A 43,561-nucleotide genomic window follows, 5' to 3' on the forward strand; every position below is an offset into this window, starting at 1 on the left:
CACTCAAGCCGGCCGGGAGGCCGCTGGGCTCTTGATTTTGATCTGACTGCCCCATCCAGCCCGAGGCCGAACGCAGGCAGTGCGCAGCAGCCAACCTGCAACTACAGCCCCATCACCCGAGCCAAGGATTGGCCGCCAAATGCTCACGCTCAAACGCCTTGATCTGCTCACTGCGCTGCAACGTCGTGCCAATAGCATCCAACCCCAACAACAACGCAGTCTTGCGCAACGTATCGATCTGGAACGCAATCACCTGCCCGTCCGCCAAAAGGATCTCCTGCGCCTCCAGGTCCACACTGATCTGCGCCTGCTCAGGCTGACTCACCATCTGCCCCAACCGCTGCAACACCGCCTCCTCCAGCGTGATCAACAACACCCCGTTACGCTGGCAGTTGTCATAGAAAATTCCCGCAAAGCTGCTGCCGATCAACGCGCGAATGCCCATCTGCTTCAAGCCCCACACCGCATGCTCCCGGCTGGAACCACAGCCGAAGTTCGGCCCCACTACCATAAAACTCGCGCCCTGCCAGGCCGGCTGGTTCAGCACAAATTGCGGGTCAGGCTCCCCCGAGGGCAAAAAGCGCAAATCAAAGAACAACCCGCGGTCCAGCCCGTTGCGGTCGATGCCCTTGAGAAACTGCTTGGGCATGATCACGTCGGTGTCGATATTGGCCGCCAGCATCGGCGCCGCCTTGCCGGTGATCCGAGTGAAGGGTTGCAAGCTCATGTGCGGTCTCCAAAGTGGCGAATATCCGTCAGCCGGCCAGTGATGGCCGCAGCGGCGACCATGGCCGGGCTCATCAGGTGCGTGCGGGCACCCGCACCCTGGCGGCCTTCGAAATTGCGGTTGGTGCTGGAGGCGCAGCGGTCGCCCGGCTCCAGCACGTCGTCGTTCATCGCCAGGCACATCGAGCAGCCCGACTGGCGCCATTCAAACCCGGCGTCGATAAAGATCGCGGCAAGGCCTTCGGCTTCGGCCTGGTCACGCACTTCGGTGGAGCCCGGCACGATCATCGCCCGCACATGGTCGGCCACGTGCTTGCCGCGCACCACGCTGGCGGCGTCGCGCAGGTCTTCGATGCGGGCGTTGGTGCAGGAGCCGATAAACGCGTGGCTGATCACAATGTCGCTCAACGGCATGCCCGCTTCCAGGCCCATGTAGTTCAAGGCACGGCGCATGTCCTGGCGCAGGATCAGGTCGCTGATGTCTTGCGGGTCCGGCACGCGGGCACCGATGGGCGCGGCCTGGTCGGGGCTGGTGCCCCAGGTGACCATCGGCTCAAGGGCGCTGGCATCCAGCTGCACTTCGAGGTCGAACACCGCGTCGGCATCCGAGTGCAGTTGGCGCCAGCCCACCAGGGCGCGTTCCCACAACTCGCCCTTCGGCGCGCGTGGCTTGCCCTTGAAGTAGGCGAAGACTTTTTCATCCGGCGCCATGAACGCTCCACGTGCGCCGGCTTCCACCGCCATGTTGCAAATGGTCATGCGCGCCTCGACGCTCAAGGCATCGATGGTCGACCCACAAAACTCAATGGCGTAGCCGGTGGCTCCCGAAGCGCCGATCTTGCCGATCAGCGCCATGATCACGTCCTTGGAGGTCAGCCCACGGGCCAGTTCGCCGTCCACGGTCACACGCAGGCTTTTCAGACGCTTGTAGACCAGGGTTTGCGAGGCCAGCAAATGCTCGATTTCCGAGGTGCCAATGCCAAAGCCGAACGCGCCCAAGGCACCGTAGGTGGTGGTGTGGCTGTCGCCGGCGGCGATTACCATGCCCGGCAGGATAAAACCCTGTTCCGGGGCGATCACGTGTTCGATGCCCTGGCGCTTGTCGAGGATATCCAACAGCTCGATCCCGAAATCCCGGCAGTTTTCCGCCAGGTACGACACCTGGCGCGCACCGCCCGCATCCGGCATGGTCGCGATGCGCTTGGGCGTGGTGGGGTTCACATGGTCGACCACCGCCAACGCCGTACCGGGCCGCCACACACCACGGCCCGCCTCGCGCAAGCCGCTGAAAGCTTGCGGGCTGGTGTATTCATTGATCACCTGGCGGTCGATGTACAGCAGCACATGGCCCTGGTCATCCAGGCGGCACACCGTGTGGGAATCGATGTGTTTGTCGTAGAGGGTTCTGGCAGAAGTCATTATGGGGCTCGCTCAACGGTATGCCCCCATCATAGGCAGCGCCCCCGCCCCATCAATCCCGCCTTGGTGATGGCTCGGAACATGTTTCGTGTTGCATGAGTGCGTATCTGAAACATTTACTTTCATATCCGCCTTAGGGTTTTGCGTTTCTCATCCGTCTTAACTTAGATACAGCCGCTCGCGTCAGCAAAAGCTACGGGTGGCGTTTTCCGGGCCTTTACCGCCTCCCTCCGATCAAGACCCTCATTCACATGTCGAAGAAGTCACGCTCAAAACTCTGGTTTCTCGTGCACAGCTGGCTGGCATTGCCCATCTGGTTCTTTGTGCTGATCGTCTGCGTCACCGGCACCCTGGCGGTGGTCAGCCAGGAGATCGTCTGGCTGGCCAACCCGGACATCCGCGCCAGCAAGCCGTCGGACGATGCCGAACCGCTCACCTACGACCAGGTGATCGGCGCCATCAAGCGCGCCGAACCCCAGGTGATCGTCGAATCCCTGAGCCGCCCGGACGAATCGCACTTCGCCCTCAGCGCCGACCTCAGCTACCCCGACGGGCGCTCGCTGGAGGTCTACGTCAACCCATACACCGGGGTGATCCAGGGCATCAGCCCATCGTTCAACTTCCAGCAATTTACCCGTGCCCTGCATGGCTGGTGGCTGGTGCCTTTCACCAATGGCTACAGCTGGGGCTGGTACCTGGTCTCGCTGCTGGGCTTGCCGCTGCTGGCCTCGCTGGTCACCGGCCTCGTGGTCTACAAGCGTTTCTGGAAAGGTTTTTTCAGGCCGACCCTGCGCATTCGTCACGGTGCGCGGATTTTCTGGGGCGACTTCCACCGGTTGAGCGGCATCTGGTCGATCTGGTTTATCGCGGTGATTTCCATCACAGGCACCTGGTTCCTGATCCAGGCGATCCTGGGTGATAACCAGATCACCATTTCCAGCGAGCCGATCGTCCCGGCGATTGCCCGCGACAAAGTGCCGATGTCCGCCCCGGGCGTACCGGCGCCCATGATTCCCCTGGACGAGGCGATCAACATCGCCACCCAGCGCATTCCCGGGCTTGAGGCCAGCTTCGTGAGCCTGCCCAGCAACGCCTACAGCCACCTGCGCATCGGCGGGCGTGGCTGGTACCCGCTGATGTTCCAGACCGCGGAAATCAACCCGTACAACGGCGAAATCGCCGCCTCGCACCTGCTGTCCGACCGTTCGGCCCTGGAGTTCGTCACCGAATCCATGCGCCCGTTGCACACCGGGGACTTTGGCGGGATCTGGATCAAGCTTATCTGGGCCTTCTTCGGCCTGGTGCTGAGCATGATGGTCTTGAGCGGCTTGCTGATCTGGACCAAACGCACGGCCCTGGCCACCCTCAATGCGCTGAAACGCGAAGCCAAGGCAGCCCGTCAACCGGCGAAAACCCAGGCCTTGCAGGCTGAGACCACGGAGGCCACCCCATGAACAAGGCCATGACGGTTCAACCCCCCTCGCCCCTGCGGGCCTTCTGGCTCAAATGGCGCTTCCACATCAATATCCTGCTGTTGCTGGTGCCCCTGGGCTTCATGCCCAAGTACTTTGCCGACGCGGCCCTGTTTCGCGGCGACAGCGGCCTGGGCGAACGGGAGATCGGCGAAGTACAGGTCGGCCCCTGGAGCCTGAAGCTCGCCGAGCTACGCAACGAGCCGCCGCGCCCGGACCCGGCAGGCCCGATGAAATCCTTCAACGCTGCCCTGTGTGCCACGTGCATCGACCAGGTCAAGGCGACCTACCTGCGTATCGGCAAGCCTCGCAGCCTGCGGGCGGCCGGGGTGATTTTCTTCGGCACCCCATACCGCATGGGCGCCGCGTTGCCGATCCCTGAGCGCACCCCGCTGGACGCCGAAGTGTGGATCACCATGGAAGGCTGGGACGGCGCCATGCACCAGGCCTCCATTCCCTTGAGCCAGGCATCGCCGGCCACCATCGACTGGCTGAAAAAACGAGGAGTTAAACCATGACTTTGCCGCAACTGGCCCGCACCGTTGGCGCGCTGATCCTCAGTGCCGGTTTCAGTACCGTCGCCCTCGCCCACAACCCGATGTGCGAATGCAAGGAAATCGCCGGCGAGCAGATCCAGTGCACCGGTGGTTTCTCCGATGGCAGCGGTGCCCCCGGCGTGACCCTGGATGTGATCGGCTACGACGAGACCATCCTGGTGCCAGGCAAGCTGGGAGAAGACTCGAAGCTGACCTTCAAGAAACCCTCCGCCGAGTTCTACGTGTTGTTTGATGCCGGCCCCGGCCACGTGGTGGAAATCGACCAAGCGGATATCCAGCCCCAATGAGCCGTACAACCCAAGTCGTGCGCCCGGCCGGTGCCGGGCACGAAACCCTGTATGTCCTGCTGTTGTGCCTGATCATCCTCGCCGTTGCCGGCACGGTGGTGGCCTTGCGCGGTGAAAGCCAGGAGATCGCCGCCGTGCCCAGCCACCAACTGGACGCCCGCCGCGACCTCAGCGCCGCCGAGCAAGGCATCTACGCCGACCTGCGGGTGACCCTGGATGAAATCCACTTGCTGCAGGAGGAACACAGCGCCCTGCCGACGCCTGAACAGCTGGCCGAAGAGGGCTTCGCGCCCTTCGCCCAGGACGCCAGTTCGGTGAGCCGTGGCGACCACCGCTGGCAGTTGCTGGACGCGGCCTATCTGGGCCTGAGCCAGACGCCGGACCTCAGCGGTTCGCTGTTGATGCGCATCCGCGGCGCCGAGCCGGATATCTGGCTCAACCGCAGCGCCCACCTCACCGCCCCCACCGACCTCACTGACCAGGCGCTGATCAGCGCGGGCTGGCAGCAGGTAGTCGCGCAATTCGATGCCGGTGTCACCCGCCAGCATCGTCACTGAATTCACGTTGCAGCCGAGAGAAGACCATGTCTATTTCATCTCCATTATTACGTCTGGTGCTGGTCGGCCTGATCACCGTGCTGCTGGCCCCGTTCGCCAGTGCCGACCCGGCAAAGCGCCTGCGCATCGGCATCACCCTGCACCCGTATTACAGCTACGTCGCCAATATCGTCGGCGACAAGGCTGAAGTTGTCCCGCTGATCCCGGCCGGTTTCAATCCCCATGCCTACGAACCCCGCGCCGAAGACATCAAACGCATCGGCACCCTTGATGTGATCGTGCTCAACGGCGTCGGCCATGACGATTTCGCCGACCGCATGATCGCCACCAGCGAGCGCCCGGACATCCCGGTGATCGAGGCCAACGCCAACGTGCCGCTGCTGGCCGCCACCGGCAACGCTGCGCGCGGTGCGGGCAAGGTGGTCAACCCGCACACCTTCCTGTCCATCAGCGCCTCGATTGCCCAGGTGAACAACATTGCCCGGGAACTGGGCAAACTCGACCCGGACAACGCCAAGACCTACACCCAGAACGCCCGCGCCTACGGCAAGCGCCTGCGCCAGATGCGCGCCGACGCCCTGGCCAAGCTCACCAGCGCGCCCAACCCCGACCTGCGGGTGGCCACCGTGCACGCGGCATATGACTACCTGCTGCGGGAATTCGGCCTGGAAGTCACCGCCGTGGTGGAACCGGCCCACGGCATCGAGCCGAGCCCCAGCCAGTTGAAGAAGACCATCGACCAACTGCGGGAACTGGACGTGAAAGTGATCTTCTCGGAGATGGATTTCCCGTCCAGCTACGTCGACACCATCCAGCGTGAATCCGGGGTGAAGCTGTACCCGCTGTCGCATATTTCCTATGGCGACTACAGCGCGGAAAAATACGAAGTGGAAATGACCGGCAACCTCAACACCGTGGTGCGGGCGATTCAGGAGTCCGGGGCATGACGGCGGCTGAACACCTGAGTGTGGCCAGCGTTGGCCCGACCGTCGACTTCGATAACGTCGCGCTGACCCTGGGCCGTACGGTGATCCTCGATGCAGTGAGTTTCCAGGTGCAGCCCGGCAGCATCCATGCGCTGGTGGGCCCCAACGGCGGCGGCAAAAGCTCGCTGATCAAGACCCTGCTGGGGCAAACGCCGCACCAGGGCCAGTTGAGCCTGCATTGGCCGGATGCACCCGGCACCATCGGCTACGTGCCCCAGGCGCTGGAGTTCGACCGGGGCTTGCCGATGACCGTCGACGATTTCATGGCCGCGATGTGCCAGCGGCGTCCGGCGTTTCTCGGGCTGTCCAAACATTACGCCGCCGCGATTGGCGACGCACTGGAACGGGTCGGCATGCAGGACAAGCGCAAGCGGCGCATGGGTGCGCTGTCTGGCGGTGAACGCCAGCGGGTGCTGTTGGCCCAGGGCTTGATCCCGGCACCGCAATTGCTGGTGCTGGACGAACCGATGTCGGCGCTGGACGAAGCCGGGATCCAGGTGTTCGAGCGGCTGCTGAACGACTGGCGCCAGGCCGGGATCACCGTGCTGTGGATCGAACACGACCTGGAAGCCGTCGGCCGCCTGGCCGATCGCGTCACCGGCCTGAACCGCCGTGTGCTGTTCGACGCCACGCCGAAAGAGGCACTGACCCCGGACCGCCTGCTGACCCTGTTCTCCACCCACCCACGGAGCCCGGCCTTATGAGCTATGAAGCCTTTCGTCTGATGGTCCAGGGCTGGGCGTCTTCCGGGTATCTGCCGGAAGCGCTGGCCTATGGATTTGTAGTCAACGCCCTGCTCGCCGGCCTGCTGATCGGCCCGGTGCTGGGTGGTTTGGGCACCCTGGTGGTGGTCAAGCGCTTTGCGTTCTTTTCCGAAGCCGTGGGCCATGCCGCACTGACCGGCGTGGCCGTGGGCATTCTGCTGGGGGAACCGTATACCGGGCCTTACGGCAGCCTGTTCGGCTACTGCCTGCTGTTCGGGATCCTGCTCAACTACTTGCGCAACCGCACCGGCCTGGCGCCGGACACGCTGATCGGCGTATTCCTCTCGGTGTCCCTGGCCCTGGGCGCGAGCCTGCTGCTCATTCTGGCGGGCAAGATCAACGTGCACATTCTCGAAAACGTGCTGTTCGGCTCGGTGCTGACCGTCAACGGCAATGACCTGTTGGTGCTGGCGATTGTCGGCGCGCTGGTGATGGCCCTGGCCCTGCCGCTGTACAACCGCATCATGCTCGCCAGCTTCAACCCGCAGTTGGCGGCGGTGCGCGGGGTGGCGGTGAAGACCCTGGACTACCTGTTCGTGATCCTGGTGACCCTGATCACCGTGGCGGCGGTCAAGGTCATCGGCGCGATCCTGGTGGGTGCGTTGCTGGTGATTCCGGCGGCCGCCGCACGCCTGTTGAGCCAGTCGCTCAAGGGCTTCTTCTGGATCTCGGTGGTGATCGCCACCGTCAGCACCCTGTGCGGGATCCTGCTGCCGATCATCTTCGACCTGCCGATTCCGTCCGGTGCCGCGATCATCCTGGTAGCCGGTATCGCCTTCGCCCTCGCCGCCATCGCCCGCGGCACGGTCCCCAGCCTGAAAGGGAATCTTGGATAATGCGCCCGATGTTTCGACCACTGCTTCTGGCCCTGGCCATCGCCACACCGGCATTCGCCGCCGACGGCGTCAAGCCACTACAGATCACCGCCAACCAAGGCGTTGGCCATGCTGCCTTGAACCAGGCCAAGGCGACAAAACCGGTGAAAGTCCTCGCCGCCTTGCCGATCACCTATGGCTTGGCGCAGGTGTTGCTCAAAGGCACTGATGTGCAGCTTGAGCGCGCGGCACCGGCCAACCTGCCCGGCTCGCGGCAAGTCGCCTATTTCACCGGGCGCGGTGCGCAGGCGCTGAACACCCTGGCGCTGGACGCCGATGCAGCCATCGGCCTGCGCTCGCTGTGGCCCGACGACCCGCTGTACCCGGTGGCCCGGCGCAGCAATATCCGCATCGTCGAAGTCGACGCCGCGCGCCCGGTGGACGGCGGCTTGCCGGGGATTGCCGTGCAGCCGGGCGCCACCGACGGCCTGAACAGCCAGCCGTGGCAAGCCAGCAACAACATGGGGCGCATGGCCGATGTGATGGCCGCCGACCTGAGCCGCCTGGCGCCCGAGGCCAAGCCGCAGATCGAAGCCAACCTGGCCGCGCTCAAGCAACGCCTGCTCAAGCTCACCGCCGACAGCGAAGCGCGACTGGCCAAGGCCGATAACCTGACGGTGGCCAGCTTGAGCGATCACTTTGGTTATCTCGTCAGTGGCTTGAACCTGGAACTGGTCAGCACCGATGCAAGGGCGGATACCGAGTGGACACCCGAGGCGTTGCAGCAACTGAGCGAAGGCTTGAAGGAGAATGAGGTGGCCGTGGTGCTGCATCACCGCAAGCCAAGCGATGCAGTGCAGGCGGCGGTCACGGCGGGCGGGGCGAAGTTGCTGGTGCTGGGCACCGATGGCGCCGACCCGGTGGCGGAACTGGAAGGCAATGTGGATCAGGTGATCAAGGCGCTGTAACGCGCCTCTCACCGGCGAAACACAGTAAATGTGGGAGCGGGCTTGCTCGCGAATGCGGTGTGACAGTCAACACATACGGTGACTGAAACAACGCCTTCGCGAGCAAGCCCGCTCCCACATTTGAGTCGGTGTTATGCCCGAGGTCCGGGTCAGCCGGCAAGTGCCTGGCTATCCATCTTCTGGCGCAAGCTCAGCGGACGCATGTCGGTCCACACTTCTTCGATGTAGGCCAGGCACTCTTTCTTCATCCCGCTCTTGCCCACGGTGCGCCAGCCTTCCGGCACGGCCTTGTAGTCGGGCCAGATGGAATATTGTTCTTCATGGTTGACCACTACCTGAAACAGGATGTCTTCGCGGTCGAATACTGAGGTCATTGCTGTTCTCCGTCGGGGTAAGGCTGGCTGCGCACCACGCACAGCTGATGTAAGAAGGAACGTGCCAGCCCGATAAAAAATTAGAGGCTGGTGACCGACGCCGCCAGGGCGCGACCAAAAATCTCGGCCACACGGTCGATTTCTGCGGCAGTAATCACCAGCGGTGGCAGGAAACGCACGACGCTGCCGTGTCGCCCGCCCAGTTCGAGAATCAAGCCGCGCTTGAGGCATTCACGCTGCACCAGCGGCGCCAGTTGGCGATGCACCGGCGGGTGGCCCTGGGCATCAGGCGCACCGGCGGGGTCCACCAGTTCCACACCGAGCATCAGCCCACGGCCACGAATGTCTCCCAACTGCGGGAAGTCGCGCTGCAGGATGCGCAGGTGTTCGCCGAGGCGCTCGCCCATGGCGGCCGCGTGGGCGGGAATGTCGTGGTCCTTGAGGTAACGCATCACCGCCGAGCCGGCCGCCATGGCCATCTGATTGCCACGGAAGGTCCCGGCATGGGCGCCCGGCAACCAGGTGTCGAGCCAGTCGCGATACACCACCACCGCCAGCGGCAGGCTGCCGCCGATGGCTTTGGACAGCACGACCACGTCCGGGACAATGCCGGCATGTTCGAAGGCAAACATCTTGCCGGTGCGACCAAAGCCGCTCTGGATTTCGTCGACAATCAACGCCACACCAGCCTGCTCGGTAATGCGCCGCAGGCCGCGCAGCCAGTCGAGATCAGCCGGGATCACGCCGCCCTCGCCTTGCACCACCTCGACGATCACCGCCGCCGGCAGCAATACACCGGCCTCGGGATCGTTGAGCAGGTTTTCCAGATAATGCAGGTTGACCTTGACCCCTTCCGCGCCGCCCAGCCCGAACGGGCAACGGTAGTCATACGGGAATGGCAGGAATTGCACGCCATTGCCGAGCAACGCGCCCAGTGGCTTCTTCGGCCCCAGGCTGCCCATCAGGCTCAGGGCGCCTTGGCTCATGCCGTGATAACCGCCCTGGAATGACAACACCGTGCTCCGCCCGGTGGCGGTGCGCACCAGTTTCAGCGCGGCTTCCACCGCATCGGTGCCGGTGGGGCCGCAGAACTGGATCTTGGCTTCCCGCGCCAGCGCCGGCGGCAGCAGGCCGAACAGGTCCTGCACGAATTGGTCCTTGACCGGCGTGGTCAGGTCCAGGGTGTGCAACGGCAATTCATCGCTCAGCACCTGGCGAATGGCATCGATCACCACCGGGTGGTTGTGCCCCAGCGCCAGGGTGCCGGCACCGGCCAGGCAATCGATAAAGCTGCGTCCTTCGACGTCCTCGACATAGATCCCGCGGGCGCGCTTGAGCGCCAGGGGAATGCGCCGTGGGTAGCTGCGGGCATTGGATTCCTGCTGGCGCTGGCGGGCCAGCAGCGGGGTTTCATCGAACTGGTAAAGCGTTTCCGCAGGGACCGCCTGGGTCTCTTCGATACGGCTGGTAGCGACTGACATCTCTCGATCCCTCAATACGCTGATGATGGTGACCAAACTGCCCACCCGTTGGCGCCAGGCCCAAGGGCCGCGCACGGATTTCCTGTTCTGGAAACGCATCAGCGAAGGGAGGATTTACACCTGTGGTCGTTAAAAACAGCTTTAGCGGATTTACCCGGCCACCCCGGTGTATTTTTCATTCAACGCATACAGGATCGCGCAGGTCTGCGCATCCAGCCGCCCACTGTAGTCAGAGGGCCGAAAATGCATCTGGAACGCACGGACACGTTGCTGGAAACCCAGGCGATTTTTCGCCGGGGCATAACCGTAGCGCTGGAACGCCCGCTCCACCTCAACCTCTGGCGGCAGGCCGATGTCGAACCGACGTTGATAGGCCATCTTGGCCACCTCTTCATACCAGGCCCCCACGCCCGCCTCGAACAGGCAGCGCCATGGCAAGCGGGGGCCGGGGTCGCTCTTGCGCCAATAGGCAATGTCGGAATGCCCGAGGATGTCGGTAGGACCGATCGCCGGGTAACGCACCTGAATGTCACGAATCAAGGCGATCAACACGTCAATCTGCTCTGCGCCATACGCCGGGAAGGTCAACACACCGGCGTCATCCCGGGCCTGGTTGACGATTTCAATGCCGATGGAGCGGCTGTTGAGGTTATCGCGCCCGGCCCAGTGGCTGGTGCCGGCGTGCCAGGCGCGTTGCGCTTCGTCCACCAGGCGAAATACCCGCAACTCGTCATAGCCGGCGGCGCGGTAGCTGGCGTCATGGGGATCGGCCAACAGGTAGTGGGCACTGAAACCGTCGCGGGTCAGTGCACGCAATGACGAGGCAAAGGGCGCGGCGGTGTAATGCACAATCACCTGGCGCACGGCCTGGCCATTGCGCTCATTGAAGTCGTTTGCGGGATACGTGGAATCGATAACCAACATAGGGGATGTCCTTTTCAACACAGGCCGAGTCATTCAGCCGGTTCAAACACAAAAAAATGACCGCCATCCTGAAGCGTTGCGCTTGAGGATGGCGGTAGCTATGTGTGCTGTGAAAAGAAGGTTTCAGCGCCGCAACGGCATGCCCAGGTCGACGCGCATGCCATCGGCCTGGCTGTCGAATTTCAGGGAGCACGAGCAGCGCTGCACGATGGCCTGGACGATCGCCAACCCCAGGCCGCAACCCGGGCTGTTGCCGTTGCGCCAGAAGCGCTGGGTCAAGTGTTGCAAGTCTTCGCTGGAAATCGGCGCGCCATGGTCACGCACCCGGAACACCACATTGTCGCCAGCGCTGGACACACTCAGCTCCACCCGGGTATCGGCCGGGGTGTGGCGCAGCGCGTTGTCCAGCAGGTTGCGCAGGGCGGCGACGGCCAGGCCCACCGGCATTTCCAAAGGTTTTTCGGACAAACCGTCTGCGAGGATCAGGTCAATACGCTGATTGTCGCCGCCGTTGGCATCCTGGATCGCCAGTTGCGCAACTTGCTCGGCACTCGATTGCAGGCCGTCATCAAACGACAGGCTGCCTTCGACCCGCGCCAGCAGCAGCAACTGCTCAAGGGTGCGGTGCAAGCGGTCGGCGCCCTCTTCAGCATGGGCCAGGGACTGGTCACGGGCGGCGCCTTCGGTCATGCGCGCCACTTGCAGGTGGGTCTTGATCGCGGTCAACGGGCTGCGCAGTTCGTGGGCCGCGTCACCGGTCAAGCGGCGTTCGCGTTCGATGGTCTTGGCGATGCGTTGCAGCAACTGGTTCTGGGTGTCGAGCAGTGGCTTGAGTTCGCTGGGCAGCGGGCTGATCTGCAACGGTTCGAGGGAGTCGGCACTGCGGCGCATCAAGGCGTCACGCATGCGGTTGAGCGGCAACAGGCTCTGGCCGATCCCCAGCCACAACAGGCACAGGCAGCCCAACAATGCCACGCCCACCGGCACCGAGGCGGCCAGCAGGATCGACAGGTTCAACGCTTCACGCTCCACCTGCCGGTCGGCGGTGGTGATAAACAAATCGCCACGGGACAGGGTAAAGCTGCGCCAGCCCACGCCATCAATCATCTGGTCGCGAAAGCCGCTCTTGCGCGACTCCAGGCCCTGGTCCGGCGTGGTGTGGCTGCGGGCCAAAACCACGCCGCGCAAGGAACTGACCTGGCACGCCATACCGCCTGGCACATTCAATTGTTCGGCGCTGAAGTGCGCGCCCTCCCCCGTGCTGGAGAGGCCGGGCATCTGCTCCATCAGCCCCGCCACCATGCGCGCCGACGCCACCAGGCGCTGGTCGAGGGAGAACATCATCTGGTTGCGCAGGTCGTTGAGCATCCACGCGGCGGCCAGGACCCAGATCAGCACGAAGGCTGCGCCGAGCTTGAAGGTCAGCCGCAGGCGCAGGCTCATCACGAAGCGTCCTCTCCACCGTCAGCCGGGCCCAGGCGATAGCCCAGGCCGCGCACGGTTTCGACGATGCCGTTGCCGAGTTTGCGCCGCAGGTGGTGGATGTGCACGTTGAGGGCGTTGCTTTCCAGTTCGTCGTTCAGGCCGTAGACGCTGTCCTTGAGCTGCTCGCTGGAGAGCACCCGGCCGCGGTTCTGCAACAGGGCCTGCAACAGCGCCTGCTCGCGGCGGGACAGGTCCACCGACTCACCGCCCAGCAACGTTTCGCGGCTGCTGGGGTTGTAGGTCAGGCGCCCGTGCTCGATCAGGTTGACGCTGCGGCCGGCTACCCGGCGCAACAGGGTGTGCAGGCGTGCGGCGAGTTCGCGCAGGTCGAAGGGCTTGAGCAGGTAGTCGTCGGCACCGGCCTGCAGGCCGTCGACGCGGTTGGTCACCGAATCCCGTGCGGTCAGGATCAGCACTGGAATCTCCAGGCCCTGGCTGCGCAGTTGCTGCAACAGCTTCAAGCCGTCTTCATCCGGCAGGCCGAGGTCGAGTACCATCACGTCGAATTCCGCCACCTTGAGCATCGCCCGGGCAGCCGCAGCCGTGCCGACGCGCTCGACCGTCAGGCCCTGGGCGCTGAGCCCGGCAACAATGCCGCTGGCGATCAGCTCGTCGTCTTCACAGACCAGTACGTGCATGGTGAACCCTTTGCAAAATGTGAGGGTGATTAAAAAGGCAGTGGATTAAGCGTGCATTATGCCGCCAACGCCAAGAATCCCGGATAATCGCTTCTTTCTAGGATAGCCCGGTTAATCATCGGTTAATCAACGCCACACATTGTGTGTCCCACTTGCTTCGAACTAAGGCTTGATCATGCGGCATCTGTTTATCTTCCTGCTGGTGTTGTTTGCTGGATTCACCCAGGCCGCGCCTGGCAACAATCCATTCGAGACCAAACCCGACTTCCTCCCGGTGGGCAAAGCCTTCACCTTTACCTCCGAGCGTCTGGCCTCCGGCGAAACCCAGTTGTATTGGCAGATTGCCGACGGTTACTACCTGTACCAGCAGCGCATGAAATTCGATGGCCTGGCCGAAAAGCCGACGTTGCCCCAGGGCGAAGCCCACAGCGACGAGTTCTTTGGCGAGCAGCAAGTCTATCGCCAGGGCCTGGAAGTGAAGATTCCCGCCGGCGCCACCGGCCAGGTCAAGCTCGGCTGGCAAGGCTGCGCCGATGCCGGCCTGTGCTACCCGCCGCAATCGATCACCGTGGACCTGGGCGGCAACCCTGCCGTCGCCGCCACCGGCCAGGCCCAGGACCAAAGCCTGGCCAGCGGCCTGCAACAACGCAGCCTGGGCTGGAGCCTGCTGGTGTTCTTCGGCCTGGGCCTGCTGCTGGCCTTCGCCCCGTGTTCCCTGCCGATGTTGCCGATCCTCGCCGGCCTTGTGGTCGGCAGCGGCGCCAGCCCACGGCGCGGCTTTGCCCTGGCCGCCAGCTACGTGGTGTGCATGGCGCTGGTGTATGCCGCGCTCGGTGTATTGGCTGCGCTGCTCGGCGGCAACCTCGCCGCCCTGCTGCAAACCCCGTGGATCCTCGGCAGCTTCGCTGCGTTGTTTGTGATTCTCGCCCTGCCGATGTTCGGCTTCTTTGAACTGCAACTGCCGGCCTTCCTGCGCGATCGCCTGGACAACGTCAGCCGCAACCAAAGCGGCGGCAGCCTGGTAGGTGCCGGCGTGCTCGGCGCCCTGTCCGGCTTGCTGGTGGGCCCGTGCATGACCGCGCCCCTGGCCGGCGCGCTGCTGTACATCGCCCAAAGCGGCAACGCCTTGCACGGCGGCCTGATCCTGTTTGCCATGGGCATCGGCATCGGTGTGCCACTGTTGCTGCTGGTGACCGTGGGCAACCGCTTCCTGCCCAAACCTGGCACCTGGATGAATATCCTCAAGGGCATCTTCGGTTTCCTGTTCCTCGCCACCGCCGTGCTGATGATTCGCCCGGTGGTCGGTGAAACCCTGTGGCTCGGCTTGTGGGGTGTGCTGGCGCTGGTCATGGCCTACTGCGGCTGGCGCCTGGCCCGCGATTTCGGGCGTACCGCCATGCTGTTCGGTGCCGGTTCGCTGGTGCTGGGCCTCTGGGGCAGCGTATTGGTGATCGGCGCGGCCGGCGGCAGCGACGACCTGTGGCAACCGCTGAAGGTCTACAGCGGCTCGCGGGCAGCCGGTGCTCCCACCGCCCACGAAGCCTTCATGACCATCAACGACCCGGCCGTGCTGCAAAGCCAGCTCGACAGTGCCAAGGCCCAGGGCCAATGGGTGCTGGTGGACTACTACGCTGACTGGTGCGTGTCGTGCAAGATCATGGAAAAACAGGTGTTCGGTAAACCCGAGGTACTGGACGCCCTCAAGGATGTGCGCCTGCTGCGCCTCGACGTCACCGCCGACAACGCCGCCAGCCGCGAGCTGCTGGGCCGCTACAAGGTCCCCGGCCCGCCGAGCTTCGTCTGGATCGGCCCCGACGGTGAAGAGCGCCGCGCCCAGCGCATCACCGGCGAAGTCGACGCCGCCGCCTTCCTGCAACGCTGGACCCAAGCCCGGGAAGCCCTCTGATGCTGACACTGACCATCGGCACCTTCGCCATCGCCCTGAATCACTTGCTGCTGATCACGGCGTTGATCCTCGCCACTCTGGTGGGCTGGCGGGTGGCCAAGCGCGGCGGCGAGAACCCCGAGTCGGTGCTGTTCACCCTGTTTCTGCTGGGTATGCTCGCCGCACGCGTCAGCTTCGTATTGATGTACTGGTCGTACTACCAGAATGACCCGCTGCAAATCGTCGACCTGCGCGACGGCGGTTTTCTCGCCTGGCCCGGCGTGATCGTGCTGATCATCGGCGCGCTGATCTACGGCTGGCGCCGCCCGCTGCTGCGCAAGCCACTGAGCGCCGGCGTGATCACCGGCCTGGCGTTCTGGGCCTTGACCAGCCTGTCCCTGACCCTCTACGAAAAAGGCACGCACCTGCCGGACATTGCCCTGCGCAACGCCAATGGCGAAACCGTGCAACTGGCCGACTACAAGGGCGGCCCGCTGGTGATCAACCTGTGGGCCACCTGGTGCCCGCCGTGCCGGCGCGAAATGCCGGTACTGGAAAGTGCCCAGCGCCAGCGCCCGGACGTGACCTTCTTGTTCGTCAACCAGGCCGAAAGCATGCAAAGCGTCGCCACCTATCTGGCGACCCAGGGCCTGAACCTGGACAACGTGCTGTTCGACGCCAGCGGCCGCCTCGGCCAGGCCGTCGGCTCCATGGCCTTGCCCACCACCCTCTTCTACCAACCTGATGGTCGCCTGATCAACAGCCACCTGGGCGAACTCTCACAGGCCAGCCTGGCCCGCGCCATGGAGCGCTTCGAGCCGACCCCCGCCAAACCGGCCTTGCCGGCCACCACAAGGAATTCGCCATGCTCCGCCTCCGCCACCTGCTGACACTCCTGCCCCTGACCCTGGCCGCCAGCCTGGTCCACGCCGAAGACTGGCCGGCGCCGATCAAGAACATCGAGGCCAAGGGTGCCAAGATCATCGGCAAGTTCGATGCGCCCAGCGGCCTCACAGGTTACGCGGCGCAATACCAGAACCGTGGCATGGCGCTGTACCTGACTGCCGATGGCAAAAGCGTGATTGCCGGCAACCTGTACGACGCCGACGGCAATGACCTGAGCACCGCGCCGCTGGAGAAACTGGTGTATGCGCCGATGGCCAAGGAAGTCTGGGCCAAGATGGAACACAGCAACTGGATCCAGGACGGCAACAAGGACGCGCCGCGCATCGTGTACCTGTTCAGCGACCCAAACTGCCCGTACTGCAACATGTTCTGGGAACAGGCACGGCCGTGGGTGAAGTCGGGCAAGGTGCAGTTGCGGCACATCATGGTGGGGATTATCCGTGAAGACAGCCCGGGCAAGTCGGCCGCGCTGTTTGCCGCCAAGGACCCGCAACAGGCCTTGGAAGCCCATGAGTCGGCCGGTAAAGGCAGCAAGTTGCAGGCGCTGGAGAAGATCCCGGCGGATATCCAGGCCAAGCTTGATTCGAATATGAAGCTGATGGACGAGCTGGAGTTGTCGGCCACGCCGGCAATTTTCTATCTGGATGACAAGGGTGGGTTGCAGCAACAGCAAGGAGCGCCGTCGCCGGATAAGCTGGTGAAGATTCTCGGTCCGAAATAATCAGCCCTAGCCTGAAAAGACAATGCCCGCATCGAAGCGGGCATTGTCTTTTCAGCGCGGATTAAATCCCCTCGACCAGGAAATCATCCATGTACCAATCGTTGCCGCTCGTAGCGCCTTCATGGCTATAGATTTCCAGCAGCACGGGAGCGATGGTTGGCGTAAAGGTGAAGCTCAGTGTGTGCCAGTTCAGGTCAACCAACTCTTCCACCGGTGTTTGTTGAATGGAGTCTTTGCGCAACGATAACTTGGGCGTCGCGAACGCAACGCTGTACCGTCGAACCCGTACGGAAAACCGGTAAGTAAAACCGCTCTCCAAATCCAAGAAGCGCCGCTGCAGGATCGGGCCGAAACTGTTATTGGTAAATGTGAAATTCCTGACTGCGTAATCGGGCTTGCCGTCAGGTCCCGTCCCCATATATTCAATGCTGATATCCCTGGCATCGGGTGCGCCTGACCCTACGGTCCATAAACCCAAGGTCTGATCGTTGAAATCCGTCAGGTCTCTGTACTGCTTGCGCAACAGCAACATCAGCACAGGGAACACAATTGCTTCGCTCACATGGGAGCTGCCGTCCGCCGTAACCTTGAACACGATGTTCAATACGGACCTGTGGCGAAACTTTTCCAGTTCCTCACGAGGCAGAACGTGCGACAACCCATGGTTTGCCTGCTCTTGCGTGATCGGCTCATTGACCAGCAGCTTGAGGGTATGGGACGACCCGTCGAGCAAGGTTCCCGTACATTCCAGCCAGCCCTTTTGCCCCGCCAGGATGAACCACCAGGCTTGCAGCGTAATCTCGGCATCCCCGGTAAAGGTGCGCAAGTCCAGTGTCCCCTGGCCACCGGGCAATTGAGTGGCCTGCGGCACCTCTGGCGCAGGCAAGCGCTGCGGGACACTGATCTGTAGCTCCAGGTCAGCTGACGTGACGTGCTTGCATGCGCTCGCGACGCTGTAACTGACGGGCACTGTTTTGCCGCTTCCAGCGATTACAGCCTCGCGGGGAATGGTGAAGTCAACGTACTTCGGATCAGTGTTACCCGGCTTGGGTGGCAACGGCAGGCAACTACCGTCCGATTGTGTCCAACACACGCTGATCTCGTCATGAGCACTGATGTGGTCATATTCCACCCGTGCCGTCACGCCATCACGGCCATTCCATACCGTCAACTGCGAGCCCACGGCCTCCCGAATGGTCAAGGGTTTCAGGACCAGGTCTTCCTGATGAATATCCAGGTGCAGCACAGGAAACGGCTCGGCGCTGGCCCTGTCGGACCGGCCATCGAAGTTCACCGCAAAATGCACGTCAAAGCGGCTGCAATCGGCCAGCTTTTGCAGATCGCGGCGGGACAGCAGCGTACTGACGCCCTCCTGCTGCCATTGCTCGGAGAGCGGCTCGCCGTCCAGCACATCGAAGCGATAAGGCGCGCCATCTTCCCGCTCACCGGTTACCCACATCCAGCAGGGCTGCCCCAAGGCGCCGTAGGCATAGGCCGCCACCGTCAGTTGCGCGTCCCCCTGGAACGTATTGAGGTCCAGCGTACTGCCCGTGGCCTGTTCCACCTGCGGCTTGGGCAGGCCGGAGATATTCAGGATTTTTACCGGTCGCGGCAGCGCCGACCAGGTTTGCCCTTCCCGTCGGACGGTGTAGCGGACCGACACCTGCTTATTGAAATTGGCGCTGATGGCTGACGCCGGCACATTAAAATCAACAACGTCCCGATTGTCGGCCTGCTTGCACTCGATTACCGGAGTGCCTGCCCCGGCAGTCCCTTCCCAGAAGGCGCAAACCCAGTCGCAAGGGCACATATGCTCATAGCTGACCCGGATGGTCGCACCGTCCTGGGTATTGACCGGATTCAATACGAGATTTTCAGGTGTGATTTGCGTGGCTTCCACCACCGTGGGCGCTACGAGATCCAAATGAGGCTCGATGAGCAACGTCAACACCAAACCAGAAATCAGCCGATACACCGGCCTGGAATCCGCACGCGGCAAAAACTCAACGTAGAACGCAATATAAAGCTCACTGTCATGCTTGAGCGTGGCCAGCTCGGCACGGGACAACTTTCGGGTCCAGCCGTGGCGCACGTCCTCGTCTGTTACCGGTGCATCTTCATAAGGGTAGAGACTGGCCTTGGACCCATCAGGGTAAATCCCCCCGATATAGACCTGAGCCACTTGAACCGGGTCGATGAACGGCCAGGCATCGACATGCAGAACCGGGTCTTCACCGCACAACAAGGACAGGTCCAGAACACCGCCTGAGGCTTGAGAGATCTGCAGTTGCGGCAAATTGGACGGCAGCTTGATGAACACGTCGGCAACGGGGGAAGGATGTTCCTCGCCATCGCTGGTAACGACATAGGAAAACAGCGCGAAGTTATCAATGCGCAGCCCTACGTAATACGGGGGTACGTGGAACTCGACCGAGCCCGCTTCGACGCCATCCAGGGAGGCAATCGGCGCGTATTCCCCCGGTGTCGACTCCCAGCGCAACGCAATACTGTCGGTGCTGAGCATCCCTTCGTAGAACACCCGGACAGTAGCCCCCTCCAGCAACTGGAGCGGGTCAACCCGGGGCTCTCCCTCGGCTTCGACCAACTGTGGCTTGGGCAGGTCAAGGGTCAACGGTGATGACTTGGGCATGATAGAACTCCATTTCAACGAGTGATGGTGTTGCCCATCACACGCCGAAATGCCCCCCTTGCCTACTGTCAGAATTCACAGTTCGAACCTTAAAAACCGCGCCACCCGACGAGTGGCGCGTTGCGCTCCGAGTTAAAAACCCTCCAGCTCCGCCATCAAATCACTCAACCGATCCACCTTCTCGGCGCTGATCTCATTCGCCGCCAGCCCGTCGATATACCCCGCCAACGCCTCCACCGTGCTGCACTCGAACATCGCCCGCAACGGCACATCCCGCTGCAGCGTCTTCTGCACCCGTGAAGCTATCTGCGTGGCCAGCAACGAATGCCCGCCCAGTTCGAAGAAGTTGTCCTGCACGCCGACGCGCTCGACCTTGAGCACCTCGGCCCAGATCCCGGCCAGCGTCTGCTCCAGCTCATTGCGCGGCGCCAGATATTCCTGGCTGTGCAACTGGCCGATCTCCAGTGCCGGCAAGGCCTTGCGGTCCAGCTTGCCGTTGGCGTTCAGCGGCAACCGGTCGAGCCACAACCAATGCAACGGCACCATGTATTCCGGCAGCTCGGCCCGCAGGCGTTGCTTGATGCGATCGAGGCGCTCACCCGGGTTGAGCTGCGCATCCGCCGCCACCAGGTAGCCCACCAGATGCTTGCCGTTGACGCCCTCCTGCACGCCCACCGCCGCATCCCGCACTTCAGGCTGCTCATGCAGGCGCGCTTCGATTTCACCCAGCTCGATCCGGTAACCGCGAATCTTCACCTGATGGTCGATGCGCCCGACGTACTCCAACACACCGTCGCTGCGACGGCGGGCCAAATCCCCTGTTCGATACAACCGGTCCGCACCAAATGGATTCGGCACAAACGCTTGCGCCGTGCGCAGCGGATCGCTGACATAACCACGACCCACGCCGGTCCCGGCCACGCACAACTCGCCAACCGCGCCTTGGGGCACCAATTCCAGCGCGCCGTCCAGCAGGTACAACCGGTTGTTGTCGGTCGGCGTACCAATCGGCAGATAAGTGCCACGGGTCGACGCCAGGTCGACGCGGAAGAACGCCACGTCGTCCGAACATTCCGCCGGGCCATACGCGTTGACCAGGCCAATCTGCGGATAACGCAGCAACCACTGGTGCGCCAGTTCCGGCGGCATCGCTTCACCCGTCGGCAGCATCCAGCGCAAGCCATCCAGGCTCATGCGGTCTTGGGCGAGCATGCCCTGGATCAGTGACGGCACGCTTTCCAGCACGGTAATGCCCTGGGCCTGGACGTGAGCGAGCAAGCCTTGCGGATCATGGGCAATGGTATTCGGCACAATGTCCACCCGCGCCCCGAACAGCGGTGCCGCGAGGAACTGCCACACCGAGATATCGAAACTTTGCGAGGCGGTCTGGGCGATCACATCGTGCTCAGTCAGTTGCAGATACGGCACCTTGCTCAACTGGTTATTGAGCATGCCGCGCTGTTCGACCATCACGCCCTTGGGCAGGCCAGTGGAGCCCGAGGTGTAGATCACGTAGGCCAGGTTATCCGGCGCGCTGTAGATGCCCGGGTTCTGCTCTGAACCCACCAGCTCCTCCCACACCAGCAGCCTCGGTCGCGAGCCACAGGCAAACTCTTCCAGCAACAGATCCGCCTGTTCCCGACAAGCCTCGGTGCACACCAGCAACGGCGTACGACTGAGGTCGATGATCCGGCTCAAGCGCTGGGTCGGCAGCCCCGGATCCAGCGGCAAGTAACCCGCGCCGGCCTTGAAGCTGCCGATGATCATGCCCAGCAAATCCAGATTACGTTCAGCCAGCAACGCCACCGGTTGGTCCAGCCCGACACCCGCGGCAATCAGCGCATGACCCAGGCGGTTACTGCGCCGGTTCAGCTCAGAGTAGGTCCATTGCTGATCCAGGCAACTGGCGGCAATCCGCTGTGGATGCTGTGCCACCTGGGCTTCGAACAGCTCGATGTAACTGCGCTCCAGCGGATATTCATGCTCGCTCTGGTTGCAGCCGTCCACCAGGAACTCACGCTCCTGCTCGCCAATCAGCGGCAAGTCGGCCATGTCGCCATGGAAGCCCTGCACCAGCGCCAGCAGCAGCCGCTTGAATTCAGCGAGCATGCCTTGCACGGTGGTTTCATCGAAATAACGCTGGTCGTAGGACAGGTGCAAGCCCAGGTCATCGCCCGGGTAGCACACGGCCGTCAGCGGGAAGTTGGTGTGGGTGCGACCGGAATCCGAGGTGGCATTCAGGCTTTGCGCACGGTCCAGTACCGAGACTTCCACCGGGGCGTTCTCGAACACGAACAGGCTGTCGAACAGCGGCTGGCCTTTCGGCAGTTCGCTGTGCTCCTGGATGGTCACCAGCGGCAGGTACTCGTACTCGCGCAGTTGCATATTGCTGTCGAGCAGGCCGCTCAACCATTGGCGCACGCTGCACTGCTGATCGTCCTCCGGCAGCTTGACCCGCAAGGCGATACTGTTGATAAACAGCCCGACAGTGCGCTGCATCTCGGGCATCTCTACCGGGCGCCCTGCCACGGTGACGCCGAACAGCACGTCGCGATCGCCACTCAAGCGCCGCAGCACCAGGGCCCATGCCGCCTGGGCGAAGGTGTTCACCGTCAATTGATGAGCCTGGGCCAGCTCGCGCAATTGCGCGCCGTCGCGCACATCCAGGCGGGTGTAGCAGTCGCCTACCACCATGCCGCCGCTGTGGCCGGCATGCTCGCGCAGGAACGGCCGGTCGCTCGGAATCGGTGTGGTGCGTTCGAACCCTTGCAGGTTCTGCTGCCACCACTGGCGCGCCTCGGCGAGGTTCTGGCGTTGCAGCCAGGCGATGTAATCGCGGTAACGCGGTGGCGTCGCCAGTTGCGCTTCGCGACCTTCGCCGAGGGCCATGTAGATGTCGAAGAAATCGTTCATCAGCAGCGAGCGGCACCACGCATCGATCAGGATGTGGTGGTTGCTCATCATGAACCAGTAGCGGGCTTCGCCTACGCGGATCAGCCGCAGGTGGAAGGGCGCCTGGTTAAGCAGATCGAAACCGGCTTCACGCTCGCTTTTCAGCAACGCTTGCAGGCGCGGTTCCTGCTCGCTTTCCGGCTCCTGGCTCCAGTCGAGGTACTCGATCGGCGTGCTGCCGGGCTTGTGGATAACCTGCAACATGTCTTCGCCGACGTTCCAGCAGAACGAGGCGCGCAAGGCTTCATGACGGGCGATCACCGCCTGCCAGGCCTGGGCGAAACGCTCGGGGTCCAGGGCGCTGTTGATGCGGTAGCGGTCCTGCATGTAGTAGAGGCCGGTGCCCGGTTCCAGCAGGGTGTGCAGCAGCAAGCCTTCCTGCATCGGGGTCAGCGGGTACACGTCTTCGATGGCATTGGCCGGCACCGGCAGCGCATCGAGTTGCCCCTGGGTCAGGTGCGCCAGCGGGAAGTCCGACGGCGTAAGGCCGCCCGCGTCTGCCTTGAGGCAATGTTCGATCAGGCTTTGCAGTTCCGCCAGGTAAGCGTCCGCCAGTTCAGCGATGGTCTGGCTGTGGTGACGCTCGCGGCTGAAGGTCCAGCGCAGCACCAGCTCACCGCCGTACACCTGGCTGTCGACACTCAGCGCGTTGGGCAACGGCGCGTCCGGGTCGTGGGCGATCCCGGCGGACTCGTCCAGCGGGTGGAACAGTGCGTCGGCGCCAAAGCTCTGGTCGAACTGGCCGAGGTAGTTGAAGGTGATACTGGCGGTCGGCAACGCGGCCATGGTCTGGCGGCACAGGTCGTCGGCCAGGTAGCGCAGCACGCCATAACCCAACCCTTTGTGGGGCACGCCGCGCAGTTGCTCCTTGATCGCCTTGATCGAGGCGCCCTGCCCGGCGGCCTCTTCGATATGCAGCGGGGTCAGGCGCAGCGGGTAGGCGCTGGTGAACCAGCCGACGCTGCGGGTCAGGTCGATCTCGTCGAATAGCGGTTCGCGGCCGTGGCCTTCCAGCTGGATCAATGCGGATTCATGGCCACTCCAACGGCACAGCACACGGGCCAGGGCGGTCAGCAGCAAATCGTTGACCTGGGTGCGGTAGGCACTTGGCGCCTGCTGCAACAACTGGCGGGTGCGCTCGGCATCCAGGCGCACGCTGACGGTATCGGCGTCGCGATTGCGCAGCGAACCCTGTGGGCGATCCACCGGCAACTCAACGGCAGGGCCGGCCAACTGTTGCTGCCACACGTGCAGCTCCTCACGCAGGGATTCGCTGCCGGCATACGCCTGCAACCGCGCCGCCCAGTCGCGCAAGGCGCTGGTCTTGGCCGGCAGGTTGACCGGCTGGCCGTCGCTCAACTGGCGATACACGGTCTGCAAATCTTCCAGCAATACCCGCCAGGAAACGCCGTCCACCACCAGGTGATGGATCGCGATCAGCAGCCGGCGCTGGCCTTGCGGGCCGTCCACCAGCAACGCGCGCAACAACGGGCCATGGGCGAGGTTGAGGCTGCGCTGGGTGTCGGTGAACAGCGCGCCGCACTGCTCCATGTCCGCCACCTGAGCCTGCAACAGCAGGCCGCCTTCCGGCACCGCCAAGTGTTCGGCGTGCCATTGGGCGTCGCGCTGGGTGAAGCTCAGGCGCAGGGCGTCGTGATGTTCCAGCACCGCCAGCAACGCTTGCTCCAGGCGATGAGGTTCCAGGGCCTGAACCGGCTCCAGCAGCAATGCCTGGTTCCAGTGTTGGCGCTCCGGGATGTCGGTGTCGAAGAACCAGTGCTGGATCGGCGTCAGCCCGGACGCGCCGGTCAACACGCCTTGTTCGGCGCTGACCTGCTCGCTGCGGGTCGCCACGGCGGCCAGGGTTTGCACGGTCTGGTGCTGGAACAAATCACGCGGGCTGAAATGAATCCCCGCCTGCCGGGCCCGGCTGACCACCTGGATCGACAGGATCGAGTCGCCGCCCAACTCGAAGAAGTTGTCGTCAAGGCCTACCTGTTGCACGTTCAGTACCGCGCACCAGATGGCCGCCAGGGTTTGCTCCAGCTCGTTGCGCGGCGCCACGTACTGTTGACGATTCGCCTCGGGGTCCGGCTGCGGCAAGGCGCGGCGGTCGAGTTTGCCGTTGGCGGTCAGCGGCATGCTGTCGAGGACGATCAGGTGCGCGGGCACCATGTAGTCCGGCAGCTGCGCTTTCAGATGCGCCTTGAGGGATTCACGCAGCGCGCCCTGCTCCTGGTCGCTGACCAGATAGGCCACCAACTGTTTGCCGCTCGGTGAGTCCAGCGCCAACACCACCGCTTCACGCACCGCCTCGTGTTCCAGCAGGCGGGTTTCAATTTCCCCCAGCTCGATGCGGAACCCGCGAATCTTCACTTGATGGTCGATACGACCGAGGTATTCCACCAGGCCATCGGCACGCTGGCGCACCAGGTCACCGGTGCGATACAGGCGACCGCCATTCGTGGCAAACGGATCCGCGACAAAGCGCTCCGCGGTCATGCCCGGACGCTGGTGATACCCGTGGGCCAGGCCGGCACCGCCGACGTACAACTCACCCGTCGCGCCTTGCGGCACCAGCGCCAGATCCGCATCCAGAATGTAGGCCACACGCGCGCCGATGATGCTGCCGATCGGCACGCTGCCGGCGCCCTCTTCCAGGGCTTCCGGGGCCAGGCTGGCCAACGGCATCACCACGGTTTCAGTCGGGCCATAGGCGTTGAAAAACAGCGCCGGCTTGAATGCCGCGCGAATGCGCTGCAAGTGTTCGCCGGTCAGGGCCTCACCGCCGGTGATGCACATGCGCACCGCCAGGGTCTGGTCTTGCGTGGCCAGCCATTGGGCCAACTGGCTGCCATAGCTTGGGGTGAAGCCCAGGATATTGATGCGGTGCCGACGAATCAGCCCGCAGATTTCTTCCGCGTCCCACTGGCCCTGGGCCCGCAACACCACCTGGGCACCACTGAGCAACGGCACCAGCAGACGCTCGGTGGCAGCGTCAAAGTTGATGGAATAGAAGTGCAGCTCGCAGTCATCCGGGCGCATGCCGAAGCGTTCGATCACCGCCTGGCAATGCATGGCGATTTCACCGTGGGACACCACCACGCCCTTGGGCTTGCCGGTGGAACCGGAGGTGTAGATCAAGTAGGCCTGATGTTGCGGCAGGCTGATGAAAGGCAACTCGCTTGCCGGGTAGTCCGCCAGGGTCGGCAGGTCATCTTCCAGGCACCAGCGGCCGACACTCTCAGGCAGTTCGCCCAATGCGTCGAACATCGCGGCATCGCTGAGCAACAGGCCGATGCCACTGTCTTCGATCATGTAGTGCAGGCGGTCCAGCGGGTATTCCGGGTCCAGCGGCACATAGGCGCCGCCGGCCTTGAGGATTGCCAGCAGGCCAACCACCATCTCCAGCGAACGCGGCAACGCCAGGCCGACCCGCACCTGCGGGCCCACGCCGCGCTCGCGGAGCATCCAGGCCAGGCGATTGGCACGGCTGTCGAGTTCGCTGTAGCTCAGGGTCTGCCCGGCAAAGGTCAACGCCGGTGCATCGGCACGGGCCAGGGCCTGCTCGCTGAACAGGTGATGGATGCACTGGTCGAGGCGATGCTCGCCAGCCTCAATGCCAAGGCTGTCTCGCAGGGCGCGCTGTTCGCCAGCCTCCAGCAACGGCAACTCACTCAGGCGCTGTTGCGGATCGGCAAGCAAGGCTTCCAGCAGGTTTTGCCAATGCGCCGCCATGCGCGCAATACGCGGCTCGTCGAACAGGTCGGTGCTGTAGGTCAGGCAGCAACCCAGGCGATGATCGAGGTCGGTGACCTCCAGGTTGAGGTCGAACTTGGTGGCGCGGGCATCGTTGGCCAGGTATTCGACGGTCATCCCGGCCAGGGTGCGGCTTTGCTGGAATTCCCAGCGCTGCACGTTGCACATCACCTGGAACAGCGGGTTGTACGCCGCGCTGCGGGTTGGTTGCAGGGCCTCCACCAGATGGTCGAACGGCAGGTCCTGATGGGACTGGCCTTCGATCACGGTGTGGCGAACCTGGTCAAACAGTTCGCCGACACTCATCTGCCCGTTGAGCTGGCAACGCAGCACCTGGGTGTTGAGAAATGCGCCAATCAGCCCTTCGCTTTCCGGGCGAATCCGGTTGGCCACCGGCGCACCGATGCGCAGGTCAGTCTGGCCGCTGTAGCGGTAGAGCAATACCGCGAGGGTGGCGGTCATGGTCATGAACAGGGTCAGGCCGCGTTCGGCGTTGAAGGCACGCACGCGGGCGGCGAGGTCGTCGCTCAAGTCAAAACGGTACAGCTCGCCCTGGTGACTTTGCACCGGCGGCCGCGGACGGTCGGCCGGCAGTTCCAGCAGCGGATGTTCGGTGCCCAGTTGCGCGGTCCAGTAATCCAGTTGGCGCTGGCGTTCGCCGGACTCCAGCCACTGGCGCTGCCACACGCTGTAGTCGAGGTACTGCACCGGCAGTGGCGCCAGTGGCGATTCGCGGTCGTCGATGAACGCTTCATACAGCGCGCTGAGTTCACGGGCAAAGATGTCCATGGCCCAGCCTTCGGTGACGATATGGTGCAGGGTCAGCACCAGGTAATGTTCCTGCTCGCCGGCCTTGACCAGGCAGGCGCGCAGCAATGGGCCGGTTTCCAGATTGAAAGGCGAGTGGGCTTCATGGTCGGCCAGTTGTTGCACTCGCCGTTGGCGCTCGGCCTCATTCAACGCAGAGAAGTCCTGCCAATCCATGCGCACGCCGGTTTGCGCCGCGACCTTCTGCTGCGCCACGCCATTGATGCTCGGGAACGTGGTGCGCAGGGTTTCGTGACGCATGATCAAGGCCTGCAACGCCGCCTCGAAACGGCCCACGTCCAGCACCCCGCGAAAGCGCGCCATGCCGCCGACGTTATACGCCGGGCTGTCGGGCTCCATCTGCCAGAGGAACCACATGCGCTGCTGGGAATAGGACAGTGGCACCGGTTGGCTGCGGTCGACCTTGCCGATGGCCAGCTGTTGGTTACGTTGCCCGGCGGCCTGGATCAGCCGGACCTGCTCGGCGAAAGCCCCCAGCTCGCTGGCGTCGAACAGCGTGCGCAACGGCAGTTCGACGTCACAGGCTTGGCGGGTGCGGGAGATGATTTGCGTCGCCAGCAACGAATGGCCGCCAAGGGCGAAGAAGTCGTCCCGCAGGCCGATGCGTGGCAGCGCCAGGACTTCACGCCAGATCGCGGCGATTTGCTGTTCCAGCGCTGTTTCAGGTTCGACGTGCTCACGTACCTGCCACACCGGTTCCGGCAAGGCGCGGCGATCCAGTTTGCCGCTTGGGCTCAGGGGCATCGCGTCCAGGCGCATCAACTGCGCCGGGACCATGTACTCCGGCAGCTCGGCGGCCAGGGCGGTTTTTACGTCCTGTTCATCCAACGGTTCGCTGGCGGTGTAGTAACCGATCAACTGCGCACCGGCTGCGGTTTCCCGCACCAGCACCACCGCTTGGGCGATGCCGTCGAGAGCCAGCAGGCGGGCTTCGATTTCTTCAGGCTCGACACGGAAGCCACGCAGTTTGACCTGCTGATCCAGGCGCCCGAGATATTCCAGCACACCGTCGGTGCTCCAGCGCACGCGGTCACCGGTGCGATACAGGCGTGCGCCCGCCTCACCCAGCGGGTCGGCGACAAAGCGTTCGGCGGTCAGCCCCGCACGCCCGAGGTAACCCCGGGCCAGGCCGATGCCACCGATGCACAACTCACCCGGCACACCCGCCGGCAGCGGCTCGAACTGATCATCCAGCACCCGGCAAATCACATTGCCCAGCGGCCGGCCAATCGGCGAACGCTCGCCGTCCTCGGCCTGGCAATGCCAGTGCGTCACGTTGATCGCGGTTTCGGTGGGGCCATACCGATTGTGCAACTGCACCGCCGGCAACTGCGCCAGCACCCGGTTGCGCAACTCGGCAGGCAGCGCTTCACCGCCGGAGAACAGGCGACGCAGGCTGGTGCATTCGGCAGCCAACGGTTCGTCGACAAACAGCTGCAACAGCGGCGGCACAAAGTGCAGCGTGGTCACGCCGTGTTCCTGCACCAACTGCGCGATGCGATGGGGATCGCGATGCTCGCCGGGGCCGGCCAGCACCAGGCGGCAACCGGTGATCAGCGGCCAGAAACACTCCCACACCGACACGTCGAAACTGATGGGCGCCTTTTGCATCAGCACATCGGTTTCATCCAATTGGTAGGTGGCTTGCATCCACTGCAAGCGCTCGGCCAGCGCGGCATGGGTGTTGCCCACGCCCTTGGGCTGGCCGGTGGAGCCGGAGGTGTAGATCACATAGGCGAGGTTGTCGCCATTGAGGTGCAAACCCGGCGCGTGGGTCGGCCAACGGTCGAGCTTGAGGCTGTCCATGGCGATGACGCACACGCCTTGCGCCGTGGGCAGTTGTTCCAGCAGTGAAGTCTGGGTCAGCAGCAGTTGCACGCCGCTGTCCTTGAGCATGTAGCCCAGGCGTTCGGCGGGATAATCCGGGTCCAGCGGCACATAGGCGCCGCCGGCCTTGATGATTGCCAGCAGGCCGATCAGCAGTTGCGGCGAACGCTCGGCGGCGATGGCCACGCACACGTCCGGGCCCACGCCCTTGTCCCGCAGGTAATGGGCCAGGCGGTTGGCCTGGGTGTGCAATTGCGCGAAGGTCAGACTGCCGTCCTGCCACACCAGTGCGGTGCGTTCCGAGACGTGTTGGTTGAGGTGTTCCGGCAGCCAGCGCTGCGCCGGTGTGCACGGCGCAGCGCTCCACTGCTGTTGTTGGCGCTGCTCGTCGACGTGCAACAGCTTCAGGTCGCCGATGGCCTGTTGTGGTTGCTCGCAAATGGCTTGCAGCAGGTTGATGAAGTGCCCGGCCAGGCGCTCGATGGTGGCGGCGTCGAACAGCTCATCGGCGTAGTCGAAGGACAGGCTCAGGCGCCCGTTGCGGTCTTCTTCAGTGTGCAGTTGCAGGTCGAACTTGGCTTCGCGGCTGTGCCATGCCAGCTCGTCGGCAAGCAGGCCCGGCAAGCGGCGCAGGGCGCCGAGGTCACGTTGCTGGTGGTTGAACATCACCTGGAACAGGCCTTGTTCCCGAGCTTGGGGGAAGGCTTCCAGCAGTTGTTCGAAAGGCAGGTCCTGATGGGCCTGGGCACCCAGCGCTGCGGTGCGGGTTGCCGTCAGCAACTCGGCGAAGGGCAGGCGCGCATCCAGTTCGGCGCGCAGTACGAGGGTGTTGATAAAGAACCCGATCAGGCCTTGGGTTTCCTGGCGCGGACGGTTGGCGTTGGGCACGCCGATGCGGATATCGCGCTGACCGCTGTAGCGATAGAGCAGGCTCTGGAACGCCGCGAGCAACAGCATGAACGGCGTGGATTCGTGGCTTTGGGCAGTCTTGCGAATGGCTTCGCCGAGGCTCGCGCTCACACGCACACTGTGACGCGAGGCACTGCGCAGGTGCTGCGCCGAACGCGGGTGATCGGTGGCCAGGCTCAGGGTTGGGTGCTCGTCGCCCAGTTGTTGTTTCCAGTAAGCCAGTTGCCGCTGGCCCTCGCCTTCGGCCAGCCACTGGCGCTGCCAACTTCCGTAGTCGGCGTATTGCAGGGCCAGCGCTGGCAGCTCCAGGGGTTGGCCCTGGGACGCAGCGGCGTACAGTCGCGAGAATTCGTCGATCAACACGTTCAGCGACCAGCCGTCCGCGATGATGTGGTGCAGGGTCACCAGCAGTTGGTGGTCTTCGTCATCCAGGCGTACCAGCGTTACCCACAGCAGCGGGCCTTTCTCCAGGTCGAACTGGGTGCGGGCTTCGTCTTCACGAATCTGCTTGGCACGGGCTTCCCGCTCGGCGGCAGGCAAATCGCTGAGGTCGATGACTTGCAGGTTGAAATCAGCCTGGGCGTCGACCCGCTGGAAGGCCTGGCCATCGCGCTCAAAGAAGCGCGTGCGCAGGGCTTCGTGGCGCTGGATCAATTGCTGGAAGCTTGAGCGCACCGCGTCTTCATCCAGCTCGCCGCGCAACCGCAAGGCGCCGGGGATGGTGTAGGCGCTGCTGTGCGGGTCGAGTTGCCAGGTGATCCACAAGCGGTTTTGCGCGAGGGATTGCGGCAGGTCTTCCTGGCGCGACAACGCATGGATTGCGCCTTGGGCCACGCCGCCGTCCTGCTGCAATTGCCCGACGCTGGTGGCGAAGGCGGCCAGGGTGGGCGCTTCGAACAACAGGCGCAGGTTCAGTTCCAGGCCGAGGGTTTCCCGCAGCCGGGCTACGACCTGGGTGGCGCTGATGGAGTTGCCCCCCAGCAGGAAGAAGTGATCGTCGGCGGCGACCTGCGTCACCTGCAATTGCTCGCACCAGATCGCGGCAATCCGGCTTTGCAGCTCGGACGCCAGCACCGCATCACCCGCCTGCGCTTGCACGCCAGGGAACTGCGCATAACTGTCGAGGCTGCCGTCCGCCAGGCGTGTGCGGCAGGCCGAGCGCTGCACCTTGCCGCTGGACGTTTTCGGCAAGCCACCGGGGTTGAGCAACACCACCACGCTCGGCGCTTCCTGGCAGGCTTCGGCCACCGCCTGGCGAATCGCTTTGATCAGTGCCTCCGGCGGCAGGATTTTCTGCACGCTGCGGCTGATTTCGGCAGCAATACCGATGCCTTCCAGGCCCTGGTCATTCACCGCGAACGCAGCGACCCGCCCCTTGCGCACCACTTCCACTTCACGCTCGATGGATTGCTCGATGTCTTGGGGATACAGGTTGTGGCCCCGCACGATCAGCAGGTCTTTCAGCCGGCCGGTGATGAACACTTCACCTTCGCGGATAAACCCGAGGTCGCCGGTCCGCAGCCAGGTACGGCCTTCGTGCTGAACGAAAGTCTTGGCGGTGGCTTCAGGGTTGCGCCAGTAGCCGTGGGCGATGCTCGGGCCGGTGGCCCAGATTTCACCGACGGCATTGTCGGGGAGCGTCGCCAGGGTGGCGGGGTCGGCAATCAGCACCGCGTGCGCGGGCTGGCTGGTGCCGCAACTCATGATCGCCGCGCCCTGCCCTGGCTCGGCGCGGTTGGCGGCCAGAGCCTGTTCGTCCAGGCGCAGGGCCGGGATGCCGTGGCCACGGGTGCCGCCGGCAACGAACAAGGTGGCCTCCGCCAAGCCGTAGGAGGCGAAGAAATTGTTCGGGGTAAAACCGCAGGCGGCGAACTTCTCGGCGAAGCGTTCGAGGGTGTCGAGGCGGATCGGCTCGGAGCCGGAATACGCCACGCGCCATTTGCTCAGGTCCAGGCGATCCAATGCCGATTCGCTGACTCGCTCGCTGCACAAGCGATAGGCGAAGTCCGGCCCGCCGCTGATGGTGCCGCCGTATTCGCTGATCGCTTCGAGCCAGCGCAATGGCCGGCCAAGGAAGTACGCCGGCGACATCAATACGCACGGCACACCGCTGAAGATCGGCTGCAGCAGCCCGCCGATCAGGCCCATGTCGTGGTACAGCGGCAACCAGCTGACGATCACGTCGTCGGGGTTCAGGTCGATGCCGAAGCCCCGGCGAATCAGCAGCTCGTTGGCCACCAGGTTGCCGTGGGTCACTTGCACGCCCTTGGGCAACGCAGTGGAGCCGGAGGTGTATTGCAGGAAGGCGATGTCATCGTCCTGCAAGTTGGGCGCGACCCAATTGCCCGCGATTTCGGCATGGAGGCTGTCAACGCACAGCAACTGCGGCGCGCCTTCGAGTTGCGCCAGCGAATCACCGAGGCTGGACGTGGTCAGCAGCAACCGCGGCTCGGCATCTGCAATGATCGACAGCAGCCGCTCCTGATGATGACGGCGGGCGGACTCCGGCGGGTAGGCCGGCACCGCGATGACCCCGGCGTACAGGCAACCAAAGAACGCCGCGACGTAATCCGGCCCGCTGGGGAACAGCAGCACCGCACGATCGCCCCGCCTGGCGTCGGCCTGCAAGGCGGCGGCAATGGTGCGGGCGCGCAGGTCGAGGTCGCGGTAACTGAGGACAACGCTCTGTTCGGCCGTCTCGGCAAGGAAGCGCAACGCCAGTCGATCCGGGGTTTGCGCGGCGCGGCGTTGAAGGGACTGAACCAGGGTGCGGGGAAGTTCGAAGGCGTCCATCATGGGGTTCCTGCCTGAAATCGGCTTACTGGGAAATCGGGGAATGTGTGGCCGGGGGGGCTTGTTCAGCCGGTTGCCCGGGCCATCTGCCGCGCGGCGTCATTGCGCCAGCGGGCCAGGTGTTCGTCGGCGTAACGCCGCACACAGCGCAGTACGGAACTCTCGTGCTGCACCAGGAAGAAGTGGTGACCGTCGAACATGTCGAGGGAGAAACCGCTGGCGGTGTCTTGCTGCCAGTCCAGCAGTTGATCGGCGCGCACCGTGTCCTGCTTGCCGCCGAATACATGGATGGGCAGGCTCAGCGGCTCACGCTCGCCGTATTCGAAACTGCCGCACAGCAGGAAGTCGGCCCGCAGGATCGGCAGCATCAACTGCATCAGTTCGGCGTTGGCCAGCACGTCTTCGCCCGTGCCCTTGAGTTCCCGCAGGCGGGCGATCAGTTGTTCGTCGTTTTTCTCGATGGCGTATTCGCTGACATCGCGACAGGCCGGGCCGGCGGTACCCGAGGCAAACAGCGCCAATGGCGGCGGCGCACCCCGTTCGCGCAGGGCATGGGCCAGCTCGAAGGCCAGCAGGCCGCCGAGGCTGTGGCCGAACAAGGCGTAGGGGCCGTCCAGCTCGGCGCGGATCTCATCAGCCAGTTGCCCGGCCAGTTTTTTGATATCGCGCTGCAACGGCTCGTCCATGCGCATGCCGCGCCCCGGCAACTCCAGCGGCCGCACCTGCAACCACTCCGGCAGCGCCCGCCGCCAGCGGCTGTAGACCATGGCGCTGGCGCCGGAGTAAGGCAGGCAAAACAGGCGTAATCGAGCCGGCGTGTTCATTTCAGACCACTCCCGCTCACACGATAAAAACCCATTTTGTCCTCCTCCAGGCGCTGATCCTTGGCCGGTTTGTTAACTGGCCTTTCACCCATGAGAACGGATGGCACCGGGAAATAATTAGTCAGCGAGACGCCGTTCACACCTCTCGATAAAGCATAAGATTAGTTCGTCTTCTCATTTGACAATCATTATCATTAAGCATAATTTGTTGCCCGATGTGTAGGAGGCCTCAGCAAGGACGCCCTCCCCCAACCTTCTCTTGCAACAAGGTGATTTCCATGACGGAACAAGTATCCACAGGCAGGTGCGACTCACCCCTACTCCAGGCCTTCGTCGACAATCGACTGATCCTGGTCAAGATCGCAGCGCGTATTACCGGCTGCCGATCCCGCGCCGAAGACGTGGTGCAAGACGCCTACTTCCGGTTGCAATCGGCCCCCACCATCACGTCATCGTTCAAGGCGCAGCTCAGTTACCTGTTCCAGATCGTGCGCAACCTGGCTATTGATCACTACCGCAAGCAGGCGCTGGAGCTGAAATATTCCGGCACGGAAGAGGAAGGCTTGAATGTGGTTATTCACGGCGCTTCACCTGAGACCTCGCACATCAACTTTTCGACGCTGGAGAACATTGCCGACGCCTTGACCGAGTTGCCTCAGCGCACGCGTTATGCGTTTGAGATGTACCGGCTGCACGGGGTGCCGCAGAAGGATATTGCCAAGGAGCTGGGGGTTTCACCGACGTTGGTGAACTTTATGATTCGCGATGCGCTGGTGCATTGCCGGAAGGTTTCCGGGACCCATAGCGACACGTTTGCGCGGCGGGCCTGACGCGCCACACATCCCATGTGGGAGCGGGCTTGCTCGCGAAAGCGGTGGATCAGTCACACATGCATTGACTGACACTGCGCTTCGCGAGCAAGCCCGCTCCCACATTTGATCTTCGTGCACTCAGATTTTTTGCTCAGTCAAACCAACCCACACCGCTCAAAAAACCGTTCCCGCCCCAGAATCATCAACGCCGCCCGCTTATGAGGAAAATCAAACTCCTTCTCACAGTGGAAACACTGATTCTGCATATGCCCAATCATCTTCCCGTTATCCGCCCGAGGCTCAGCCACCACACGCTGCGTACGCGGATCATCGAGAAACAAGTAATGCACCAGCGCCGACAACCAGCTCGCTACCTTGTGCGGACCACGGTGGTGCTCTTCGCCCACCAGCATATGAATCCCGCGATCGTAATCCGCTGCATCATAAAACGGCGCAATCCGATCCTCCTTCGCCCAATACGCCTCGAAATAAGCAAACGGCTCATCATCGAAACAGCCAATCAACGTCAACGCATGGGGATCCGCTTCCAGCTTGTCCAGATACTCCCGATGCTGTTCCAGGCTGCCAGTTTCCTGCCAGAAATTCGCCACCCGCGCACTGTTCTGCCAACGATTGAAGCGCGCCAGATCAACATCAATCTCCACCGTACGCAGTGAAATCCACGCCCCCAGCCGCGCATCAAACCGCCGATACACCTCGCCCCGCGGCTTCGGCGCACGGGCAGGATGACGCTTGCCGCCGCTGATGATCATCTGCTGCGGATAAGTCCCCGTGAGAGATTGCCCCAGCCACGGTTGCGGCAACTGCCAGAACAACGTGCGCTCGCAATGAAACTGCCCGGCAACCCCGGTCGCCACCAGCAACCCACTGCGCAAGGCATCTTCCGGCGCATGCTCAAGACACCAGACCAGTCGCTGACGCCCGGGCTCCCTGGCAAACAGCCAATAACACGCCGCCCACAAGGCACGGGCAGCCGGCACACTGGCGGGCTCCTGCAAATGCACCTGCACCTCATCACCCCGCTCAAGGCGCAGGCGAATCAGCGGCTGGCCCTCAAGGGTGAGGCTCAGGCGGCTATCAGTTTCATCAGCATTCAGGGCGGGTCCCGCCGGCAAGGGCAGCACTGACAGGTCATTCAGATTGGACATGGGATGGGCTCACGAATCGTCGACAGTTCAACAAGTGACGTGAGCCGAGGGCAAAAATTTAGACGATCACGGTACCGGCATTACATCGATGCGGTAAGGCTCGAAGATCTTCAGCAACTGGCCGTTGTCCCTCAGCTGCTTGAGCAGCCCGGCGAACGCCGGCCCCGTGATCGGCGCCTTGGGCCGCAGCAACGCATAGTGGTGGTACACCTGGTCGATCCGCTCGGACACCAGGAACTGCCCCGCCGTATCGGCATTGCGCACCAGGAAATCACTGAGGTAGGAACGTGTCACCAGGGCGATGTCGGCCCGGCCCCGGGCGACCATCAGCAGGTTGCTGTCGTGGGAATAGGTCAAGGTGGCGTTGAAGTGCTCCGCCATGTACTTGGGGTCGGGGTTGAAATTGGCGAACGCGTAGTGATAGCCGCTGAACACCGCCAGGCGCTTGCCGGTCAGGTCGGCGAAATACGATTGGTCGCGACCGGGCTCCTGCTGGGCCACGAAGATTTCCGCATCCTCCAGGCCCATGTCGACATCGGTGTGGGCAATATCCTGCCAGCCCCACTTGGGGTTTTCGAAGATCGCCATGTCCACCCGACCTTGCTGGAAGTCGCGAAAACGCCGGGGAATCGAGGTGGGTACCAGCACAAACTGGTAGTCGGTTTGCAGGGCGTTCAAGGCTTCCACCAGTTGCGGCAGCAACCCGGTGTCGGCGCCCTGCTCCGGGCGCACGGTGTATGGCGGGAAATGCGCAGCACCGACCCTCACCAGTTGGGCGGCCGAGGCAGGCATCAGCCACAGTGCGCCAAGTGCCCATATTGAGAGTCCTGCAGCCAATCGCCAAGGCGAAAACATCAAGGCACACACCGTCGAAAACTTTGATCCCGCTAAGCTAGGCGTTTTTGTCTATCGAGACAACTTTCTGCCACACAATTAATAGCTTGCGCGAAAGGGCTAGTCAGCTTTCAACACCATCAGCAAGGCTTCGTCGGCCAGTTGCTCCAGGGTCATGCTGCCCTGGGCGCGAAACCAGGTGGTGGTCCAGGACAAGGCGCCCGTCAGGAAACGCCGCGTGATAAACACATCGCCCTTGATGTAACCGGCGTTTTTCGCCTCCCCCAGCACCTGCAACCAGATCTCTTCGTAGATATCGCGCAAGGCCAGCACCTGGGCCTGGCCCTCGGCCGACAGGGAACGCCATTCATACACCAGCACCGCCATGGCCTCGCCACTGCCGCCCATGATCGACTGCAATTCGCAACGAATCAGCGCCAGCACCCGCTCGCGCACGTTGCTCGCCTCGGCCAGGGAAGCGCGCATCAGGGCGGTGTTGTAGTGGATGGTTTCCTCCATCACCGCCCGCAGGATTTCGTCCTTGCTCTTGAAGTGATGAAAGATGCTGCCGGACTGGATCCCGACCGCGCCGGCCAGGTCACGCACGGTGGTGCGCTCAAAACCCTTGTTGCGAAACAGGTGGGCCGCGGTTTGCAGCAGCTTGCCACGGGCACTGTCGGGGTCGGTCAATTGGCCGGCGTCGACCATGGTGCGCATCACCCGCAGGGCTTTTTGCTCATCCATGCTGCTCTCCTTAACTTCTGGTTACGTCTTGGGCGGCAATTTAGGCCGTGGCAGCCAACCAAGCAAGCGCTTGGGGCAAAGTTATGACCAGAGTTTACAAACCAAGCGCTTGCTTGGTAGTGTTGGTATCAGCAAACCAGAGGAAGGACGCCCCATGAACAAGACGGTACGCATCGGCTGCGCCAGCGCCTTCTGGGGCGACACCTGCACCGCCGCTGCGCAGTTGGTGCACGGCGGCACGCTGGATTACCTGGTGTTCGACTACCTGGCGGAAGTCACCCTGTCGATCCTCGCCGGAGCGCGAATGAAAGACCCCCAGGCCGGCTATGCCACGGATTTCGTCGAGGTGCTGACGCCGCTGCTGGCGGATATCCAGCGCCAGGGCATACGCGTGATCAGCAACGCCGGCGGGATCAACCCCCAGGCCTGCGCCGCCGCGTTGCAGGCGGCCTGCGACCAGGCCCGAATCCCGTTGAAGATCGCCGTACTACTGGGGGATGACCTGCAACCGCAGTTCAAGCAACTGCAAGGCGTCACCGACATGTTCAGCGGCGCGCCCTTGCCGCCGATGTGCGTATCCACCAACGCCTACCTCGGCGCGCCCGGCATCGTGCAGGCGCTGGAGCTGGGTGCCGATATCGTGATAACCGGCCGTGTGGTGGACAGCGCGGTGGTCAGCGCGGCGCTGGTGCATGAGTTCGACTGGTCCTGGCAGGACTACGACCGCCTGGCCCAGGCGGCATTGGCCGGGCATATCATCGAATGCGGCGCGCAGTGCACCGGCGGCAACTTCACCGATTGGCGGGAGGTGCCGGACTACGAACACATCGGTTTCCCGATTGTGGAGGTCAGTGCCGACGGCCAGTTCACCGTCAGCAAGGTCGAGGGCACCGGCGGACTGATCAGCGAACTGAGCGTCGCCGAGCAACTGCTGTATGAAATCGGCGACCCGCGCGCCTACCTGTTGCCCGACGTGATCTGCGACTTCAGCCAGGTCAAGCTCCGGCAACAAGGCAAAAACCGCGTGCACCTGCACGGCGCCAAAGGCCTGCCGCCCACCGACCAGTACAAGATCAGCGCCACCTACCCGGATGGTTTTCGCTGCACCGCCAGTTGCCTGATCGCCGGGATCGACGCGGTGGCCAAGGCCGAACGGGTCAGCCAGGCGATCATCAACAAGACCTCAGAGCTGTTCAGCCAGCGCGGCTGGGCGCCCTACACCGACATCAACATCGAACTGCTGGGCAGCGAAGCCACCTACGGCCCCCATGCCCAACGCCAGGACTGCCGCGAAGTGGTGGTGAAACTGGCGGTGCGTCACCCCAGCAAACAGGCGCTGGTGCTGTTCGCCCGGGAGATTGCCCAGGCGGCCACCGGCATGGCGCCGGGGCTCACCGGAATCGTCGGCGGGCGACCCACGGTGTACCCGCTGATTCGGTTGTTTTCATTCCTGATCGATAAAAGCGCCTGCCAATTGCAGGTCGACTTCCTTGGCGAACGGCATGCCTGCGAATTGCCCGTCGCCAAACCGCTGAACACCTCGATCGCATTGATCGATCCGCCCAAACCCCAAGGCCGCGCCGACGCCAACGTGCCGCTGGTCAAGCTGGCCGTGGCCCGCTCCGGCGACAAGGGCAACCACAGCAACATCGGGGTGATCGCCCGCGAGCCCGAGTACCTGCCGTGGATCGCCGAGGCGCTGACGCCCGAAGTGATCGTCGACTGGATGAGCCACGTGCTCGACCCGATCCACGGCCGCGTCGAGCGCTGGTATTTGCCCGGTAGCCACAGCCTGAACTTCCTGCTGGAAAACGCCCTGGGTGGCGGCGGGATTGCCAGCCTGCGCATCGATCCCCAAGGCAAGGCCTTCGCCCAACAGTTGCTGGAAATCCCGATTGCCGTGCCGCAGCACATTGCCGATCAATTCACTTAAAGGACCCACGCCGTGGCCTTCGACTCGATCTTCAAAGCCGACCTGTTCCAGGGGCAGACCATCATCGTTACCGGCGGCGGCAGTGGCATTGGCCGTTGCACCGCCCACGAGCTGGCAGCCCTCGGCGCCCATGTGATTCTGGTGGGGCGCAAGCCGGAAAAACTGCAAACGGTGGCGGCGGAGATCAGTGAGGACGGCGGTCGCGCCAGCTGGCAGGCCTGCGATATTCGTGATGAAGAAGCGGTCAAGGCACTGGTCGGCCATATCCTCCAGGAGCACGGCCCGATTCATGGCCTGGTGAACAACGCCGGCGGCCAGTACCCCTCGCCGCTCGCGTCGATCAACCAGAAGGGCTTTGAAACCGTGTTGCGCACCAACCTGGTGGGCGGTTTCCTGATGGCCCGGGAAGTGTTCAACCAGAGCATGAGCAAGCACGGCGGATCCATCGTCAACATGCTCGCCGACATGTGGGGCGGCATGCCCGGCATGGGGCACTCCGGTGCGGCACGTTCGGGCATGGACAACTTCACCAAGACCGCCGCCTTTGAATGGGGTTACGCGGGGGTGCGGGTCAACGCCGTGGCGCCGGGCTGGATTGCCTCCAGCGGCATGGACACCTACGAAGGCGCATTCAAGGCGGTGATCCCGACCTTGCGCGAGCATGTTCCGCTCAAGCGCATCGGCACCGAATCGGAAGTCAGCGCGGCGATTGTGTTCTTGCTCAGCCCCGCCGCCGCGTTCGTCAGCGGCAGCACCTTGCGCATCGACGGCGCCGCCAGCCTGGGCAGCCGCGCCTGGCCGCTGCACAAGGCGCAACCGCCGAGCGTGTCCTTTAATGGTTTCCACCGGGCTTACTTGCCGGACGTGCTCAAGGAGGAGAAATAAGCCATGCCGGTGATCGACTCGCAACTCGACGCCCACAGCCCGCAATTCGCGCAGAACCGCGAAGCGATGCTCACGGGCGTCAATCAATTGCGCCAGCTGGAGCAAAACCTGCTGGGCAAGGCCGCCGAAGCCAAGGCCAGGTTCGACAAGCGCGGGCAACTGCTGCCACGGGAACGCCTGAATTTATTGCTCGACCCCGGCGCGCCGTTCCTCGAACTGGCGAGCCTGGCCGGCTACAAACTGCACGATGACAAAGACGGCAGCGCCGCTGGGGGCGGGTTGATCGCCGGCATCGGCTACGTCAGCGGCGTGCGCATGCTGGTGGTGGCCAACAACAGCGCGATCAAGGGCGGGACCATTTCCCCCTCGGGCCTGAAAAAATCCCTGCGCCTGCAACAGATCGCCATGGAAAACAAACTGCCGGTGGTGACGCTGGCAGAAAGCGGCGGCGCCAACCTCAACTACGCCGCCGAGATTTTCGTCGAAGGCGCCCGCAGCTTCGCCAACCAGGCGCGGATGTCGGCCATGGGCCTGCCGCAGATCACCGTGGTGCATGGCTCGGCCACGGCGGGCGGCGCTTATCAGCCGGGTCTTTCGGATTACGTGGTGGTGGTGCGTGGCAAGGCCAAGCTGTTCCTGGCCGGCCCGCCGCTGCTCAAGGCCGCCACCGGCGAAGTCGCCACCGATGAAGAACTGGGCGGCGCCGAGATGCATGCGCAAACCGCCGGCACCGCTGAATACCTGGCGGAAAACGACGCTGACGGCGTGCGCATCGTGCGTGAGATTGTCAGCCTGTTGCCGTGGGATGACCGCTTGCCGCCTGTGCCAAAGCGCGCTTACAGCGAGCCGCTGTACCCGATTGACGAGCTGTTGGGGCTGATCCCCGACGATCCGAAAAAGCCCTACGACGTGCGCGAAATCCTCGCGCGGTTGGCGGACGCTTCCAACTTCCTCGAATTCAAGGGCGAGTTCGACCCGCACACCGTCTGCGGCCACCTGCATATCCAGGGCCGCGCCTGTGGCTTTATCGGCAACAACGGGCCAATCACCCCGAAGGGTGCGAGCAAGGCCGCGCAATTTATCCAGCTGTGCGACCAGAGCCAGACACCGCTGCTGTTTTTCCACAACACCACCGGCTTCATGGTGGGCACCGAGTCGGAACAGCAAGGCGTGATCAAGCACGGCGCGAAGATGATCCAGGCGGTGGCCAATGCCCGGGTGCCGAAACTGACCATCGTCGTCGGCGGCTCCTACGGTGCCGGCAACTATGCGATGTGCGGCCGTGGGCTCGACCCGCGTTTTATCTTCGCCTGGCCCAACAGCCGCACCGCCGTGATGGGCGGCGCCCAGGCGGGCAAGGTGCTGCGGATCGTCACCGAAGCCAAGCAACTGAAAGACGGCCTGGTGCCCGACCCCAAGGTGCTCGACATGCTCGAACAGGTCACCGCACAGAAACTCGACAGCCAGTCCACCGCCCTCTATGGCAGCGCGAACCTGTGGGACGACGGGCTGATTGACCCACGGGATACACGGACCTTGCTCGGGTTTCTGCTGGACATCTGCCACGAGGCCGAGGTGCGGCAGTTACAGCCCAACAGCTTTGGTGTGGCGCGGTTTTGATGATCGTTCCCACGCTCCGCGTGGGAATGCAGCCCGGGACGCCCCGCGTCCCCATAGGGAGAACAATAAAAATGATCTTCACCCAGGAACACGAAGCACTGCGTCGCACCGTCCGTGGCTTTGTCGAGCGCGAGATCAACCCGCATGTGGATGAGTGGGAAAAGGCCGGACGCTTTCCGATCCACGAGATCTTCCGCAAGGCCGGCGACCTCGGTTTGCTGGGTATTTCCAAGCCGGAAAAATTCGGTGGCATGGGCCTCGACTACAGCTACTCGATCGTCGCCGCCGAAGAGTTCGGCAGCATTCGCTGCGGCGGCATCCCGATGTCCATCGGCGTGCAGACCGACATGTGCACCCCGGCCCTCGCCCGCTTCGGCTCCGATGAATTGCGCGAAGAATTCCTGCGCCCGGCCATCAGCGGCGAACAGGTGGGCTGCATCGGCGTTTCGGAAACCGGCGCCGGCTCCGACGTGGCCGGGCTGAAAACCCATGCCCGCAAGGACGGCACTGACTACGTGATCAACGGCAGCAAGATGTGGATCACCAACTCACCGAGCGCCGACTTCATCTGCCTGCTGGCCAACACCTCGGACGACAAGCCGCACATCAACAAGTCGCTGATCATGGTGCCGATGAACACCCCCGGCATCAGCGTCAGCCCGCCCCTGGAAAAGCTCGGCATGCACAGCTCGGAAACCGCCCAGGTGTTTTTCGACGACGTGCGCATCCCCCAGCGCAACCGCATCGGCCATGAAGGTGCGGGATTCATGATGCAGATGCTGCAGTTCCAGGAAGAGCGGCTGTTCGGCGCGGCCAATATGGTCAAGGGCCTGGAGTACTGCATCGACAGCACCATCGATTACTGCAAGGAACGCAAGACCTTCGGCAAGGCGCTGATCGACAACCAGGTGATCCACTTCCGCCTGGCCGAACTGTCCACCGAAATCGAATGCCTGCGGGCGCTGGTATACCAGGCCACCGAGCAGTACATCAAGGGCCAGGACGTGACGCGCCTGGCCTCCATGGCCAAGCTCAAGGCCGGCCGCCTGGGCCGGGAAGTCAGCGACAGTTGCCTGCAATATTGGGGCGGCATGGGGTTCATGTGGGACAACCCGGTGGCCCGGGCTTATCGCGATGTGCGGCTGGTGTCGATTGGTGGTGGGGCGGACGAGATCATGCTGGGGATCATCTGCAAATTGATGGGCACCCTGCCGGGGAAGAAGTCGTGAACACGTTGTTGCTGGAACCGCATAACGGGGTGCTGCATGTGACCCTCAATCGGCCGGACAGCCGCAATGCCATGAGCCTGGAAATGGTCAACGAACTGCGTGCGGTACTGGCCGATGTGGCTGGGGACAAGAGCGTGCGGGCGTTGGTTATCAGCGGCGCGGGTGGGCATTTTTCGGCCGGTGGCGATGTGAAGGACATGGCTCGCGCGGGAGCCGCGGGAGGCTTGCAGGCGTTGAACCGGGCGTTCGGCACGCTGTTGCAGGAAGTGGAGGCGCTGCCGCAGGTGGTGATTGTGGTGCTTGAGGGTGCCGTGTTGGGCGGCGGGTTTGGGTTGGTGTGTGTCAGTGATGTGGCGATTGCGGATCATCAGGCGCAGTTTGGGTTGCCGGAGACCGGCCTTGGGTTGTTGCCGGCGCAGATTGCGCCGTTCGTGGTGAAGCGTATCGGGCTGACCCAGGCGCGGCGGCTGGCTTTGACGGCGGCGCGGTTTGATGGGGTTGAGGCGCTGCGGTTGGGGTTGGTGCATTTTGTGGAGCACGATCCGCAGGCGTTGGCGGAGCGGCTGGATGAGGTGTTGGGGCAGGTTTTGCGGTGTGCTCCGGGGGCTAATGCGCGGACCAAGGCGTTGCTGCTGGCCAGTGGTGAGCAGGTTTTGGGGCCGTTGTTGGACCAGGCTGCCGAGTGGTTTGCCGAGGCGGTTTGTGGTGAGGAAGGGGTTGAGGGGACTCAGGCGTTTGTGCAGAAGCGCAGGCCGGGGTGGGCGCGATGAATCGGGGGCATATCCGTTATTTTTGTAATGGCGACTATGGGTTCCGCTCTTACAGCGG

Annotated in this window: 30 protein-coding genes; 17 read left to right on the forward strand and 13 right to left on the reverse strand. The window is 63.4% G+C overall.

Features of this window, described 5'->3' with window-relative positions; genetic code table 11:
• Window positions 1-112 precede the first annotated feature (112 nt).
• Complete coding sequence (leuD, locus tag HX815_RS20760; protein ID WP_003208984.1) at window positions 113-727, reverse strand: 3-isopropylmalate dehydratase small subunit; 615 nt, start codon at window positions 725-727, stop codon at window positions 113-115.
• Window positions 724-2,145 carry a 3-isopropylmalate dehydratase large subunit gene (gene leuC, locus HX815_RS20765; protein WP_177028807.1) on the reverse strand — a complete coding sequence of 474 codons (1,422 nt, stop codon included), beginning with the start codon at window positions 2,143-2,145 and terminating at the stop codon, window positions 724-726. Before leuC ends, leuD begins: the two co-directional genes overlap by 4 nt.
• A 251-nt stretch (window positions 2,146-2,396) precedes the next feature.
• Between leuC and HX815_RS20770 the strand changes: the two genes are divergently transcribed.
• Genes HX815_RS20770 through HX815_RS20805 form a run of 8 tightly spaced genes read left to right on the forward strand, consistent with a single transcriptional unit; the run spans window position 2,397 to window position 8,551 of the window.
• A complete protein-coding gene (locus HX815_RS20770; protein ID WP_008431658.1) occupies window positions 2,397-3,599 on the forward strand; it encodes a PepSY domain-containing protein in 1,203 nt (400 codons plus the stop codon).
• The gene (locus HX815_RS20775; protein ID WP_008431660.1) at window positions 3,596-4,135 is read left to right on the forward strand and encodes a hypothetical protein; all 540 of its coding nucleotides are present in this window, start codon (window positions 3,596-3,598) and stop codon (window positions 4,133-4,135) included. The genes HX815_RS20770 and HX815_RS20775 overlap by 4 nt, the downstream gene beginning before the upstream one ends.
• The gene (locus HX815_RS20780; protein ID WP_003208992.1) at window positions 4,132-4,461 is read left to right on the forward strand and encodes a hypothetical protein; all 330 of its coding nucleotides are present in this window, start codon (window positions 4,132-4,134) and stop codon (window positions 4,459-4,461) included. Before HX815_RS20775 ends, HX815_RS20780 begins: the two co-directional genes overlap by 4 nt.
• Entirely contained in the window at window positions 4,458-5,018 is a 561-nt protein-coding gene (locus HX815_RS20785) for a DUF6162 family protein (RefSeq protein WP_102605703.1), read from the forward strand. The genes HX815_RS20780 and HX815_RS20785 overlap by 4 nt, the downstream gene beginning before the upstream one ends.
• 26 nt (window positions 5,019-5,044) lie before the next feature.
• Complete coding sequence (locus tag HX815_RS20790; protein ID WP_023659272.1) at window positions 5,045-5,965, forward strand: metal ABC transporter substrate-binding protein; 921 nt, start codon at window positions 5,045-5,047, stop codon at window positions 5,963-5,965.
• Window positions 5,962-6,708 (forward strand): metal ABC transporter ATP-binding protein, encoded by a 747-nt coding sequence (locus HX815_RS20795; protein WP_177028808.1) that lies wholly within the window; start codon window positions 5,962-5,964, stop codon window positions 6,706-6,708. Before HX815_RS20790 ends, HX815_RS20795 begins: the two co-directional genes overlap by 4 nt.
• Window positions 6,705-7,604: a metal ABC transporter permease gene (locus HX815_RS20800; RefSeq protein WP_003208998.1), complete on the forward strand. Its 900-nt coding sequence runs from the start codon at window positions 6,705-6,707 to the stop codon at window positions 7,602-7,604. Before HX815_RS20795 ends, HX815_RS20800 begins: the two co-directional genes overlap by 4 nt.
• Window positions 7,604-8,551 (forward strand): metal ABC transporter solute-binding protein, Zn/Mn family, encoded by a 948-nt coding sequence (locus HX815_RS20805; protein WP_003208999.1) that lies wholly within the window; start codon window positions 7,604-7,606, stop codon window positions 8,549-8,551. Before HX815_RS20800 ends, HX815_RS20805 begins: the two co-directional genes overlap by 1 nt.
• A 149-nt stretch (window positions 8,552-8,700) precedes the next feature.
• Here HX815_RS20805 and HX815_RS20810 read toward each other — a convergent pair whose 3' ends face one another.
• From HX815_RS20810 to HX815_RS20830, 5 genes are all read right to left on the reverse strand, one after another.
• The gene (locus HX815_RS20810) at window positions 8,701-8,925 is read right to left on the reverse strand and encodes an MbtH family protein (protein ID WP_003209001.1); all 225 of its coding nucleotides are present in this window, start codon (window positions 8,923-8,925) and stop codon (window positions 8,701-8,703) included.
• An 80-nt stretch (window positions 8,926-9,005) separates the two neighbouring features.
• Complete coding sequence (locus HX815_RS20815; RefSeq protein ID WP_003209003.1) at window positions 9,006-10,406, reverse strand: aspartate aminotransferase family protein; 1,401 nt, start codon at window positions 10,404-10,406, stop codon at window positions 9,006-9,008.
• A gap of 150 nt (window positions 10,407-10,556) precedes the next feature.
• On the reverse strand, window positions 10,557-11,330 hold the full coding sequence (locus HX815_RS20820; RefSeq protein WP_003209007.1) for an N-acetylmuramoyl-L-alanine amidase: 774 nt from the start codon (window positions 11,328-11,330) through the stop codon (window positions 10,557-10,559).
• Between the two features lie 123 nt (window positions 11,331-11,453).
• The gene (locus HX815_RS20825; RefSeq protein ID WP_008431673.1) at window positions 11,454-12,773 is read right to left on the reverse strand and encodes an ATP-binding protein; all 1,320 of its coding nucleotides are present in this window, start codon (window positions 12,771-12,773) and stop codon (window positions 11,454-11,456) included.
• On the reverse strand, window positions 12,773-13,453 hold the full coding sequence (locus HX815_RS20830; protein WP_003209011.1) for a response regulator: 681 nt from the start codon (window positions 13,451-13,453) through the stop codon (window positions 12,773-12,775). Before HX815_RS20830 ends, HX815_RS20825 begins: the two co-directional genes overlap by 1 nt.
• Window positions 13,454-13,628: 175 nt before the next feature.
• Here HX815_RS20830 and dsbD point away from each other — a divergent pair, with 175 nt between their 5' ends.
• The 3 genes from dsbD to dsbG are packed head-to-tail and all read left to right on the forward strand — an operon-like array spanning window position 13,629 to window position 16,965.
• Window positions 13,629-15,359, forward strand: coding sequence for a protein-disulfide reductase DsbD (gene dsbD, locus HX815_RS20835; RefSeq protein WP_177020578.1), 1,731 nt, complete (start codon window positions 13,629-13,631; stop codon window positions 15,357-15,359).
• On the forward strand, window positions 15,359-16,228 hold the full coding sequence (locus HX815_RS20840; protein WP_087695093.1) for a TlpA disulfide reductase family protein: 870 nt from the start codon (window positions 15,359-15,361) through the stop codon (window positions 16,226-16,228). The genes dsbD and HX815_RS20840 overlap by 1 nt, the downstream gene beginning before the upstream one ends.
• A complete protein-coding gene (dsbG, locus tag HX815_RS20845; RefSeq protein ID WP_003209017.1) occupies window positions 16,204-16,965 on the forward strand; it encodes a thiol:disulfide interchange protein DsbG in 762 nt (253 codons plus the stop codon). Before HX815_RS20840 ends, dsbG begins: the two co-directional genes overlap by 25 nt.
• A gap of 61 nt (window positions 16,966-17,026) precedes the next feature.
• Here the strand turns inward: dsbG and HX815_RS20850 are convergent, their stop codons facing one another.
• The 3 genes from HX815_RS20850 to HX815_RS20860 all read right to left on the reverse strand — a co-directional run bounded on the left by HX815_RS20850 (window position 17,027) and on the right by HX815_RS20860 (window position 33,507).
• The gene (locus HX815_RS20850) at window positions 17,027-19,615 is read right to left on the reverse strand and encodes a hypothetical protein (RefSeq protein WP_177028809.1); all 2,589 of its coding nucleotides are present in this window, start codon (window positions 19,613-19,615) and stop codon (window positions 17,027-17,029) included.
• Window positions 19,616-19,747: 132 nt separating this feature from the next.
• The gene (locus HX815_RS20855) at window positions 19,748-32,686 is read right to left on the reverse strand and encodes a non-ribosomal peptide synthetase (RefSeq protein ID WP_177028810.1); all 12,939 of its coding nucleotides are present in this window, start codon (window positions 32,684-32,686) and stop codon (window positions 19,748-19,750) included.
• Window positions 32,687-32,748: 62 nt separating this feature from the next.
• Window positions 32,749-33,507 carry a thioesterase II family protein gene (locus HX815_RS20860; protein ID WP_177023348.1) on the reverse strand — a complete coding sequence of 253 codons (759 nt, stop codon included), beginning with the start codon at window positions 33,505-33,507 and terminating at the stop codon, window positions 32,749-32,751.
• Window positions 33,508-33,785: 278 nt separating this feature from the next.
• Between HX815_RS20860 and HX815_RS20865 the strand changes: the two genes are divergently transcribed.
• Window positions 33,786-34,337 (forward strand): RNA polymerase factor sigma-70, encoded by a 552-nt coding sequence (locus tag HX815_RS20865; RefSeq protein WP_003209024.1) that lies wholly within the window; start codon window positions 33,786-33,788, stop codon window positions 34,335-34,337.
• Between the two features lie 137 nt (window positions 34,338-34,474).
• On the opposite strand, the gene HX815_RS20870 is transcribed toward HX815_RS20865, so the two are convergent.
• The 3 genes from HX815_RS20870 to HX815_RS20880 all read right to left on the reverse strand — a co-directional run bounded on the left by HX815_RS20870 (window position 34,475) and on the right by HX815_RS20880 (window position 37,066).
• A complete protein-coding gene (locus tag HX815_RS20870) occupies window positions 34,475-35,488 on the reverse strand; it encodes a GNAT family N-acetyltransferase (protein WP_003209026.1) in 1,014 nt (337 codons plus the stop codon).
• Window positions 35,489-35,554: 66 nt separating this feature from the next.
• A complete protein-coding gene (locus HX815_RS20875; protein WP_083853176.1) occupies window positions 35,555-36,343 on the reverse strand; it encodes an ABC transporter substrate-binding protein in 789 nt (262 codons plus the stop codon).
• A 99-nt stretch (window positions 36,344-36,442) separates the two neighbouring features.
• On the reverse strand, window positions 36,443-37,066 hold the full coding sequence (locus tag HX815_RS20880) for a TetR/AcrR family transcriptional regulator (RefSeq protein ID WP_087695088.1): 624 nt from the start codon (window positions 37,064-37,066) through the stop codon (window positions 36,443-36,445).
• A 154-nt stretch (window positions 37,067-37,220) separates the two neighbouring features.
• Between HX815_RS20880 and HX815_RS20885 the strand changes: the two genes are divergently transcribed.
• From HX815_RS20885 to HX815_RS20905, 5 genes are all read left to right on the forward strand, one after another.
• Window positions 37,221-38,999 carry an acyclic terpene utilization AtuA family protein gene (locus HX815_RS20885; RefSeq protein ID WP_177028811.1) on the forward strand — a complete coding sequence of 593 codons (1,779 nt, stop codon included), beginning with the start codon at window positions 37,221-37,223 and terminating at the stop codon, window positions 38,997-38,999.
• A gap of 12 nt (window positions 39,000-39,011) precedes the next feature.
• Window positions 39,012-39,884, forward strand: a complete 873-nt coding sequence (locus tag HX815_RS20890) for an SDR family oxidoreductase (protein ID WP_177028812.1) — start codon at window positions 39,012-39,014, stop codon at window positions 39,882-39,884.
• A gap of 3 nt (window positions 39,885-39,887) precedes the next feature.
• Window positions 39,888-41,504, forward strand: a complete 1,617-nt coding sequence (gene atuC / locus HX815_RS20895) for a geranyl-CoA carboxylase subunit beta (RefSeq protein ID WP_177028813.1) — start codon at window positions 39,888-39,890, stop codon at window positions 41,502-41,504.
• Window positions 41,505-41,575: 71 nt separating this feature from the next.
• The gene (gene atuD, locus HX815_RS20900; RefSeq protein WP_003209038.1) at window positions 41,576-42,733 is read left to right on the forward strand and encodes a citronellyl-CoA dehydrogenase; all 1,158 of its coding nucleotides are present in this window, start codon (window positions 41,576-41,578) and stop codon (window positions 42,731-42,733) included.
• Window positions 42,730-43,503 carry an enoyl-CoA hydratase/isomerase family protein gene (locus tag HX815_RS20905; protein WP_008431696.1) on the forward strand — a complete coding sequence of 258 codons (774 nt, stop codon included), beginning with the start codon at window positions 42,730-42,732 and terminating at the stop codon, window positions 43,501-43,503. The genes atuD and HX815_RS20905 overlap by 4 nt, the downstream gene beginning before the upstream one ends.
• Window positions 43,504-43,561 lie beyond the last annotated feature (58 nt).

Origin of the sequence: Pseudomonas sp. E6002 (genome assembly GCF_013385565.1) — a bacterium.
GTDB lineage: Bacteria > Pseudomonadota > Gammaproteobacteria > Pseudomonadales > Pseudomonadaceae > Aquipseudomonas.

Coding starts and splice junctions, on each gene's coding strand:
- leuD (WP_003208984.1), bottom strand. CDS start 727: ATGAGCTTGCAACCCTTCACTCGGATCACCGGCAAGGCGGCGCCGATG.
- leuC (WP_177028807.1), bottom strand. CDS start 2,145: ATGACTTCTGCCAGAACCCTCTACGACAAACACATCGATTCCCACACG.
- HX815_RS20770 (WP_008431658.1), top strand. CDS start 2,397: ATGTCGAAGAAGTCACGCTCAAAACTCTGGTTTCTCGTGCACAGCTGG.
- HX815_RS20775 (WP_008431660.1), top strand. CDS start 3,596: ATGAACAAGGCCATGACGGTTCAACCCCCCTCGCCCCTGCGGGCCTTC.
- HX815_RS20780 (WP_003208992.1), top strand. CDS start 4,132: ATGACTTTGCCGCAACTGGCCCGCACCGTTGGCGCGCTGATCCTCAGT.
- HX815_RS20785 (WP_102605703.1), top strand. CDS start 4,458: ATGAGCCGTACAACCCAAGTCGTGCGCCCGGCCGGTGCCGGGCACGAA.
- HX815_RS20790 (WP_023659272.1), top strand. CDS start 5,045: ATGTCTATTTCATCTCCATTATTACGTCTGGTGCTGGTCGGCCTGATC.
- HX815_RS20795 (WP_177028808.1), top strand. CDS start 5,962: ATGACGGCGGCTGAACACCTGAGTGTGGCCAGCGTTGGCCCGACCGTC.
- HX815_RS20800 (WP_003208998.1), top strand. CDS start 6,705: ATGAGCTATGAAGCCTTTCGTCTGATGGTCCAGGGCTGGGCGTCTTCC.
- HX815_RS20805 (WP_003208999.1), top strand. CDS start 7,604: ATGCGCCCGATGTTTCGACCACTGCTTCTGGCCCTGGCCATCGCCACA.
- HX815_RS20810 (WP_003209001.1), bottom strand. CDS start 8,925: ATGACCTCAGTATTCGACCGCGAAGACATCCTGTTTCAGGTAGTGGTC.
- HX815_RS20815 (WP_003209003.1), bottom strand. CDS start 10,406: ATGTCAGTCGCTACCAGCCGTATCGAAGAGACCCAGGCGGTCCCTGCG.
- HX815_RS20820 (WP_003209007.1), bottom strand. CDS start 11,330: ATGTTGGTTATCGATTCCACGTATCCCGCAAACGACTTCAATGAGCGC.
- HX815_RS20825 (WP_008431673.1), bottom strand. CDS start 12,773: ATGAGCCTGCGCCTGCGGCTGACCTTCAAGCTCGGCGCAGCCTTCGTG.
- HX815_RS20830 (WP_003209011.1), bottom strand. CDS start 13,453: ATGCACGTACTGGTCTGTGAAGACGACGAGCTGATCGCCAGCGGCATT.
- dsbD (WP_177020578.1), top strand. CDS start 13,629: ATGCGGCATCTGTTTATCTTCCTGCTGGTGTTGTTTGCTGGATTCACC.
- HX815_RS20840 (WP_087695093.1), top strand. CDS start 15,359: ATGCTGACACTGACCATCGGCACCTTCGCCATCGCCCTGAATCACTTG.
- dsbG (WP_003209017.1), top strand. CDS start 16,204: ATGCTCCGCCTCCGCCACCTGCTGACACTCCTGCCCCTGACCCTGGCC.
- HX815_RS20850 (WP_177028809.1), bottom strand. CDS start 19,615: ATGCCCAAGTCATCACCGTTGACCCTTGACCTGCCCAAGCCACAGTTG.
- HX815_RS20855 (WP_177028810.1), bottom strand. CDS start 32,686: ATGATGGACGCCTTCGAACTTCCCCGCACCCTGGTTCAGTCCCTTCAA.
- HX815_RS20860 (WP_177023348.1), bottom strand. CDS start 33,507: ATGAACACGCCGGCTCGATTACGCCTGTTTTGCCTGCCTTACTCCGGC.
- HX815_RS20865 (WP_003209024.1), top strand. CDS start 33,786: ATGACGGAACAAGTATCCACAGGCAGGTGCGACTCACCCCTACTCCAG.
- HX815_RS20870 (WP_003209026.1), bottom strand. CDS start 35,488: ATGTCCAATCTGAATGACCTGTCAGTGCTGCCCTTGCCGGCGGGACCC.
- HX815_RS20875 (WP_083853176.1), bottom strand. CDS start 36,343: ATGTTTTCGCCTTGGCGATTGGCTGCAGGACTCTCAATATGGGCACTT.
- HX815_RS20880 (WP_087695088.1), bottom strand. CDS start 37,066: ATGGATGAGCAAAAAGCCCTGCGGGTGATGCGCACCATGGTCGACGCC.
- HX815_RS20885 (WP_177028811.1), top strand. CDS start 37,221: ATGAACAAGACGGTACGCATCGGCTGCGCCAGCGCCTTCTGGGGCGAC.
- atuC (WP_177028813.1), top strand. CDS start 39,888: ATGCCGGTGATCGACTCGCAACTCGACGCCCACAGCCCGCAATTCGCG.
- atuD (WP_003209038.1), top strand. CDS start 41,576: ATGATCTTCACCCAGGAACACGAAGCACTGCGTCGCACCGTCCGTGGC.